Origin of the sequence: Reyranella sp. (assembly GCF_030651995.1) — a bacterium.
Taxonomy (GTDB): Bacteria; Pseudomonadota; Alphaproteobacteria; order Reyranellales; family Reyranellaceae; genus Reyranella.
The window spans coordinates 1-57,671 of record NZ_JAUSBN010000038.1 but is presented as its reverse complement, the minus strand read 5'-3'; the positions used below and the strand labels follow the sequence as shown (position 1 = coordinate 57,671).

The window sequence follows — 57,671 nt, the reverse complement described above, 5'->3', positions numbered from 1 at the left end:
GAATTGATCCAGCGAAAGCGACCGGCCGCACAACCGTTCGAGATGGAAGACCAGAAGGAGCAACCGAAGAGAATCGCCACCCGCCTCCTCGAAGCTGCGACTATCCTGAGGCGGCGGTCGAACGAGTGCGAGCCGCCAAGCCTTGCTTACCATATCGATCGATCGCTGCGTGGCCCTGGCAGCGGCCGGCAGTGAAGAAGGCGATAGCCTGGCAGCCGCGTGCTGGGCGGCATGTGCGAACAAAGCCTCCTCGTCGATCTTCCTGCCCGGCAGTAGCGGCAACTCTTCGAGCACGAAGAGTTGGGATGGCTGCATGTAGGCCGGAAGTCTTTCCTTCAGATGCTTTCGGACCGCGTCGGTGATGTGCGACGAGCCCCTCTCACGCGGGACGAAGAAGGCGAGCAATCTCGGCTCCCCCTCGCCCCGGCGGGCGACCACTGCCGCGTCTGCGACTTCGGGTACCTGTCGGAGGACGGTTTCGACTTCGGCGAGTTCGACCCGGTTACCCAGAATCTTGACCTGTCGATCCTTGCGACCCAGCGTCACGAAAAGCCCGTCGGGACGCTCGCGCGCGATGTCGCCCGTGCAATACACGGGCGCCGACAAGTCTCTCTGGTCCTGCTCGAACGGACCGGAGTGAACAGCGCCGTTTCGCCAGATCCCAAGCGACATCCAGCGACTCTTGACTACCAATTCGCCCGGCTCGCCCTCCTTCACGACGTTGCCGGCTTCATCGAGCAGGGCAAAAGCGAAACCGGGCAAAGGATAGCCGGTCGGCACACGCGGTCCATCGTCTGGCAATTTCGGCGACACGAACCACTGCAGCAGCGCCGGCGCCTCCGTGGCACCATAGACGGAAAGCACGTGGCACTCTGCGGGCAGCACTTGCCGAAGGCGCTCGAGGTCGATCGCCAGCAGCGCATCTCCGGAGGACTGGATGCATCGCAAGGTCGCCAGGGCAACGGCCGCATTGTCGATGCCTGCAACGCTGCGCCACACGGCCGGCGTGGAGAACATCATGGTGAGACGCCGCTCGCCTATTGCCTGCAGGATTGTGCCGAGGCCTGTCCGCTGGAGGTCCAGCTTGACCAGCGTCGCCCCCGTCAGCATCACCTCGAAAATCTGCTGCAGGCCGCCGATTGTGCTGGGTGATGCGAGCGACAGGACCTTGTCGTCGGGGCGGAGATGGACGGCGTTGACGAGCTGACATGCGCGGTGAAGCACTGCGCGCTGGCTGAGCACGATACCCTTCGGATACCCGGTGCTGCCTGATGTGTAGACGATGAAGGTCGCCGCCAGGGGAGGTACCGAAGAGGCGGGAGGCTCATCAGGGGCCGGCCCGTCCTGCAACGCCTCATCGATCACGATCGTACGAATTCCCGCAGGAAGGGGCAGACCGGCGCCGCTATCCGATTGTCTCAGAATGATCGACGCAAGGCCCGCGTCGCGAACGATAGCTGCAACCCGATCTTCGGGATGGTGCCGATCGATCATCACGCAAGGCCGGTTCGCCGCCAGGCAGGCCAGGACCGCGACAGGATAGGCGGCATCGTTCGGAAGCAGGATGCCAACCGGTTGTCCGGTAGGGACGGCGGCATCGATCGTATGACTGAGACGCCGGCATGCCGCCCAGACCTGTGCGTAGGTCAGGTGCCCGTCAAGATCTTCGCAGGCAACCCGATCTCCGAATTCCTCCGCGGCTGATCGGAACAGGTCGAGCGCCGGTCGATCGATCCATTCCTCACGAAACCGGCGGAAGGGAACCGTCGGGCCATTCAGGTCGAGTGGCGGACCGCTCGGACATGACCAGGAGACGTCTGATGCTCGAAAGGAGGTCATCACTATTCGGATGAATTCAATAACATTGGCGTGATTCTAATAGCAGTTCCAATGCAGGCTTATAGCAAAGATCCTCAATACCAATATACCGTTGCAACGTAGTCATACGAACGAAAGCTTCTGGAGTAGGCAATGTCTTCATCCTCGCGCCGCCGTCTTGTTGCTGGTGGCCTGTCAATCCTGCTGGCTCTGTCGACGGTCATGCCCGCCGCCGCGCAGGACATGATCCGCTTCGGCACGGCGCTGTCGCTCACCGGCAATCTGGCAACCGAGGGCAAGCTCGTTCGCGAAGGCTACGACTTTTTCGTCAAGACAGTGAACGAGCGCGGCGGGATCGACGTCGCCGGCAAGAAGTACAAGGTTGAGATCGTCTACTATGACGACGAAAGCAACGTGAACACTTCGGTCAAGCTCTACGAGAAGCTGATCTCCCAGGACAAAGTGAAGTTCTTGCTCGGCCCCTACGGCAGCGGCATAACCATCGCCGTGAGCAACCTCACGGAGCAGCACAAGCTGCCGCTCGTGATTGCACACGGTGCGGCCTCGACGATTTATAACCGTGGCTACAAGTACATATTTGGCGTGTTGAACTCGATCGATCATTACACCTACAACATGGTGAAGATGGCGTCGGAACAGAAGCTGACACGCCTGGCCTTGCTCAACGAGAATCAGCTGTTCGCCCAACTCGGCATCGACGGGGCCGCACGGCAGGCCAAGGAGCTCGGGGTCGAAGTCGTCTATAAGGAGAAGTATTCGTCCGGCACCAAGGACCTTTCGCCCGAGCTGGAGAAGATGAAGGCGGCCAAGCCGGACATGATCATCGCCGGCGGCTACACCAACGACATGATCCTGCTGGCCCGCCAGATCAGCCAGGTCGGCCTGAAACCCAAGCTGCTGGGCTATCTCCTCGGACCGACGCTGCCGGGATTCGTGAAATCGCTGGGCGCCGATGCCGAGCTCACGCTCGAGCCCGTGCAGTGGAGCATCAACGTGCCGTACAAGGACCAGTTCTTCGACTGGACGGCGCGCGGCTACGCCGATGCCTTCCAGAAAGTGTACGGACACGTCCCCGACTATCATCCGATCCAGTCCACGGCGGCGTTACAGGTCTACTACAACGCCTTCCAGAAGGTCGGCGGCTTCGACCCGCAGAAGGTGCGCGACGCCATCGCCGAGACCGACATCGTCACTGCCTACGGGCCCATTCGCTTCAACGAAAAGGGCCAGAATATCGCCAAGTCGATGTCGGTGGTGCAGATCCAGGATGGCAAGCCGGTGGTTGTCTATCCGGCCGACGTCGCGGAGACCAAGCTGAAGCTGAACCCATGATGACGGGTGGCGCCCGCTGATGCAGCTCGTAGCACAGATCGTCTTGAACGGCGTGCTGCTGGGCGGTTTCTACGCCTGCATGGCGCTCGGCTTCTCGATCGTCTGGGGCGTCATGAACGTGGTCAATCTGGCCTACGGCAGCATGATCATGATCGGTGCCTATGTCACCCAGATGGCCGTTCTTCAGCTCGGCCTGCCGTTCGCCGCCGCCCTGCCACTGGCCGCCCTCGCGACATTCACGATGGGCTATGTTTTGCAGCGCGCCCTGCTCAACCGGTTGGCAGAGCGTTCGGTGTTCATGACGCTCATCTTCACCTTCGGGCTGAACATGGCTCTGATCAACCTCAACCTGATTCTATTCTCGGCCGACGTGCGGTCGCTGCCCGACGTCTTCGGCCGCGCGTCCTTCACCATCGCCGGCCTCAGCGTGCCCTATGGCCGGGCAACGATCTTCGCCGTCGCGATGGCCATGACGCTCGGTCTTCACGCTCTCCTCAACTGGACGCCGCTTGGCAATGCCATCAAGGCCACCAGCTTCGATCCCGATGCCGCGCGGCTCTCCGGCATCGACGTGCCGCACGTCTATGCCCTGACATTCGCGATTGGCGGCGCGATTGCCGGCGTCACAGGCGCGCTGGTCGCCACCAGCTATTCCTTCTCTCCCGTTGCCGGCGAGAGCTACACCATGAAGGCTTTCGTCGTGGTGGTGCTGGGGGGCCTCGGCAGTATTCCAGGCGCCATCATCGGCGGCATGCTGCTGGGCATCGTCGAGAACCTGGCCTCGTTGTTTCTCGATTCGGGCTATCGTGACGCAGTCGGCTTCACCCTGCTGTTGCTTGTGCTGGTCCTGCGCCCGCGCGGCCTCATGGGAAGGCGCTTCTTCGCCGAAGTGAAGGGCTGATCCCGCACCATGGCAGCCTTGCTCGCTAGATGGCGTAGCAGTCCGTGGGCCGGCAGCCTACGCACCGCGGCACTCTCCTGCGCGCTGCTGGCGATCCTTGTCGTCCTGCCGCCGTTTCTGTCGCTTTACTGGCTGCGGCTGTTGACCAGCGTTCTCATGCTCGCTGTTATTGCCCAGGGCATGAATGCCATGGCGGGCTTCGTCGGCTACCCCGCCTTTGGCAACGTCGTGTTCTTCGGCATGGGTGCCTACGGCGCAGCACTGGCTATGACCGCCGGATTCGGCGTGGCGCCCGCCCTGCTCATCGGCGCGGTTCCGGCTGCGGTGCTGGCATTGGCGGTCGGGCCGCTGCTGCTACGCCTGCGTGGCCACTATTTCGCGATCGCAACGCTCGGACTGAACGAGGTCGTGTCAGCCCTGGCCGCCAACCTGTCGGGCTTCACGGGCGGCGCCGCAGGCCTGTCGCTGCCGCTCGGGGCAGGCACGGCGAGCGACGCCGCGTACCGCGCCTATTCCGGTTTCGTCGCGCTGTTCGCCGCCAGCCTTGCCCTTGGCATCTTCCTCCGCGACAGCCGCTTCGGCTACGGCTGCCGTGCCATCCGGGCCAACGAAGAGGCAGCAGAGGCGACAGGTGTAGCCACGCTGCGCGTGAAGTCGATCGCGTGGATGCTGAGCGCGCTTCTGACGGCGGCTGCCGGCGGGCTGTACGCGCGATGGGTCGGCTTCATCGAGCCGTCGCAGGTGTTCGACATGTCGATATCGGTCAAGGCGTTCGTCATGTTTCTGCTGGGGGGCGCTGGCACTGTATTCGGCCCTCTGATCGGCTCGCTGCTGATCGAGAGCGCGACAACACTGGCGTGGAGCCACCTCCTGAAATTCCACCTGTTGATACTCGGGGTGACGATCATGCTGGTCGTGCTGATGCTGCCGGACGGCGCACAGGGCTTCGTCGCGCGACACTGGCCCGCGGTTCGCGCCTGGCTGCGGCACAGGTCCTGATGCTCAGCGTGCGCGGGCTCTCCGCCGGCTACGGCGGCATGATGGCCATCCGCTCTCTCGACCTCGACGTGAAGGCGGGCGAATGGCTGGCGCTGCTCGGACCGGTCGGCGCCGGCAAGTCGACGTTGCTCGGCGTTCTGGCCGGTCTCGTGCCGGCCCGGCAGGGTGAAATCTGCCTCGATGGCGAAGACATTCGGTTTCTGCCGCCCCATCGTCGTCTGCGACTCGGCGTTGCCCTGGTGCCGGAGGGCCGTCGGCTCTTTTCCGGCATGACGGTGCGCGAAAACCTCATGGCCGGCACACACGCGCTGGCCGATCCGGCGATACGGCGGCGCAACCTCGACAGGGTCTGCGAGCTGTTTCCCGTGCTGGCCGAGCGGACCCGCCAGATCGCCGGCACGTTGAGCGGGGGTGAGCAGCAGATGTGCGCCATTGGCCGCGCACTAATGGCCTCACCCCGGCTTCTCATCATCGACGAAGTCACGCTCGGCCTGGCACCACTGGTCGTCAAGTCGCTGTTTACAGCCTTGGTAGGACTTCATGAGCAGGGCATAACGCTGCTTACCGCCGAGCAGAACGTGCCACTGGCGCTGGCGCATGCCGATCGCGGCTGCGTCCTGAGCGGCGGCGCCATCGTCATGGAGGGCCCCGCCAAGGTCCTGCGCGACGACCCGGATCTCCCTCGTCATTTCGTTGGATACTGAGCTGACACGCCATGCCCCCACTCGACCTCTCCCGCCTGTTCTCGCCGCGATCCATCGCCGTGCTCGGCGCATCGGCGAGCACCGACAAGCTGGGCGGACAGGTCTTTGCGCGCCTGGCTGAGTCCTTCCGCGGCGAACTTTTTGCCATCAATCCCGGTGAAACCGATATTGCCGGCCGGATGTCCGTTCCCTCGCTGGAGGCACTGCCGCAGCCGGTCGATCTGCTGATCGTCCTGGCGCCGGGCGAGCGCCTGGTCGAGGCGATCGAGCGCTCTCCCGAGGGCTGCGTCGGCTTCCTGCTCGCCATCCCGAGCGGCTTCGGCGAGGTGGCGCACGAGGGGCTCGAGCTGCAGCAGCGGCTGGGCGCAGCCGCACGCCGTGCCGGCATGCGCGTCGTCGGGCCCAATTGCGTCGGGCTACTCAACGGCTCGATCGGACTGAACGCCTCGATCATCCCGCTGATGCCCCCGGGCGGTGCGGCCGGCTTGGGTGTGGCGACACAGAGCGGCGGCTTCGGTATGGCGTTGGCCATGTACGCCGCCGACAGCGGCATGGCGGTCTCCTGCTTTTGCGACGTCGGCAACACGGTCGACGTCTCGCTGGCCGATTGCGTGGCGTATCTCGCCGGGGATCCGGCCACCGGCGTCATCGGCCTATACGTCGAGTCGGTGCGCGACCTGCCGTCATTCATGGAGACCTTGACGGAGGCCGCCAAGGCCAAGCCGGTCGTGGTGTGTCCGCTCGCCCGCACGCTGTCTGGTCAAGCAGCATCGCTCGCCCATGTCGGCATACCAGCCGACGGAGCGCGATTGGCGAGCAGCCTTCCCGACGATGCGATCGTCGTGCACTCCGGTCTGGATCTGCTCCATGTGTCGCGCGCCCTGCTCTGGCAGGGCCGACCGCTGGGCGGCAAGCGCCTCGCCATCGTAACCGGCACCGGCGGGATCGGGACCGAGATTGCCGACCTGGCAGGAGAGCATGGCCTGACCATTCCGCGCTTCTCCCCAAAGCTGACGTCAGCCATCGCACGGCACCTGCCGGTTTACGCTGCCAGCGCCAATCCCGTCGATCTCACGCCGGTTTGGCGTGACTATGCGCGACTCTATCCGATCGTGATGGCCGAGATCGCGGCATCCGGCGAAGCCGATCTGATCGCAGTTTCGATCACGGATGTCCCGACCACCTGGCCCGACCTCGCCCAGAGCCTGGCACGCTCGGTGCCGACGCTCGGCCTGCCGGTGGCAGTCTACTGGGCGTCGCGCGACGCCGATGTGGTCAACATGGCGGCCCTCAACGCTGCCCGCATTCCCACTTATCGAGCCACGCGCGAACTTGCCTTGGCGCTGGGGGCGCTCGCCCACCACGGTGCGGCGACGGGCGGCCATGCTGCTTGATGTCCAGGATGTTTCGGTCCAATTCGGCGGTCTTCGCGCGCTGAACGGAGTTTCTTTCGGGGTGCAGGAAGGCGAGATCGTCGGCCTCGTCGGCCCCAACGGCGCCGGTAAGTCGACGATGGTGAATGCCGTGTCGGGCGCGCTGGGCCGTCATCGGGGGAGGATCACCTTCGCCAGCCGTGACATTTCCGGTCTTACGCCGTCCCGCATCGCTGAGATGGGACTGGTGCGCACCTTCCAACTCGTGCAACCGTTCCGCGGGCTGACCGCCATCGAATGCGTCACGCTGGGTGCGCTTTACGGCAGTGGCACCGACCGGCCAAGCGGAGTTCCCGCCGCACGCCGCCTTGCCGAGCAAGTGCTCGCCTTCGCAGGCCTCTCGGCCGTGGCAGGCCTTGCCTGCGATACGCTGAATGCCAGTCAGCGTCGTCGCCTCGAAATCGCCCGCGCGCTGGCGGCGCGGCCGAAACTGATCCTCCTCGACGAGTGCCTGTCGGGCCTGAACAGCAGCGAAGTCGACCAGGGCATCACCCTGGTACGCGCCATCCGCGAGCGTGGCATCGCCATCCTGATCATCGAGCACATGGTGCGTGTCATGGCGACTCTCGCCGACCGCATCGTGGTTCTCGACCGCGGCGAAAAGATCGCCGATGGCCCGGCAGACGAGGTCCTTACCGACCGCCGGGCGCTCGGCATCTATTTCGGTACGACTGCGTGAGCCGGCGACTCAGTCGCGAAACAGCGGCTGGGTCATGCCGCGCCTGAGCAGGAACGGTGTCCGCACCGCGCCGCGAGGCAGGAAAAAGTAGACGCGTCCGCACTCCTGCCAACCCAGCGCACGCAGCCCCTTGTGCGCGTCGGGCCGGTCGAGCTGGCCCAGCGTATAGGCATGGCGGGCACCCTGCCGCCGCGCTTGGTCCAGCATTGTGCCCAGCACCAGTCCATGGACGCCCTTGCCGCGGAAGGCCGGCGGCGTAAAGGCATCGGTGGTGTAGACCTCGCCCGGACGCAATCTGATTGGATGTCCCGGCAGGGCGTCGCCCCAGGTGAAGCAGGTCCAGTTGGCGTGCGCCAACACGCCATCGACGAAGGCCAGGAAGCAGCGTTCGCCGCGGCGTAGCCGATCAAGGTAGAGCCCGCGAGCTGCCTGGTCGCGCGGTCCGTCACCGAGCCACAGCCAAGGGTCGTCCGCATAGAGTTGGCAGATCGTGTCTAGGTCGGACTCCTCCGCCAGTCGGATCGAGGCGCCGAGCGGGTTCAACGGTGGCCGCACCGGCTCGGCCAGCGAGCGCTCGTAGAAGAGCGCGCAAGTCAGTTCGCCGAATGATGCCGTCGCGCGTTTCGACCACTGCCACGCCCGTTTCCGCAGATCGCCCATGGCCGAGTGTAGGGCGCCACGCTTGCTGCCGTAAATTGCCCTGGGGTACTTGGTTCTGGCATGCCCTGGGTCGTGCCCTAGGCCGTGGTGTCGCAGATCGGAGCAAGTCCGCTGGCTCACGGTCGATCAAAGCACAGTGAGCATTGGTGTCCCGTCGTGGACCTGCGAGAGGGCCGCACGTAAACGTCGGTTCGTGACACCGTCTTTCTCTGGATTACCACCTGCCGCCCCATCGCGCCGTGCGCTGATCGCAGGCCTTGTGGCTTTTGCGGCGTACGGCAGCAGTCGCACCGTCTCGGCCCAGAGCGATCCCTGGGCGGTCCTGCGCCGCCCGGGGTCGTTCGCGCTGATTCGCCATGCCACGGCGCCCGGCACCAGCGACCCGGCGGGCTTCCGCCTCGAGGACTGCGCGACCCAGCGAAATCTCTCAGCGGAAGGTCGGGCGCAGTCCGTCCGGATCGGCGACCTGTTCCGGGCCAACGGCATCGCCGCCGCCGAGGTCTATTCCAGCCAGTGGTGCCGCTGCCTCGACACCGCGAGCCTGATGAAGCTGGGTGAGATCCGCCCGCAACCCCTGCTCAACTCCTTCTTTCAGGACCGGTCGCGCGAGACCGCCCAGATCGAGGCGCTGCGGCAGTGGATCGGACGACTCGACCTCGCGAGGCCGACCGTGTTCGTCACGCATCAGGTGGTGGTGACGGCCCTCAGCCAGATCTTTCCCGGCAGCGGCGAGATCGTGGCGATGCAACGCGGCGCCGATGGGCGCTTCACGGTTCAGGGACGGCTGCCAACCGCCTGATGGACGGCGGCACTGCCCGGCGCGGCCGAAGGCTGCTAAGAGCCGGCCATCCGCCTGTCGCGGACAGGTGAAATTGCCGCGCATGCGTACGACGAAACCGCCAATCTGGCTGCTGATGAGCGCCACTGTGTCCTCGCAGATGGCGTTGACCATCTTCCTGCCATCCCTGCCGACCATCGCGACTGACCTGAGCGTCTCCTACGGTACCGCCCAGTTGACGCTCTCGATCTACCTGTTTGCCTTCGCCTTCGCCCAGTTGGCCGTCGGCCCGCTCTCGGACGGTCTGGGCCGCCGGCCGTTGCTGCTGGGCAGCCTCGTCGTGTTCACGATCGGCAGCGTCTGCTGTGCGATCAGTCCGACGATCGAGACCCTCATCGCCTCGCGCCTCGTCCAGGCCTGCGGTGCCTGCGGCGGCGTGGTGCTGGGCCGCGCCATCGTGCGTGACAGCCGGACCGGCGCCGAGGCTCCCCGGGCGATGGGCTACATGGCCTCTTCCATGGCGCTGGCGCCGGCGCTGTCGCCGCTGCTGGGCGGGCAGCTGCTCGGCTTCTTCGGCTGGCGCAGCAATTTCTGGTTCACGGCCGCCTGCGGGCTCGCGGTGCTGATCCTCGTCTGGCGTATTCTCGGCGAGACCGCGCCGAAGGCCGCACCACGGACGACGGGCGTGGTGCGCGATTATCTCGATGGCTTCCGCGCGGTGCTCCGCGAGCGCCGCTTCATCGGTCTCATGATCGCGACCACCTGCGCCTCGGCCGGCTTCAATGTCTTCTTTTCGGGCGGCCCCATCCTGCTGATCCAGGTCATGGGCGTGGCCGTCGAGACCTTCGGCTGGTTCACCCTCGCCTGGGCCGGCAACTTCGTCCTGGGCAGCCTGGTCTCCAGCCGCCTGCAGGGCCGGGTGAAGAGCCTGCTCCTGATCCCGGTGGGCCAGGTCGTTCTCACGATCGGCGCCCTGGCGATGATGGCGACGGCGGCGCTGGGATACGTCACGCCGCTGGCCCTGATCGTGCCGCTGGTCCTGATGGGCTGGGGCAACGGCCTCAACATGCCCAATGCGATGGCGAACGCGCTGTCCGCCGTCCCCGCCAGCCGGGTCGGCGCGGCCTCCGCCCTGATGGGCTTCGTGCAGATGGTCACCGCCGCGGTGCTCACCCTGCTGATCGGCTACGTGCCGCACGACACCCAGATGAACATCGGCATCGGTGTCGCCGTCACCGGCATCGTCGGGCTGATCGGCTGGTGGACGCTGGTCCGCCGGCCTCCCGCCCCCGGGGACGGCGGCGCCTCTACTCGCAGCAACCGCACGACGTGAGAACCGCCATGCAATTCATAAACGGCACGGAGAGCCTCGTCGTCGACGCGATCGACGGACTGTTGCGCAGCAGCGGCGGCGCCAACCTGGCGCGTCTCGACGGCTATCCGGGCATCAAGGTCGTCCTGCGCACCGACCACAAGCCCGGTCGCGTGGCGATCGTCGCGGGCGGCGGATCCGGTCACGAACCGGCGCATGCCTCGTTTGTCGGCAAGGGCATGCTGACTGCCGCCGTCTACGGCGAGGTCTTTGCCTCGCCGTCGGTCGATGCGGTGTTCGCCGCGATCATGGCGGTGACGGGCAAGGGCGGCTGCCTCGTCATCTTCAAGAACTACACCGGCGACCGCCTGAACTTCGGCCTCGCCGTGGAACGCGCCCGCGCCCTCGGCAAGCAGGTCGAGGTCGTGATCGTGAAGGACGACATCGCGCTGCCGCACCTTCCCCAGCCCCGCGGCATCGCCGGCGTCATGTTCGTCGAGAAGGTCGCCGGCCACTATGCGGAGCAGGGGGCGAACCTGAAGACCGTCGCCGCCATGGCCCGGACGGCCGCCGACCAGGTGGTCTCGCTCGGAATTTCATTGTCCTCCTGCACGCTTCCCGGCGTCGGCCGCGAAGACCGTGTTCCGGACGGCAAGGCCGAACTCGGCCTCGGCCTTCATGGGGAACCGGGCGTCGACCTGGTGAATTTCGAGGGCGCGCGCCAGGCCGCACGCGTGCTCGTCGACCGCCTCTTCGCCGCGGCAAGGCCGGCGCGCTCCTATGCCCTTCTGGTCAACAATCTCGGGTCCACCACGGCGCTGGAGATGAACCTTCTCACCAACGAAGTGCTGGCGAGCCGCCGCGGCGCCAAGGTCAAACTGGTGCTGGGCCCGGCCACGCTGGTGTCCTCTCTCGACATGCATGGCTTCTCACTCAGCCTGCTGCCCCTGACGCCCGACTTCGAGAAGGCGCTGCTGTCGCCGGCCAGCCCGCTGGTCTGGCCGAAGATCCGCACCCACGTGAAGCCGACGCTCGTGAAGCTGCCACGGGAGCTGAAGAGAAAGCCCGTCAGGGCGAGCCGGAACCCGTCGCTGAGCGCCCTGGTGAGCCGGGCCTGCGACATCCTGATTGCCGCCGAGGGAAAGCTCAACGCGCTCGACGCCAAGGTGGGCGATGGAGATACCGGCTCGACCGTCGCCACCGCCGCCCGTCACCTGCAGGCGGCGCTGCCCCTGATGCCGCTCGCCAGGCTCGACCGTTTCTTCGCGGCCACGAGCGAGGCGCTGTCCCGCTCGATGGGCGGATCGTCGGGCGTTCTGCTGGCCATCTTCTTCTCGGCCGCCAGCCAGTCCGTGTCGGGTGGTGCGAGCTGGCGGAATTCATTGTCGGCCGGCCTCGCGAAGATGATGGCCTATGGCGGTGCCAAACCCGGCGACCGCACCATGATCGACGCCATCGCGCCGGCCCTCGCGGCGCTGTCGGGCGGCCTCGACGAAGCCGCGAAAGCCGCGCGCGCCGGTGCCGACGCCACCGCCCGGATGCCGTCGGCCCGCGCCGGCCGCTCGACCTATGTTTCGTCGTCGCACCTCGAGGGTATTCCCGATCCGGGAGCGGAGGCCGTCGCGATGTTGTTCGAAGGTCTGGCGAGGGGTTAAACCCCCTTCCCGTCGCGTTCCGTTATCCACAGACTGCGGCGACTTGCGACCCACCGGAACCGGGGCTTCCGGTATCCTGATCACCTTCTCTCAAAAGTCGGCTCGCACAGTCCCGACAGCTCCGGTAGCCCGCCGAACGAATGATGACGAACACGCTCTCCCTCCGGCCCGGTGACCGTATCCCCGACTTCGTGCTGCCGGGGCTCGACGGCAAGCTGCGAAAGTTCGTCTGGTCGTTCAACGGCGACCCTGTAGCGCTACTAGCGGTGGCGGATCTCTCCGCCCTGGATGCCGCGCAGTTCGCGACCCTCCGCGACGCCTGTACCGCCGCCTCGACCAAGCTCGTCGTGGTCGCCGGCAATCCGGTCGCGGCGGCCGGCCCGCTCTGGAAGAAGCTCGGCGCAGGGTCTGAAGAACCGTTGCTGCTCTGCGACGGCAAGGGCCAGTTCCTGCCGGCGTTTCTCTCCCAGGCCGGCGCGGTGTCCTTCGGCCAGGGCATCGGCATGCGCCAGCGCGTGATCGTGCTCGATCCCAACCAGCGGGTGGCCGGCACCTTCGACACGCGCGCGCTCCTGGCCGCTGCCGAGGCGATCGGCGACGTGGCCCGGTCGGTGCGCGCCGACGGCGGCGCCGACCTGTGCTTGAACACCGCGATGGCGCCGGTATTGGTCCTGCCCCGCGTCTTCGAGCCGGAGTTCTGCACCCAGCTCATCCGCCTGTGGGGCAAGGGCGACCACAAGGATTCGGGCGTCTCGAGCCGCTACGGCAACGTCGACATGGCCGCCCTGAAGCGCACCGAGGACTATACGATCGTCGAGCCGATGATGCTGAAGGCGGTGTCCGATCGCCTCGCCTATCGCATCGGTCCCGAGCTCACGAAGGTCTTCGCCTTCGATCGCGAATTCACCTTCGACTCCCATGTCGTGCTGTCCTATAGCGCCGAGGGCCGGCACTTCTTCGCCGCGCATCGCGACAACGGGGCGCCAACGACGGCCGATCGCGCCTTCGCCGTATCGCTGAACCTCAACGACGATTTCGAGGGTGGTGAGCTGGTCTTCCCGGAGTATGCCGCCGTGAGGGTCAGCCCGCCCGCGGGCGCAGCCGCCGTCTTCTCCTGCTCGCTGCTGCATGCGGTCGGCCCCGTGATCCGGGGCCGCCGCTACGCACTCACGACCTTCTTTCGCCAGAAGCGCTGAAGCCTCAGGCGGCGGGAATCCAGCTCTTCTTCTCGCCGGCATAGTAGGCCCCGGGATTGCCGTGCACCGTGGTGCGCCACATCAGCCGGCCCTCGCGATCGCCGTCGAACCAGGTGGCGGCATGGACGAGGCAGCGATTGTCCCAGATCAGGAGATCGCCCTCCGTCCATTCATGGGCGTAGCAGAAGCGGCGCTCCGTGTAGTGCGCCATGATCTCGTCGAGCAGGGCCGCGCCGGCGCCGTGCGGGCCCGGCTCCAGGCCGACGAACGGACCCTCGAACCAGTCCATCTGGCCCCATTCGCAGAGGAACAGAGACTTCTCCCCCGTCACCGGGTGGGTGCGCACGACCGGCTGCGGCTGCGAACGCTCGTGCGGTGCGAAGGCGCGCGGCGTGCGCCCGGCCAGGGCCGCCTCGCGCGACCGGCCGCTGCCCGGCTGGGCATGCAGGCCGACCAGGGTATCGACCTTCTCCTTCAGCGCCGGCGGCAGGGCCTGGTAGGCCAGGATGCCGTTGGCGAACAGGGTCTGGCCGGTGTCGCGCTCGGCCGGCGTCACCGCATAGAACAGCGAGATGTCGGGCGGCGGCCGGCGATAGCTCTGGTCGGTGTGCCAACCCATGCGGTGGGGATACTGGGTCGGGATCAGGCCGTCGGCCGCCAACGGCGGCTCGGGCCGCTTGGGTGGCGCCTTGGAGACCGGCGGCATGTTGGACACGAGCAGAATTTCCGGCACGGAGACATGCACTGAATTCAGGTTCGTGAGCGTGTGGCGATAATCCTCGACCTCCGGACCGAAGACACGGCTGAGGCGGATGAGCAGGTCAGGATCGTCCGAGATGCCGTTCATGCCCTGGATCAGCAGCAGCCCCTTGGCCTCGGCCAATGCCGCCGGGAGGGCCTTCGGATCGCTCTCGGCCGCCGCCACGATCGTTGCCGCATCGCCGTCGAGTCGCAGCGTTGCGCCAAAGGATGCGCCGGGAAAAGGCGCCTCGCCTGTGAAGTTCATGCCCATCCTCATGCCAGTGTCATGCCAACCTTCAGGCGCGTTGCCCCGCATAGGGGTCGTTGACGCCGTCGAGCGGCCAGATCGGCCGCCGCAGCTTGGTGAACTTCAGCCGCGAGATGTCGGGCGAGCAGATGCCGCCGGAATCCACGAGGACGATCTCGCGGGCGATCGGCGCATAGGCCGCCCGGAAGTGCTGCACGCTCTTCACCACGACGACACTCTTGGCGCGCGGATCGATCCCCTGGCTCAGGAAGACCTGCAAGTCGATAGTCTGGATGCGGTTGGAGATGGTCACCACGTCGATGCCCCCGATGCGCAGCACCGCGGTCGGTCCCATCGAGGTCTCGACGCCGGCATTCATCGGCCCGTCGTTCTTGAACGAACCGTCGGACAGCATCTTGACGATCGCCCTGGCTTTCACCGGCACGCCCATCGAGGCGTCGGTGTGGCCGCCCAGCTCGACGTCGATCTCTGCGCCGACACCGGCCTTGATGGCCTGCTGCACCGTGCCGGGATCGTAGATCGTGCCGAAGGCCACGTTCTCGACCTTGGCGTCGATCAGCGCCTGCAGCACCGGCGTCGTGTCGTTGTAGCCGCCGCCGCCCGGATTGTCGGTGCCGTCGGCCACGACCAGCGGTCCCTCCTTGCCGGTGCTCGCCTTGGCCGCGGCGATGGCCTCGGCCACGGGGCGGAAATTCGACGTGTTCTCGGTGCGGCGCTTCCAGATCTCGTCGAGCAGCGCGGCCGCCACCTCTTTCGCGCGGCCCTCGGCTGCGGGCTCGTGGCTCACCGCGATCGACGGACCGGTGTAGGGAATGTCGGCCCAGGTGAAGCCCGCCTGGATGCTGACGACGTTGATGCCCGGCTCCTTCTCGAAGGCATCCGCCCTGGCCAGCAGGTCGCGCATCAGGCCGGGCTGCGTGGTCTTGCCCGAATCGGCGCCCTGCAGCATCGCGGGCTGGACCAGCAGACACTTCGGCTTCTTCCGGCCCTCCAATGTCTCCTGGACGAGCGCCGCCGCCTGCACCGCGCGGTCGTAACCGTCGATATGCGGATAGGTGCGATAGCTCACCAGCGCATTGGCGTGCTTGGCCATCTTGACCGTGGCATTGGCGTGCAGGTCGAGCGTGGCGACGACCGGGATTTCCGGCCCGACGATGGCGCGCAACGCCTCGAGCAGCGCGCCCTCGGCATCGTCCTCGGTCTCCGTGACGGCCGCGCCATGCAGCGACAGGCAGATCGCGTCGAGCTTGCCGGCCTTCTTCGCCGCGTCGAGGATCAGGTCGCGGATATGCTCCCAGGTTTCCTTGGTGAGCTTGCCCGACGGAGTGGCATTGGCCGCCGCCGCCCAGACCGGCTCCCAGCCGTACTTCTTCACCGAGTCGATATAGCCGCCGACTTCGTTCCTGGTGCCGGTGAAGCGCGGCACCATCTCCTCGCCCTCGATCAGCCAGCGCTTGCGGTAGTCCTCCAGCGTCGTCTTGAGTTTGCTGAAGGTATTGGTCTCATGCATGAACTGCGCGATCAGAACGCGGTACGCCATCTCTCTGCTCCTCGTCTTCCATCCCTCCTCCCCATTCAAATGGGGAGGTGCCCCGTCATCGGGGCGGAGGGGTCATGCTCTTTTGTGCACTTCGTGACCCCTCCGTCGGCGTGGAACGCCGACACCTCCCCCGATGACGGGGGAGGAATTTCTTCGCTACAGCTTGGCCGTCTTGAGCCACTCGGCCTGCCCCTCTTCCCCGTCGACGCCCGTCGACTCGAGGAAGCGGCACACCATCATGTAGTAGCCGATGGTCAGCGTGAGCTCGACCAGCGCGCCCGACGTCAGGAAGGCCTGCACGGCTTTCAAGGTCTTGTCCGACGCCCGGACATTGCGCACCACGTCGTCGGTGTAGCGCAGCACGGCCTTTTCGTTGTCGGTGAAGGCCGGCGCCTCGATGGTGGCGTCGCGCAGGGCGGCGATCTTTTCCTCGCTCACGCCGACGTCCCGACCGATGCGCTCGTGCTGGAACACCTCATAGGCGGTGCGGCTCAGACGGCCGACGCGGATGATGGCGAGTTCACGCAGCACGGGGTCGAGTTCACATCGATAGAGCAGCCCGTTGCCCATGCGCAGGAAGCCCTTCGCGCCCTGCTCGGAGTTCGCCAGCATCCGGTAGATGTTGAGCATGGGGTTGAGCTTGCCGAGCAGCTCGGCATGCTTGCCCGTGGCGTTTTCGACTTCGTAGTACGGAATGCGCGGCATAGGGTCCCTCTCTTCAGGCCACAAACCTGAAGGGAACCCCTTGCGCGGTCAACGCTGCTTCAGATCAAGCCGCGACTGACCAGCGGATTGAGCCAGCGACCCCACGGCCCCGTCAGCACGATGGGATTCTCGACCACGATCAAGGCGATACAGGGATCGCCGGGATCAGCGATCGGCTCGTGCCGGTGGTCGCCCGGCCCGACCGCGAAATCGCCCACGCCGTAATTGCCGGTCTCGTCCGTATAGCCGCCCTGTAGGACGACCGTGTATTCGTAGCCGGCATGCTTGTGCTCGGGCAGGCCGCGCCCCGATTCCAGGCGCAGCAGCGAAACGCGATGGAAGTCGCCCGGCAGGTCGAGCCGGATCTCGTCGAATTTGCCCATTACCCGGCGCCAGTCCATGCCGGGCCGCAGGTGCGGCACGAGGGGCGCCGGCGCCCAGTCGAACGCTTGATGACGACGGCCGGGAGCGGCGGGTCGCGGCTCCACCGGTACCTCGTCGAGGCGCGCCAACGCCCGTTCGAGAACCGTATCCTCGATCGCGCAAACGTCAGGGACGGGTACACGCTCGATCAGGGCACCGCCCACGGCGTTCAGCCGGTCGACGGTCCGCTGCGACCGAGGGTCCAGGGCAACATGCAGGGCCACGGCGAGGGCCGGACCGTCCGGCAGCGCGCCCGCGGCATAGTCCAGCAGAAGTTCATCGGGCGCCGGATGGCGGCTCATGACTCGTCTTTCTCCAGTGCTTCCCGCAGGCGGGCCAACGCCAGGCGGATACGCGACTTCACCGTCCCGAGAGGCAGCTTCAGCTCCTCGGCGATGGCCGTGTGGGTCTTGTCCTCGAAGAACGCCTTCTCGATCACCAACATCTGATCGGCAGACAGCCCCCCGAGTAACTCCTTCAGACGCGTATACGTCTGCCCTGCGAGGACGGATTTGTCGGCATCGTCGTCTTCCGGTGCAAAAACCGTGAGCCAGTCGTCGGTATCGATGGCGGGCCGGTTGTTGCGCCGCAGGTGATCGATCCGCTTGTTGCGTGCGATGGTGTAGAGCCACGTGGACGCCGAGGCCTTCGTCCGGTCGAAGCTGGCGGCCTTGCGCCAGACCATGATCAGGGCTTCCTGCGCGACTTCCTGCGCCGCCTCCGGATCGGCACCGCTGCGCATGATGAACGCCTTCACGCGGGGTGCGAAATGTTGGAACAGGCGTGAAAAGGCCGCGCGATCCTGGCGGGTCGCGATGGCTTCGATCAGGTCTGCGGCCTCGTCGGCGGAAAGCATCTGGCGGGGACCTTACCCCGGCCGGCCCTGCGCACCCAAATCCCAGAACAGGCCGGTCATCAGCCTGAGTCCGTCGCGGGCCACCGGCGCCAGCAGGTGCTCGTCCGGCGCATGCTGCGAGCAGGCGGCGTAGGAATGCGGCACCCAGACGGTGGGAAGGCCAAGGATGTCGGTGAACACCTCGTTGGGCAGCGAACCACCCAGGTTGGGCAGCATGTTCGGCTTCCGGCCCGCCGTCTTCTCGATCGAGCCGGAGGCAAACCGCGCCCAGGGATTCTCGGGATCGAGACGCGTCGCGTTCATGATCACGTCGCGCGCCTGTTCGATCCCGATCATGCCGAACCCGTGGCTGTCGAGATGGCGGCGCAGCGCCGGGATGATGTCGTGCGGATCGGTGCCGACGACGAAGCGCAGCTGGCAGTAGGCGACGGCGCTGGGCGGGATCGCGTTGACCGGCCGGTCGGGGTTGCCGGTCTTGAAGGCCAGGACCTCGAAGCTGTTCCAGCCGAACACGCGTTCGACCGGGGTCAGCGACTTCTCGCCCCAGTCCTCGTTGATCTCCGGCGCGCCCTCGCCCGCATCGACATGGGCGTCGGCAAGTGCCGCCCGGATCGAATTGGTCAGCGTCTTGGGCCGCCACTCCGGCACCTTGATCTGCCCCCGCTCGTCAGTGATCGTGGCCAGGGCATGGGCCATGATGATGCCGGGATTGGCCAGCAGGCCGCCCCAGTTGCCCGAGTGGTGGCCGCCCTCGCGCAGGGTGAGCGAGAGGTTGAAATTCAGCGTGCCGCGCGTGCCGCCGAAGATGGTCGGCCGGCGATGATCGAGCCGCGGCCCGTCTGACGCGATCAGGGCGTCGGCCTTGAGGGCGTCCTTGTTGGCCTTGCAGAAGTCCGCCAGGCCGGGCGAGCCCGTCTCCTCGCCGGTTTCGATCAGGATCGTCGAATTGAAGCCCAGCGAGCCGCGCTCCTGCATGACGGAGGCCAGCGCCGCGATGTTGATCGTGTGCTGGCCCTTGTTGTCGGCCGTGCCGCGGCCATACATCCTGTCGCCCTCGATCACGATCTTCCAGGGCGACAGGCCGGAACGCCACTGCTCCTCCTGGCCGCGGATCACGTCGCCATGGCCGTAGGTCAGCACTGTCGGCTTGGCGGGATCCTCGACCCGGCGGGCGATCAGGAAGGGGCCGTACTCCGTGCGCGGGTTGGCCAGCACGGTGCACTCGTAGCCCAGCTTCTGCAGGGAGTCGGTCATCTCGCCGGAGACGTATTGCTGCAGGGCGGGCATCGAGCCCTCCTCCTGGCTGGTCGTCGGAATGGCCACCCGCCGCTGCAGCTCCTCGAGGAAGCCGCCCTCGTCGAAATATTTCTCTGCGCGGGCGATCGCGCCATCCCGTGTCCCGGTCATGCTTTCCCTTGCCTGTTTTCCTCGGCACGATAGCAAAATACAGGGAGATGAGCATGACCGCTTCGGGCCGCGTCGTTTTCAGCAAAATGGAAGAAGTGGTCTACGGGCGGCCGGCCGCCGAGGCGGTCGCCGAACTGGTCGAGCGCCAGGGCGCGAGCCGCGTCTTCCTGATGGTGAGCGGCACGCTGAACCGCGAGACCGACGAGATCGAGAAGCTGCGCCGGGCGCTGGGCAACAAGTGCGTCGGGACCTTCGACCGGATGCCGGCGCATTCACCCCGCAGTGCCGTGATCGCGGCCGCCGAACAGGCCCGCGCCGCTGGCGCCGACCTGATCGTCACCCTCGGCGGCGGCTCGATCACCGACGCCGCCAAGGCCGTCCAGCTCTGCCTGTCGAACGACGTTCGCACGCCCGAAGAAATGGACAGGATTCGCGGCCAGGCGGACGTGACGCCGCCGACCGTGCGCCAGATCTCGATCCCGACCACCCTCTCGGCCGGCGAGTTCTCCGCCATCGCCGGCGTCACCAACGAGGCCACCAAGGTGAAGGAGATGTTCCGCCATCCCCTCACCATCCCGCAGGCCGTCATCCTCGACCCCGAGGTCACGCGCCATACGCCGATGTGGCTGCTGCTCTCGACCGGCATCCGTGCCGTGGATCACTGCGTCGAAGGCGTCTGCTCCAGAGAATCGACGGAGTACAGCAACGCCTCCTCGCTGCACGGCCTGTCGCTGCTCGCCCGCGGGCTGCCCCGGGTGATGGCCGATCCTTCAGATATGGCCGCCCGCCTCGACTGCCAGACCGGCGCCTGGCTCTCCATGACCGGCATTGCCGCCGGCGTCCCGATGGGCGCCAGCCACGGAATCGGCTACGTGCTGGGCGCCGTGTTCGACGTCCCCCACGGCCACACGTCCTGCATCATGCTGCCGTGGGTGATGCGCTGGAACAAACCCGCCAATGCCGACCGCCAGGCCTTGATCGCCGCCGCGATGGGGCATCCCGGCGAGGATGCGGGCGACGTGCTCGACCGCTTCATCCGCGGCCTCGACATGCCGCGCACCCTGTCCGACGTGAAGATCGGCCGCGAGCATTTCGACCGCATCGCCCAGCAGGCGATGGGCACCCCCTGGGTGCCGCGCAACCCGCGCCCGATCCCGACGCCCGCCGAGGTCAAGGAGATCCTGGAGTTGGCCGCCTAGCGGACGATTGGAGCAGCTGGGCGATGGCGTCCAGGCTGCACGTTGCGGCTTGGCGCCCCCAAAACCCCGGGAATCGCTCCCCGGGGGTTTCCCGTTCATTTGTTTCGTCTATTTCGTTTGTTTCGGTTGCGCTCCCTGACAAAGTCGCGGGGCGCAGGGTCGGAACGAGCACACGACCGCGTGTCAAATCATGATGCTCGAGGTCAGTCCCATTTCCGGTCTAGGAAGCGCTTCACGTCGTCGGTGAACTGCTGCGGCGCCTGCAGCATCGAGAAGTGGCTGACTTCGGGCTGCAGCAGCAGCCCCGCCCTGGGGATCGCCCCCGCCATGAACTCGGTGTTCTCCCGCTTGATCGCCTCGTCGTGATCGGCGTCGACGATCCAAGTGTGGACCTTGATGCCGGCGAGATCGGCCGCCGTCCAGTTGGGCTGCGTCGCCCACATCCGGCTGATCTCCTCGACGAACGTCTTGTACTCGCGGGGCGTGGCCGAGAGCGCCTCGTACTCCTTCTCGCCGCGCGCGATGAACGCCATGAACACGGGGCTCTTGTCCACGTCCTTGACGCCGCTCGGGTCGGAATTGGCGGCGAAGGCGAAGAGCCGCGACACACGCTGCGGATGGGTCATGGCCATGCTGAGCCCGATGATGGCGCCATCGCTCCAGCCGACCACCGCCGCCTGCGGCACGCCGAGATAGTCCATCAGGCCGACCACGTCCGAGGCCATCAGCGCGTAGCCGTAGGGACGGGCGTCGCGCGTGCTACGCCCGTGGCCGCGGCTGTCGATGACGATCACCCGGTGGGTCTTCGCCAGTTCGGGAACCTGGTGGCCCCAGTAGTTCGAGTTGGCCAGGCCGCCATGCAGGAGGATCACCGGCGGCCCACTGCCGAAGGTGGCGTACCAGATCGAGATGCCGTTCACCGGCGCATGGCCGCTGCTGACGGCCGGCGGCAACGAGGGTGTGGGCGGCAAGGCCATCCAGCGGGGCACCGGCTGGGCCGAGACGGACGAGGCGACGAAGGCCAACAGGAGGCTCAGGATCAAGGCGCGCATACTCCGAGGATAGCGCCGTCACCCGGACGGACGCCATCCCCGCCCGGGCGCGGACCGTCAGATGCGCCCCTTCCGCTTCGCCACCGATTCGGAGAGCAGGCAGAGGATCTCCCACATCATCGTGACGCCCACGAGCGCGGTGTTGCCGCTCATGTCGAAGGGCGGCGACACTTCGACGACGTCGCCGCCGACCAGGTCGAGGCCACGCAGGCCGCGCAGCATGCGTTGCGCCTCGTGCGGGGTGTACCCGCCGATCTCGGGCGTGCCGGTGCCCGGCGCATAGGCGGGGTCGAGGCCGTCGACATCGAAGCTCACATAGGTCGGGCCGGTGCCGACGACGCGGCGCGCCTCCGCGATCACCTTCTCGACGCCGAGGTCGAAATACTCCTCGATGGTGATGACGCGCATGCCTTGATCGAGCGCCCACTGGTTGTCGTCGGCCTTGTAGAGCGAGCCGCGGATGCCGATCTGCACCACCCGCTTCGGGTCGAGCAGCCCCTCCTCCACGGCGCGGCGGAACGGCGTGCCGTGCGTGTACTTGAAGCCGCCGAAGTAGGTGTCCCAGGTGTCGCTGTGGGCGTCGAAATGGACCATGCCGAGTGGCGGCAGGCCTTTGCGGATGCCGCGCATGATCGGCAGCGTGATCAGGTGGTCGCCGCCGGCCGACAGCGGCACCACGCCGGCGGCATGCAGCCTGGCATAGTGCTTCTCGATGCGGTCGAGCGAATCGTCGAGGCTGGCGGGATTGACCGGCGCGTCACCCAGGTCGCCGCACCGGGCCAGTTCGTAGGGGGCAACGCCCGTCACGTGGTGGATGCGCCGCATCATCGTCGAGAGGTCGCGCATCTGGCGCGGCCCATGCCGCGCGCCGGGACGGTTGGTCGTGCCACCATCCCACGGCACGCCCACCATGCCGATCTCGACCTCCGCCGGGTCGCGGAACAGCGGCAGGCGCATGAAGGTGGCGACGTCGCCGAAGCGCGGCACCACGGTGCCGGCGACCGGCTGGGGGAAGTCCTGGCTTCTGGTCATCCCCCCCACTGTAAGCCGTTACGACGGCTGCAAAAGGGCCTTTCGCGCCGAAACGAATTCCTCGACGGCCGCCACGAAGCGGGCGCCCTCGGCCTCACCGATCATGATGTTCAGCGCCACGAAGCCGCGGCGGGCGATCCAGATGCCGGCGGCGCTCATGTCGAAGAAGAACAGTTCCTTCGCGTCCTGGTTCGACGAGGCGATGTCCGCCGCCATCTTGATCGGTCGCGCCGTGGCGTGGGCCGTCATCATCGAGCCGATGCCGGAGAACTGGAAAGCCACGCCCGCCTTCCGGCAGATTTCGTTCAAACGCTCGCGGATTTTGTCGCCGCGGTCGTTCAATTCCTTGGCGGCCTCCGCCGTGTAGACCTCGCCATAGCCCGCGACGCCCGCCGCCATGGTCAGCGCATTGTTGTTGAACGTGCCGGCATGCGGCAGCGAGTCCGGCTTGGTCGGGTCGAACAGCTCCATGATCTCGCGCTTGCCGCCGAAGGCACCGAACGACATGCCGCCGCCGATATACTTGCCGAGCGTCGTCATGTCGGGGATCACGCCGTGCTTGGCCTGCAGGCCGCCCGGCGAGAGGCGCGAGGTCATGACCTCGTCGAAGATCATGGTGATGCCGCGCGCCTTGGTCTCCTCGCGCACCGCCTTCAGGAACTCGACGTCGCCCGGCAGGCAGCCATGGCTGCCCTGCATCGGCTCCAGCAGGACGGCAAACAGCTCCTCGCCGTGCTTGGCCAGCAGCGTCCGGGTGCCCTCGATGTCGTTGTAGGGCGCCACGACATACTCGTAGGGCATGTTCACGGGGCTGCCGCCGCTTACGAAGTAGAGCACGCCGCCGTGATAGCCGCCATGGAAGACCATGACCTTGGTGGCCTTGGTCCGGCCCTTGCGCTGGGCGAAGACGCGGGCGCCGGCCAGCGCCATCACGTTGCCCTCGGTGCCGGAGTTGGTGAAGCGCACCAGGTCGATCGACGGCATGCGGTCGGCGATCAGCTGGGCGAGCTTGCTCTCGTTCTCGTTGCGGCCGCCATAGTTCCAGCCGTGGTTCAGCGCGCGGTCGATGGCGGCGCGGATCACCGGATGGGAGTGGCCGTAGATGCCGGCGGTATATTCGCCCAGCACGTCGATATATTCGTGGCCGTCAGCGTCCCACAGCCGGCAGCCCTCGCCGCGGACGACGGTCAGCGGAAACGGCGAATTGTGCAAGGTGGTGCGGGTGTTGCCGCCGGGCATGGCAACGCAGGCATCCTGATGGCGGGCAAAGCTCTTGGGATTGCGGTCGACATAGGCCTGCCTGGCCTCCGTCAGGGCCGATTGCAGATCCGAATTCACCAGCGCTTGATCGGGCACGTCACTCTCCTCGCGTGAGGCCCCGAGTATCACACGACGTTGAGTTCCCGGATAGGCCGGCCGGCGGAGAGGCGGTCATAACCAAAAGGACTGAGGTCGAGGGTGCGATAGCTCCCATGCACGATCAGCTCGGCGACGGCGCGGCCCACGGCCGGCGACTGCTGGATGCCGTGGCCGGAGAAGCCCGTGGCGAAGATCAGATTCTCGATTTCCGGATGCCGGCCCACGATGCCGTTCTGGTCGAACGTGTTGTACTCGTAGTAGCCCGCCCAGGAGTTCACGACCTTGGCCGCCTCGAAGGCCGGCACGCGGGCGGCCAGGGTCGGCCAGACGATCTCGTCCCATTCGGAGTGCTGCACCTCGAGCGGCGCGCCGGGCAGATCATTGCCCTCGGCCGGCGTGGTGCCGGCGATGTAGAAGCGACCCTCCGGCCGGAACCAGGTGCCCGACGGGTCGATGGTGAGCGGCGTCAGGCCCGGCGCCTCGCGGACGTCGAAGACGAAGACCGAACGCCGGCGTGGCTCGACCGGTAGTGCGATACAAGATCGTGCCGCCACCTCGCCGGACCACGGTCCCGCCGCCAACACGACGGTACGCGCTTCCAGCCGCCCGCCCTCCTTCAGATCGACGCCGCCGGCATCGAACGACACGACCTCGTCGGCAACGTAGATCGCGCCGAGGGCGCGCGCCGTCTGCCGGAAGCCCTGCATAAGGGACGGCCCGTCGAACCAGCCCTCATTGGCCGTGCCGTGAGAGCCGAGCGCCAGCCCCTCCTCCGAGATCCAGGGAAAGCGGGTCTTCAACGCCGCCAGATCGAGGAGTTCGACCGAGCATCCCTCGCCCTTCTGCACATGATGGTTCGCGCGCAACACGGCCTCCCCGGCCGGGCTCGCGAGGAAGAGATAACCGGGCTCCCGGAGACCGAGATCGACGCCCAGCAACTCGCGGGATCGCCGCAGGAAGCCGATCCCGAAGCGCGACAGATGGATGTTGAGCGGCGTCGAGAACTGCTGACGAATCGAACTGGCCGACAGGGCAGACGAGGCCCGCGTATAGGCCGGATCGCGCTCGACCACGGTCACCGTTCCCGCAAAGGAAGGATCGGATTTCAGATGGTAAGCGACGGACGATCCCATCGCCCCGCCCCCGATCACCACGACATCTGACTTCATCGCCGTCGCCAGACCTGCAGGCGGGCGAACAGGAAGCGGTCGGCGATCAGGTGGGCGGCCTTGACCGCGGCGGAAGTGAGCACGATCACGACGCAGAGCGCCGCCGCGGCAGCGGTCGTCCCCGCCTCCTCGATGTTCACCGCCGCCACCGAGGCGAGCTTGGTGTCGGGGGCGTAGAGGAAGATCACCGACGACACGGTCGTCATGGCGTTCACGAACAGGTAGATCGCGATGTCGAGGATGGCCGGCAGGCAGATCGGCGCCGTCACGCGCGTGAAGGTCCGCCAGACCGGCACCTTGAGCGACGCCGATACAGCCTCGAACTCCGGGTCGATCTGCTTCAGCGCCGTCGTCGCCGTGAGATGGCCCACCGTGTAGAAATGCGCCACCGTGTTCACCACCAGAATGCCCATGGTGGCATAGAGGAAGTTGAGCGGATTGTTGGGCGCGTTGAAGAAGAAAATGTAGCCCAGGCCCAGCACGAGGCCCGGTACCGCCATCGGCAGGAAGGCGAGGAACTGCACGACCCCGCGCATCATGCCGAAGCCGCGCGTCTTTTCGTTCAGCCAGGCCCCGGTGAACATCAGCACCGTGCCGAAGACCGCCGCCCCCAGCGCCATGCGCACCGAGTTCCAGTAGGAATCCCAGCCGTTGGAATCGAACTTGGCGAAGTCGTAGTTGTCGAGGGTGAGGCTGAGATTGTACGGCCAGTACTTGATCAGCGAGCCCCAGATCGCCATGCCGAGGATGGCGAGGATGGCGGCCGAGACCAACAGACAGAACAGCGTGAAGAAGAGATCGCGCGCGAACTTGGGCCGCGGCACCAGCGGCACGGCGCGCGCGGTCAGCAGCGCCACCTGCTTGCGCTGCACCAGCCGGTCGACCAGGAAGGCCAGTGCGGCCGGCGCCAGCAGCACCATGCCGACGACGGCGCCCATGGAGAAATCCTGCTGGCCGATCACCTTCTTGTAGACGTCGGTGGCAAGGACATTGAAGTTGCCGCCGATCACCTTGGCGATGCCGAAGTCGGTCATCACCAGCGTGAACACGACCAGCGCAGCGCTGATCAGCCCGTACTTGGCACCCGGCAAAGTGACCGTGAAGAACACGCGGCGCTTGGAGGCGCCCAGCACGTCGGCGGCCTCGTAGAGGCGGGCGTCGGCGGTGGCGAGCGCGGTCGTCAGGATCAGCGTGGCATGCGGGAAGCAGTAGAAGACCTGCGCGATCACGATGCCGTCGATGCCGTAGATCGAGCCATCGCCCAGCAGCGCCTTGAAGAAGCCCTGCGTCCCGAACAGGTAGATCAGCGCAATGCCCGGCAGCAGCGAGGGCGCGAAGATCGGAATCAGCGAGATGCCCTGGAACAGCCAGCGCATCGGCAGCACCGTGCGCGTGAGCGCATAGGCGTAGAGGAAGGCCAGCGGCACGACGATCGCGGTTGTGATCGACGCGACCTGAAGGCTGTTCAGGGCCGACTGGAACAGCGCCGGCGTGGAGAAGTACGAAATGTAATTGGCCAGCCCGACGAACTTGCCGTCGCGGTCCTCGAAGCCCTTGGCGAGCAGCGCCCACAACGGCAGGCCAAGCATGACCAGCAACAGGCCCGCCAGCAGCACCACACCGGCACGCATCATGAGGTCGTCGCGCGACAGGCCGATCCTCAACCCCGGCACGGCGAGGCTCAACGCCCGGTCCTCATCAGGCGAAGACCCTGAGCCGATCGGGCGGCAGGGCGATGTCGAGCTTCGTGCCGATGTCGACACCGAGATCGCGAATCAGGTTGCTGGAGAAGTCGGCGGTCAATGCGACGTCCGCGGCGGCTTGCGCACGCAGGGTGGCGCGGCAGAACGCGCCGACGAAATCCAGCTCCGCCACCTCGACCGGCACGCGGTTGACGATGTCGGCCGGCAGGTCGCGCACCCGCACATCCTCGGGCCGGATGCAGAGGCTCACCTTCTGGCCGGGCGCCAGCCCGGCCTGGACCGGGCAGTCGAAATCGACACCGGCCACCCGCACCTTGTCGGGCGCCATCAAGGTTCCGGCGAGGAAGTTCATGGAGCCCACGAAGTCGGCCACGAAGGCGGTCGCCGGCCGGCGGTAGATCTCCTGCGGCGTGCCGACCTGCTCGATGGCGCCGTGGTTCATGACCACGATGCGGTCGGCCATGGTCAGAGCCTCCTCCTGGTCGTGCGTCACCATGATGGTGGTGACGCCCAGCGTGCGCTGCAGCGCCTTGATCTCGTGACGCAGCCTGAGACGTACGCGGGCATCCAGTGCCGACAACGGCTCGTCGAGCAGCAGCAGGCCCGGCGAGGTCGCGAGCGCGCGCGCCAGCGCCACACGCTGCTGCTGGCCGCCGGAGAGCTGGGCGGGATATTTCGGGCCGGCATCGGGCAGGCCGACCAGCGCCAGCAGTTCGGTGACTCGCTTCAGGATCGCAGCCCTGTTCTGGCGGCGGCTCACCAGCCCGTAGCCGACATTGTCGGTGACGCTCAGGTTGGGGAACAGCGCGTAGGACTGGAACACGATGCCGAAGTCACGCTGCGCGGGCGGCAGGGCCGAGACGTCCCGCCCCTTCTGGCGGATCGTGCCGGAGGTCTGTGGATCGAGGCCGGCAATGGCCCTCAGCAGCGTCGTCTTCCCGCAGCCCGAGGGGCCGAGGAAGCAGACGAACTCGCCCTCGACGACGTCGAGCGAGACGTCGCCGAGGGCCGAGAAATCGCCGAACCGCTTGGAGAGGTTGCGGACCTCTAGATAGTTCGTCATGGCAGCTACTGTCATCCTGAGCGAAGCGAAGGATCCTTGCGACTCACGAAAGATCCCTCGCGACGCTCGGGATGACGCGCCCTGAACGGAACTGGTCCCGTCACTTGGCCTTGGGCGCGGACTTGCCGTCGTAGCGCTTCGTCCACTCCGCCAGGATTCGGTCTCGGTTCTTGGCCATCCACTCGACGTCGTTCTTCACCATCACCTTTTCGAGGTTCGGCGGATAGTTCGGCGGCGTGTTGGCGACGCCCGGATAGGCGACGATGGGATACGTCTTGGCGTAGAGCTCGTTGGCCTTCTTGGAAGCCGCCCAGTCAGCGAGCTTCTTGGCGGCGTCGAGATTCTTCGTGCCCTTGACGATCGCGGTGACTTCCAGCTCCCAGCCCAGGCCTTCCTTGGGGACCACCAGCTCGAGCGGCGCGCCCTTGGTCTTCTCGGAGGCGCCACGGGTGTCGAGGCCGATGCCGATCAGGCGCTCGCCCTTGGCCGCCTGGACGCAGGGCGCCGAGCCCGAGTGGATGTATTGCGCGATGTTCTGGTGGAGCGCGTCCATGTACTTCCAGCCCGCTTCCTCACCCATGATCTGCAGCCATGCCGCAATGGTGAGGTAGCCGGTGCCCGACGAAGCCGGGTTCGGCATCACGATCGAGCCCTTGTATTCCGGCTTGATCAGGTCGGCCCAGCTCGTCGGGACCGGCTTGTTGCCCTTCTTGCCTTCCGCCGTGTTGAAGCAGACCAGCGAGAGATAGGCGTCCATGCCGACCCAGGTCTGGGGCGACTTGCCGCTCAGGAACATCGGATTGAGCGCGGAGGCCCCGGCCGGCGTGTACGGCTCGAGCATGCCCATCGAGGCCATCAGGCCGACGTTGGAGGCGGCGAGGCCCCAGATGATGTCGGCGCGCGGATTGTCCTTCTCGGCCATCAGCTTGGCAGCGACGACGCCGGTCGAATCGCGCACCCAGGCGATCTCGATCGTTGGATTGTCGGCCTCGAAGGCCTTCTTGAACGGATCGAGCTGGTCGTTCTCCAGCGCGGTGTAGACGGTGAGCCTGGTCTTCTGCGCGAAGGCCGGCGATGCCAGGCCGAACATGGCGAGTGCGGCGGCGCCCGCCAATGTGGCGCGCCTCAAGATGGTGCGATCGATCATTTTCCTTAGCCCCCTGGTCTTCAACCCCTGTCGAACGTCTGCTGCTACAGGCCATTCATGACCTTTATGTTACACTTCCCGCCACCGCGTGCACGCGGCCTTCTCAACCGTCCCCAGACAATTTAATGTCGACGGCAACCAGCCCTCGTCGGACGACCTGTTCCTCGACCCGCACCGCTTCAGGAGAGTCACGCCTGGTCCGTCGCAGGAGCCACAGGATGCCACCTTGCGCGGCGTCGGCAGACTTGCCCACCAGTGCCGCCCTGACCAGGGTGTTCACGATCACGTTGATCGTCTGTGGTCTCAGGGCCGTCAGCCTAGCAAGCTCCGCGCCAGAGCGGGGCCAGTCTTCGCCTTGCGCTTCATTTCAGTGAGAACACCTTCTTCAGCTCACTGGTCGGCATCGTCTCGCGCATCCACCGGAAGCTGCCGGCCTTCATGTCCTTCGCCCCCTTCATGAAGGCCGCCAGGGCAAGACGGGAGAGCGCACCGCCGACGCTGATCCGCTTCACGCCGGTCGCCGCGATCTGCTCCGCCGTCAGGTCCGGATCGCCGGCGCTCATCACGACGTTCAGCGGCTTGGTTACCTCCGACGCCACGGTGCGCATCGTCGAAAGGTCATGGAGGCCCGGCGCATAAAGAACATCGGCGCCGGCCTTCTCGAAGGCCTGCAGGCGCCGGATCGTGTCGTCGAGGTCCTTCACGCCACGGATCAGGTTCTCGGCCCGGGCGGTGAAGGTGAAGGGCACGTCCAGCGACCGCGCCATCTCGGCGCCGGCCGCCACACGCTCCACGGCGTGGTTGAAATCGTAAATATTCTCGCCGCTCCAATCCTCGATCGAGCCGCCGACGATTCCGGCCGCCGCCGCGTCGCGCAGGATGGTGGCGGCCTCCTTGGGATCGTCGGCATAGCCGTTCTCGAGATCGGCATTCACCGGCAGGTCGGTGGCGCCCGCGATCACGCGGCAGTTCTCCAGGAGCTCGGCGCGGCTCACCGCATTGTCGCCGTCGACGCGGCCCAACGCGTTCGACATGCCGAGGCTGGTCGTGGCCAGCGCCTCGAAGCCGAGCGACTCCAGCAGCCTGGCCGTCCCCGCATCCCATGGATTGGGGAGAAGCAGCAGGCCGGGCCGCTCATGCAATTGGCGAAACACCCGTCCCTTTTCAGCCTGGCTGCGCATCCCGCTTCCTCCGCTTTCTGCTAAGGAACACCGATGGACACGACCGCGCAACGGGAACTCGCCCGCCTCCTCGCCTCCCTGCGCCGCGAGCAGCGCAGCCAGAGCGGCCTCGCCCCGCATCTCGTGCCGGCGGACAAGGCGACGGCATACAAGATCGCGGGCATGGTTGCCGAGGAGTTGGGCTGGCCGGTGCTGGGCTGGAAGATCGCGGCGATGAAGGAGGAGATGCAGCAGGCGCTGCGGACCGACTCGCCGATCTACGGCCGCGTCCATTTCGTGACGGAGACGCCGTACACCGCCGTGCACGCGAGGCTCGCGAGCCCGATCCCCGAGGTCGAGTACCAGGCGAAGCTCGGCCGGGACCTGCCGCCGCGAGAGAGGCCGTACTCGGAGGAGGAGGTGACCGACGCGGTCGCCTCGCTTCATCCCGGGCTGGAGTTGGCCGAGTGCCGCTTCGTCCACGACGCGTCGTTTCCGCCGCTGCCCGCCATCCTGGCCGACGGTGCCGGCTCCGGCACGATCATCCATGGCCCCGCCATCGAGGACTGGCGGAACCGCGACATCGCGGGTCAGGAAGCCACCCTCTCCTCCGATGGCCGCGTGCGCCGCAGGGGGACCGCGGCGGCAGCGCTCGACCATCCCATCGTGCCCCTCACCTGGCTCGCCAACGAACTGTCGCGCACCGGCGTCGGGATGAAGGAAGGCCAGATGGTGAGTACCGGCACCCTCACCGGCATGCTGGCGCCCCGAGCGGGCGAGACCTACGTGGCAGAGTTCGGCCCGTTCGGATCGGTCACCGTCTCCCTCACCTGAAGCTGCGACGCGGCTTGCCCCAAGCCTTTCAGGCTAGGCAGGCATCATTCTAGCTTCATCAGACGACCTCACCCTGAGGAGCGCTTCGCAGAAGCGCATCTCGAAGGGTGGGCACGAGCACCACGTCCGTTGCCCATCCTTCGAGACGACGTGCTTCGCACGTCTCCTCAGGATGAGGGCGAATGGGTCTTGAGCGAAAGGTCTACTTCGAAAACACCATCGCCTTGTCTCGCAGCGAGCCGTGCCGCAGGGTGAGCAGGTCGAGCACGTAGTTCTGGTAGAGCTTCCATGGCCGCTTGCTGCCCTGCTTGGGCTGGTGCGGCAGCGCGCGCTGGATATAGCCGGACGAGAAATTGACCCACGGTTCCTCGGTGAGGGTCGGGTCGCTGTTGTGCGGGACCGCTTTCGTGAAGCCCTTGCGGTCCATGTAGTTCAGGAGCCGGCAGACATACTCGCACACCAGGTCGGCCTTGAGCGTCCACGAAGCGTTGGTGTAGCCGAAGATCGAGGCGAGGTTCGGCACGTCGGAATACATCATGCCCTTGTAGATCATCGTATCCGACGGCTTCACCGGTTTGCCGTCGACCACCAGCTTCGCGCCGCCCAGCGGCTGCACGACCAGGCCGGTCGCGGTCACCACCACATCGGCTTCGAGTTCGGCACCCGACTTCAGTTTGATGCCCTTCTCCGTGAACGTCTCGATCTGGTCGGTGACCACCGATGCCTTGTTCTTGCGGATGGCGCGGAACAGGTCGGCGTCGGGCACCAGGCAGAGCCGCTGGTCCCACGGATTGTATTTCGGCGTGAAGTGGGTGGCGACGTCGTAGTCAGGCCCCAGCATCTGGCGCACGCCACCCAGGATCAGGCTCTTCACCTTCTCCGGCTTGCGCTTGCACATCTGGTAGAAATACATGCCCATCAGCACGTTCTTCCAGCGCGTCAGCATGTAGGCGAGCTTGAGCGGCAGGCGTCGCCTCAGCTTGTTGGCGACCGGGTCTTCGGCCGGGCGTGCCACGACGTAAGTCGGCGAGCGCTGCAGCATGGTGACGTGGCTGGCGGTCTCGGCCATTGACGGTACCACCGTCACCGCGGTGGCACCGCTGCCGATCACCACGACCTTCTTGCCGGCATAGTCGAGATCCTGCGGCCAGTGCTGCGGATGCACCACCCTGCCCTTGAAGCCGTCGATGCCGGGAAACTCCGGCAGATAGCCCGCCTCGTAGCGATAGTAGCCGCTGCACATCCACAGGAAGCCGCAGGAAATGAACACGCGCTCCCCGCCGCGCTCGATCTCGACCGTCCACCTGGCGTCCGGCGTCGACCACGAAGCGCCGACGACGCGATGATCGTAGCGGATGTGGCGGTCGATGCCGTGATCGCTCGCGACCTCGCGGATGTAACTCAGGATCGAGGGGCCGTCGGCGATCGCCTTGGCGTCCTTCCACGGCCGGAACCGGTAGCCCAGCGTGTACATGTCCGAATCCGATCGCACGCCGGGATAACGGAACAGGTCCCAGGTGCCGCCGCTCGCGGCACGCCCTTCGAGGATCGCATAGCGCTTGCCCGGACAGTTCTTCTGCAGATGCCAGGCGGCGCCGATGCCCGAAAGTCCGGCCCCGACGATCAGCACGTCGAGATGTTCAGTTGCCGTTCCGTGCGCTGTTACCGGGGAGATGATGGTGTCCATGCCAACTTCATTGCGGAAAGCGTTCCGACTGGCAACTCGCCTTTCCGCCCCCTCCGGCGGCCGCTACAGCGCCGCCGTGACGATGATCTCGATCAGGTCCCCCTCGGGCATGACGGATTGGACGAAGGAGCGGACCGGACCGTGGTTGGCGGGCATCCAGGTGGCCCACGCCTCGTCGAAGGCGGGCTTGTTGTCGTGGTCGGTGACGACGATCTCGGCCTTCACGATGCGCGTCCGGTCGAGGCCCGCGTCCTTCAGGTAGCCGTCGATGACGCCCAGCGCGCCCAGTGTCTGGACCCGGATGTCCTGCGTCCGGTCCGGCGAGGTCGCCACGCCCCACAGGAAGCCACCGCCGCCCGGCAGCCGACAGACGGCGACCGAGGATTTGGCCGGCACCCTCGGATTGGGAACGCGCGTGATGTCGCTGGCACTCATGTTTTACCCCCCTGACCCATCGGGCGGCACTATGCGCCCACCGCGGCCGCCAATGAACAGGGATGCGCAGCCGACGAGCGTCACGATGGCGGCGATGATGAAGCCCGGCCCGTAGCCGCCGAACCCGTCGCGCAGGAAGCCGAAGAGCGCGGGCCCGAACGCCGAGGTGAGCTGGATCACGGTGGCGGCCGCGCCGTAGGTCGTGCCGAAAGCCGCCGCACCGAACTCGCGCCGGACCACGATCGGACCGAGCGTCGTCACGTGGCCGATGCCGTAGCCATAGACGAGGCTCGCCGCGACGAGGACCGGCACGGTCGGCCAGAAGGCGATGGCGAGCAGCGATAGCGCCTGCGCGATCATCACGAAGCAGCCCAGCCTCCGCGCATCCACGTGGTCGACGATGCGCGCCAGGATGAGGCGGCCGATGAAGGCCGTGACGCCCGCGGCACTGACCAGCAGCCCGGCCCCGGCCCGCCCCATCAACGGTTCTGCCAGGGCGACGTGGTGGGTGATGAAGCCGATCTGGATGGTGAGGCCGAGGGCAAAGGCGATGGTTGCGCTCCACAGGAGCAGGCGGCGATTGGCCGGCGTGGCGATCGGGGCGAGATGGACCTTGGGCGGGGCATCGGCCTGCAGCACCTCGCCATCGCGCAGCAGGCCGAGATCGGCGGGACCGCGATAGCGCAACACGACCGCGATCAGGGGGCCCAGAAGCAGTACGGCCGTGATGCCGGCCGCGATCAGACCGCGCCCGAGGCCCAGTTCACCGATCGACAGCAGCAGCAACGGCACGCCCGCAATGGCACCGATGCTCGCGCCCATGATGGCCAGGGTCATCGAGCGGCCCTGGTGACGTTCGAACCATGGCGCCACCGTGGTGGTGATGCCCGTCATCGACAGTGTGGACCAGCCGAAGCCCAGCAGTGCGAAGCAGGGATAGAGTTGCCACGGCGCCGACACCTGGCCGATCAGCGACACGCCCGCCGCCATGCTGGCGAGACCCAGCAGCAGCACGGGCCGCGGTCCGCGGCGGTCGATGCTGCGGCCGACAAAGCGCTGGAGGCTCGCGCTCACGAGGAAGAACAGCGTGATGGCCGATGCCACCTCGGCAATCGGCCAGCCATGCGTGGAGGTCACCGCCTGCAGGTAGACGCTCGATCCGAAGAGGCCCAGCGACCAGGCGACGGCCGCAATGAGGAAGCAGGCCGCGACGACCCGCCAGCCGTAGAACAGGCCGGCCAATTCAGCCCGGCTCGTTGGGACGGGGCAAAGACGACATGACCGTTTCCTCGCATCTTTCTGGTTTGCGATACCTTATAGGAAGGGCCAGAATCCTCACTGGGATTCCCAATCGCGCACGCCCGACACCGCAAGGAGGAATAGATGCCCACGAACGTCAAGCAGATGATGGAAGCGGCGAATGCCGCCGTGCCCAGGGTCACGCCGGACCAGGCCAGGGAGATGATCGCCAAGGGCAACACGCTGGTCGTAGACGTGCGCGACGCGGCCGAGGTCGCGAACAGCGGCAAGGTCGCGGGCGCGGTCCACGTCTCGCGCGGCATGCTGGAATTCCGCGCCGACCCCGAATCGCCCGCGCACGACAAGGCTTTCGACAAGGCCAAGACCGTGATCGTCTACTGCGCCTCCGGCGGCCGCTCGGCCCTGAGCGGCAAGGTGCTGAAGGATTTCGGCTACGCCAACGTCTTCAACCTCGGCGCCTTCAAGGACTGGGTCGACAGCGGCGGCGCGGTCGACAAGGTCTGACGCCGGGAAGTGTCGGCGGCCAGGACACGGGCCTTGCCGCCTATTCCTTCATGAACGCATTGAGCTCGCCCGTCGGGATCGCACGGTCGAGATAGCTGAAGGTGCCCTGCTCCTTCACCTCGGTGGCCGCATCGATCAGGCCTGTCATTGCGGCGCGATAGAGCGAGGTGGCGAGGCTGATCCGCTTCACGCCGGCCGCCTCGAGCTCGGCCTTGCTGAACGACTTCCCCTTGATGCCGACCATGAAATTGAAGGGCTTGCGGAGCGCGCCGCAGACTTTCTTGACCGACGCCAGATCGGGCAGGCCCGGCGCGAACAGGACATCGGCGCCCGCCGCCTCATAGGCCTGCAGGCGCTTGATCACGTCGCCCAGGTCCGGCTTGCCGCGCAGGAAGCCCTCGGCGCGCGCCGAGAGGATGAAGGGTACCGGCAGCGAACGCGCCGCATCGACCGCCGCCTTGATGCGAGCCGTCGCCGTTTCGATGTCGAACAACGGCTGGTCTGGGTTGCCGGTCGCGTCCTCAATCGAACCGCCGACCAGCCCGACGCCCACCGCCTGACGGATCGTCTCGGCTGCATCGTCAGGCGAATCGCCGAAGCCTTTCTCGAGGTCGGCGGCCACCGGCAGGTCAGTCGCGTTCACGATCAGCCGCGCATTCGCCAGCGCCTCGTCGCGCGATACCCTTCCATCACGCTTGCCCAGCACGCCTGCCTTGGCGCCGCTCGAACTCGCCAGCGCCTCGAAGCCCAGCCCCGCCAGGATGCGTGCCGAACCCGCATCCCACGGATTGGCGATGACGAAAGCGCCTGGCCTCTCATGGAGCACGCGGAACTTGCGGGCCTTCTCGGCCTGGCTGACACTCATGAAACACTTCCCCTCATTCGAATGACCCGGCGAGTTTGTCTCGTCCGCCCTCTGCCGGACAATCGAGATTATCTCAACGTCGCCGCATGTCTGGCCGCGACGACCCGGCGCCACCGCGTATAGGGCAGCGTGATTGCCACCGAGACGGCGATGTAGATCGAGATCACGACGGCCGTACGTCCCCCGGGCAGCGACGTCGCGACCGCCACCGCGACACCGATGTGGCGGGTCGCGCAGGCGACGGCGAGCGCCGAACGGTTTTCCTCCTGCGGGCCGCCGACCAGGTGGCCGATGACCAGGGCCATCAGGATCAGGAGCGCGAGCGCCGCGATACCCTGCCATCTGACCTCGAGAACCACATGCCAGTTCACGGCCAACAGCACGACCGCCGCCAGCGTCATGGCCAATCCCGCCAGGCCGACCACCCGTCCGCCGGTCCAGGCTGCAAACTTCGGAAAGAATCGGCGAACCGCCATGCCCGCCAGCAGCGGCAGGAAAAACGACTCGCCCAGGATCAGCGCCGTCCTCTCCGGCGCGAGGCGCGGCAGTCGAGGGAACAGCGGGCCGAGCATCTCCAGCCAAAACGGCACGAGGATCACGGCCAGTACCGACGAGACTGTAACCAGGCTGAAGGTGTACGCACCGTCACCGATGCCCAGGAGCTTGCGCGGCAGCAGCGGCGCCCCGGCGGAGACCGCGAGCACCAGCAGACCGGCTTCTGCCCCCGGCGGTAGCGGCAGCAGAATGACCAGCCCGACGGCCGCCAGCGGTACCAGCACGTACATGGCCAGCAGGGAGCGCAACAGCAGCGCGGGATGCCTGAACAGGCGGACCGCGTCGTGCAGCGTCGAATCGAGGCCGATGCCGAAGATGATGATCGTGACGGTGATCTTGAGGAGAACGAGAAGTGCGACGGTCATGACGGAGGCTATCGCATGGTCAGCGAATCATCAGCCCATGAATGCTCCACAGGCCCTTCCCCGGCGCTCGATGTAACCCCGGACCGGTCAGCGACCTGGCTTCCGAGCGGGCTGGCCGCACAGAAAGCGCCAATTTCTGTTGCAGCGGCACGGCGGAAGCGCACAAATAGATCGTGATCGCGCCGCGTTTGCCATGAGAGCAGACTGGATCGTCGACGGACCGCGGTCGGGGGAGACAATTTCATGCAGCGTCGTAGCCTGATGACCGCCCTTGCCGCCATGCTCGCGGCCGGCGTTTCGCGAGCCGCGCTGGCACAGGACACAGCCAAGAAGCCGTTCACGCCCGAGCAGCTCGACCAGATTCTGGCGCCGATCGCGCTCTATCCCGACGCCCTGCTCGCGCAGTCCCTGATGGCGGCGAGCTATCCGCTGGAGGTCGTCGAGGCGGCCCGCTGGTCCAAGGCCAATCCGGCCCTGAAGGGCGATGCCGCCGTGGCCGCGGTCAAGGACAAGAGCTGGGACGTCAGCGTGAAATCGCTGGTCGCCTTCCCGCAGGTCCTCAGCCAGCTCAGCGACAATCTCGACTGGATGCAGAAGGTTGGCGACGCGATGATCGCCCAGCAGCAGGACGTCGCCGATTCGATCCAGCGCCTGCGCGCCAAGGCGGCCGACGCCGGAAACCTGAAGAGCGGCAAGGAGCAGACGGTCACCTCGCAGGGATCGGGTGCCGACCGGACCATTGTCATCGCCCCGACGAATCCGGAAGTGATCTACGTACCCGCCTACAATCCCAACACGGTTTATGGGACGTGGCCCTACCCGGCCTACCCGCCGACCTACTATCCGCCACCGCCAGGATACGGTTACGGTTCTGCGCTGCTTACCGGCCTGCTGTTCGGCGTCGGGATCGCGGCCGCCGGCGCCATCTTCGGCGGCTGGAACTGGGGACGCGGCAACAGTTACGTCAACGTGAACGTCAATCGCGCGGTCAACATCGACCGCAACTTCAACGTCAACAACATCCATAACGGCCGCTGGCAGCACGAGCCGATCCATCGCAAGGGCGTGGCCTATCGCGATCCCGCGACCCGTGAGCGCTTCAACCAGGTGCGCCCGGGCGCCGACCAGCGCCAGGAATTCCGCGGCCGCCTCGAGAACCGCCCCGCCGGCGGACAGGCCAATGCCCGCCCCAACCTTCCCAATCGCCCGGGCGGCGCCGCAGCGCAGCATCCCAACATCACGAACCGCGCCGCCAGCGGGCAACATCCCAATTTCCAGAACCATGCCGGCGCGTCGCGTGGTGGCGGGGCCATCCGCGGCACCAACAACGGGCAGCAGGTCAATCGCGAGGCCGCCCGCGGCCGGGCGCAGCAATCGCGGGCGACGTCCCATCCTTCCGGCGGTGGTGGCGCGCGTGCTGGCGGAGGCGCTGCGCGCAGCGGAGGTGGCCACGCCGGCGGCGGTGCCCACGGAGGAGGACGGCGATGAACGCTTCAATGTTCACGAAGGTGTTTCTGGCCCTCGTCCTGGCTGTCGGCTTTGCAACAGGTGTTTCCGCGCAGCCGGCGAAGCCGCAAGGCTTCCCGACGCCCGAAGCTGCCGCCAATGCGCTGACCGATGCGATCCGGCGCGACGACGACAAGGCGGTCAGCACCGCGCTGGGCGCAGGCTGGCGCGACTTCGTCCTCGGCCGGCCCCAGGACGAGGAGCGCACGCGCGAGAAGTTTCTCCAGGCATGGGATGCCGGCCACAAGGTCGTGGTCGACGGCAACAAGGCGACGATCGAGGTCGGTACGACGGGCTGGACCAGTCCCATCCCGCTCGTAAAGGATGGCGACCAGTGGCGCTTCGACGTCGAAGCGGGCCGCCAGGAGATCACCGCCCGGCAGATCGGCCGCAACGAGTTGTCGGTTATCCAGAGCCTTCTGGCGCTGGTCGATGCCGAGCATGAATATGCCGCGCTCGACCCGATGAAGGTGGGCTCGCCGGTCTATGCCCGGCGACTGCTCAGCTCGCCGGGCAAGAAGGACGGTCTTTACTGGGATGCCGCACCCGGAGAGCCGGAGAGCCCGATCGGCCCGGCGCTCGCGACGGCGCAGGCCCAGGGCCAGGGCGGCACCGAAGACGGCTATTACGGCTACCGCTTCCGCCTGCTCTATGCTCAGGGCCCCGATGCGCCGGGCGGCGCGTACGATTATCTCGTGAAAGGCCGGATGATCGGCGGCTTCGCGATCCTCGCCTGGCCGATCCGCTACGACGACACCGGCGTCATGACCTTCATGGTCAACCAGGACGGCGTGGTCTACGAGCAGGACCTCGGCCCGGATACCTCGACCAAGGCCGCAGCCATCAACGTCTACAATCCCGACAAGAACTGGGAGAAGGCCGACACGACTCCACCGTGACGGCGGGCGCTACCGGCTGCGGGCCTCACTTGCCCGTCGTCCCGACCGGAGCGAAGCGGAGTGGAGGGACCTTTTTCCGCGATTTGACGGTTCCAAGTGGAAAAAAGGTCTCTCCACTCCGCGCTGCGCGCTCCGGTCGAGACGACGGAAACTTTTTTTGCGATAGGCCTCGGAATGCTGGCCGGTGTCAGCCCGGCCAGGGCAGCGACCAGGTCTTCACGTTGGTGAAGCTCTTCATCGCCTCGAGCACGCCTTCCTTGTAGCCGAGGCCCGAATCCTTGATGCCGCCGAAGGGCGACATCTCGATGCGATAGCCCGGCACTTCCCAGACGTTCACCGTGCCGACCTGCAGTTCGTCGACGAACTTCGTGATGTAGTCGAGTCGGTCGGTGCAGACACCCGACGACAGGCCATAGGCGGTGCCGTTGGAGACCTGGATGGCGTGCGCGATGTCCCTCACGCGGATGATCGGGATCGCCGGGCCGAAGGTCTCCTCGCGCACCAGTTCGGCCTGAGGGTCGACATGATCGACGACGGTCGGCGGGAAGAGCGCACCCTGGCGGTCGTTGCCGTGCAGCAACTTCGCGCCGTGCTTCGCCACCGCTTCGCTCACCCGGTTCTGGAACAGCGTCGCCGCGCGTTCGTGGATCACGGTGCCGACATCGGTCTCTGGATCGAGCGGATCGCCGGCCTTCAGCTTCTTCGCCTTGGCCAGCACCCTCTCGACGAAGGCATCGGCCACCTTGTCGACCACCAGGATGCGCTTCACGGCAGTGCAGCGCTGGCCGGAATTCTTGGTGGCGCCGGCGACGGCCAGCTCGGCCGCCTTGTCGAGGTCGGCATCCTCCATGACGATCAGCGGGTCGTTGCCGCCCAACTCAAGCACGATGCGCTTGTAGCCGGCCTTCTCGGCGATGTACTTGCCGACCCGCACTGAGCCTGTGAAGGTCACGAGGTCGGCGCGCGGATCGACGATCATTGCGTCGCCGATGTCGGACGGATTGCCGGTGATGACCGACAGCATTTCCGGCGGCAGACCGGCCTCGTAAAGCGTGTCCGCAAGAAACAGCGCGGTGAGCGGTGTCAGCTCGGTGGGCTTAAGCACGACGCAGTTGTTGGTCGCGAAAGCCGGCGCCAGCTTGTGCGCCACCATGTTCAGCGGATGGTTGAACGGGGTGATCGCGGAAATCGCGTTCAACGGCTGGCGCAGGGTGAAGATCTTGCGCGACTTGCCGTGCGGGGTGAGATCGCAGGAGAAGGTCTGCCCGTCATCCAGCATGCAGAGCTGACCTGCGAAGGTGAAGACGTCGTAGGCGCGGCCGACCTCGTAGAGGGAGTCCTTCAGGCAGAGGCCCGACTCCAGGGTGATCAGGCGCGACAGCTCTTCCTTGCGCGAAACGAGCAGGTCCGCCGTCTTGAGCAGGATCTGCTGGCGCTGATAGCGCGTGAGCTTCGGCTTGTAGTCGTGGGCGATCTGGAAGGCCTCGGCGACCAACTCGGGCGTGGCGCACGGCACGGTGCCGACCAGGCGGTTGTCCCAGGGGAAGCGCACTTCCAGGCGCGCCTGCGTCTCGACCTTCCTGCCGGCGATGCGGAGATACTCGTGCCGGACGTCGGAGCCCGTGCGGGTGATGGTGTCCATGGAACTCTCTCAGGCGACGAGGTTGAGGGCGAGATCGAAGGCGTCGAAGTTGCGCCAGCGATGCGCCCCCGTATCGCCGTTCGCGAGCTTGCGGTTGCACAGCAGCGGGACGCGCTGCTCGGAGATGCCACCGTGGCTGCGCAGCGGCTCGGTGAGGCCCGAGAGGTCATGCCGCGAGGCCGAGGTGCCCAGCACCTTGTGCTGGGTCGAGACGACGATGAGGTCACCCAGGCGATCGGCCGGCAGTTCGAACCGGGCCGCCGCCTCTTCCTTGGTGAGCGCCGCTTCGATGCCCGGCATCGCCTTCAGCTTGGCGGCCCACTCCTTGGGATTATCGCAATAGACGACGGCGAAGGAGCCCAGCGCGCCGTGATGCACGACATAGGGATCGGTGATCGGCAGGATGACGCGGGCCTTGTCCTTGCCCACCCAGCCGTCGAACACGTCCTGCAGGTAGATGACGTCCAGCTGGCCGTCGCTGCCGAACTTGGCGTTCATGCCGTGGTCGGCGGTGACGACGATGGTGCAGCCAAGGGCGTCGAGCTTCGCCAGGTAGCCGTCCATCATGGCGTAGAAGTCATTGGCGACCGGGGTGCCCGGCGCGTGCTTGTGCTGGATATAGTCGGTGGTCGAGAGATACATGATCTCCGGCCGGTCGCGCTCCATCAGCTTGACGCCGGCGGCGAACACGAACTCCGAGAGGCCGGCGCTGTAGACGTCGGGCACGCCCATGCCGACCAGCTCGTTCACCTGGTCGATGCCGTTATCGGCCAGGGTCGCCATGTCCGACTTCTCCGACGAGAAGGAGCAGGCCTTGCCGGCGCCCAGTTCGAGCCCCTTGCCCAGCAGGCCGCGCAGCTTGTCCTTGGCGGTGATGACGGCGATGCGGCAGCCGGCGCGCTGGAAGACCGGGAACAGCGTCTCGACCCGCAGGAACTTCGGGTCGTTCATCATCACTTCCTTGCCCGTGTCGGGATCGAGGAAGTAATTGCCGCAGATGCCATGGACGGCCGGAGGACGGCCGGTGACGATCGAGAGGTTGTTCGGGTTGGTGAAGCTCGGCACCACGCAGTCGCCGACGAGGTTGGTGCCTTCCTTCAGGACCTTCGCAAACCACGGCGCCCGGCCCGCCTCGACGGCGCGCTCGATGTAGCCCGGCTCCGAACCGTCGACGCAGACCACGACGACGGGCTGGCGCGGCAGGCGATAGGTGCGGCCGTTGACGGCGATGTCGCCGCCGCTGACGTTGATGCTGTCGGGTGCCATGTGTCGTTCCCCTATTCTGCCGCCAGAGCCGGGCCGCCGTTGGTGACCCGCATCTCGTCCAGCACCTCGCGGACCGCCGCCAGGGCGCCGCGCATGTGGTCGGCATTGAGTCGGCCGATACAGCCCATGCGGAACGAATCCGCCACGGTGAGCTTGCCCGGATAGATCACGTAGCCGCGGTCCTTGAGTCCGTCATAGAAGTTCTGGAAGACGAACTTCGGATCGGTCGGCATGTGGAAGGTGACGATGATCGGCGCCTGCAGGTCGTTCGGCAGCAGCGTCCGGAAGCCCATGGCGCGCATGCCGTCGATCAGCACCTTGGCATTCTCGCGATAGCGCCTGCCGCGGCCCGCCACGCCGCCCTCTTCCGCGTGCTCCTCGATCGCCTTGCCCAGCGCCACGATGACGTGGATCGGCGGCGTGAAACGGTACTGGCCGGTCTTGGCGAAGCCCTCCGCCTGGTCGAACAGGTCGAGTACCAGCGTGGTCGCGTTGCCTTTGCATTCGGCCAGTGCCGAGTGGCGGCAGACCACGAAGCCGAGGCCCGGCACGCCTTCGAGGCACTTGTTCGAGGAGGCCGCCAGTGCGTCGTAATGGATATTGCGCGCATCGATCTCGATCGCGCCGAAGGCCGACATCGAATCGACCAGCAGGCGGCGGCCCTGCTTCTTCACCAGGGCAGCGATCGCCGCGATCGGGTTGAGGATACCTGACGTCGTCTCGCAATGGACCGCGAAGACGTGAGTAATGGCAGGATCGGCTACCAGCATCGCTTCCAGTTTGGCGAGATCGGGGGGCGTATCCTCCGGCGTCTCGTAGGTCGCCACCGCCCGGCCGGCGATTTCGGCGATCTTTTTCGCGCGCTGGCCATAGGCACCGTTGATGACGACCAGCAGCTTGCCGGACTTCGGCACGAAGCTGGTGATCATCGCTTCCACGGCGAAGGTCCCGGAGCCCTGCACCGGCACGGTGACGTGCGTCCCCTGCGCGCCGGCCAGCTCGACGATCTTCTCCAGCACCATCTTGTTGATGGCGATGAAGCCCTGATCGCGCGAGCCCCAGTCGTGGACCATGGCCTGCTTCACGCTGGCCGAGGTGGTGAGCGGGCCGGGCGTCAGCAGGAGCGGATCGCCGGTTTCGGAGGCAGCTGGCTTGGTGGTCATGGGGCGGATGATCGTCTGGTCGTTTCTATCCGTCCAGTATATATTTCATATGTTAACTATCGGTTTATTATATATGACGCCCACCCAGCTCCGCGCCTTTCATCTCGTGGCCGAGGCCGGCTCCTTCTCGGCCGCCGCCCGCGCCTCCGGTCTCAGCCAGCCCAACCTGTCGGGCCAGGTCACGGCCCTGGAGAAAGCCTATGGCGTCCACCTGTTCGACCGCCGTGGGCGCACCGTCACGCCCACCGAAACGGGTCGACAGCTCCACGGCGTGACGACGCGTCTGTTCGCGCTCCAGGACGAGGCACAAGCCCTGCTGTTGGGCGAGCAGGCCCTGACCCGCGGCCATCTGCGCATTGCCGCCGACTCCGCGCACCATGTGGTGCCGATCATGGCCGCGCTGCGCAAACGGGCCGGCGGCCTCACCTTTGCCCTGTCGATCGACAATTCCGCAGTCGTGCTGGAGCGCCTGCTACGGCACGAGGCCGACGTCGCCGTGATGGCCAAGAGCCTGTCCGATCCACGGCTGCACGCCGTGCGGTTGCGGACCGATCGGCTGGTCCTGTTCGCACCCGCCGGCCATGCGCTCGCCAGACGTGGCCGTACGCCCCTTTCGGCCTTGGGCGGTCAGGAACTGGTTCTGCGCGAACGCGGCTCGATCACCCGCGAAGTGCTTGAACAGGCGATGGCGGCGGCCGATATCAGGCCGGCGTCGATCGTCGAGGTGCAGACCCGAGAAGGCGTGCGCGAGGCGGTTGCGGCCGGATTCGGCATCGGCGCCGTGTTCGCAAGCGAACTCGGCGAAGACCGGCGTTTCCGCCGCATCACCATCACCGACCAGGATCTGGCGGTCGCGGAATATGCCGTGTGCCTGCAGGAGCGCCGGCGCGTGGCGCTCGTTCGAGCCTTCATGGACGAAGCGACGCGGCTGGCTTCCTGAAGCACACGTCGTAACAAAACTGTCAAAAAACTTTCATCCTCAAACGGCGAGGCGTAGGATTCCACGATCATGCAAGGCATCGACACCATCCTGAACGTTCTCGGCAGCGTCTGCCTGCTGCTGTGGGGCGTCCGCATGGTGCGTACCGGCCTGACCCGTGCCTTCGGCGCCACCTTGCGCCGCGCCATCGGCGCCTGCTCGCGCAACCGGTTCTCGGCCTTCACGGGCGGCGTCGTGCTGACGGGGGTGCTTCAGTCCAGCACCGCGACCGCCCTGCTGCTTGCCTCCTTCGCCGGCCGCGGGCTGATCTCGCTGTCGATCGGCCTCGCCGTGATGCTGGGCGCCAATGTCGGCACGACGCTGACGGCGCAGATCCTCTCCTTCCCGCTCGGCTGGGTCTCGCCGTTGATGATCGCCGGCGGCGTCATCGCCTTCCTGTCGAACAGCTCCGACAGGGCGCGCCATCTCGGCCGCGTCGCCATCGGCCTCGGCCTGATGCTGCTGTCGCTCCACCTGCTCGAAGCCGCCGCCCTGCCGTTGCGCTCCGCCCCGGCCTTCGTCGCCGTGCTGGAAGGCCTGCAGAACGAATACGTGATGGGTGTCCTCGTGGCGGCCGCCGCCACCTGGTTCATCCATTCCAGCCTCTCGACCGTGCTGCTGGTCATGTCGTTCGCCTCGACCGGCATCATCGATCCCAAGCTCGGCATGGCGATGGTGATCGGTGCCAATATCGGCGGCGCGATCGCCCCCTATTTTGACCAGGCCGCCACCGACACCGAGGCGCGGCGCCTGCCGCTGGGCAACCTCATCACGCGCGTTGCGGTCGGCATCGCGCTGCTGCCGTTCCTGGGACAGTTTCATCAATGGCTGATGATGGTCGACCCGGCGCCCGGGCGCCTGCTCGTCAACTTCCACACCGCCTTCAGCGTGGTGGCCGCCATCGTCTTCCTGCCGCTGATCGATCCGGTGGCCGCCCTCTGTCGCCGCCTGGTGCCCGACCGTCCGCAGACCGACGACCCCGGCAAGCCGCGCAATCTCGACCCCAATGTGCTCGACACGCCGGCCGAGGCGCTGGGCTGCGCCCTGCGCGAGACGCTCAATCTGGGAGACAGGGTCGCCGACATGCTGCGCCAGACGATGGACGTGTTCGAGAAGAACGACGCGCGCGCCATGAAGGCGATCGAGGCGGCGGACGATGCGGTCGACAGCCTCTACGAGGCGATCAAGCTCTACCTGATCCAGACGTCACGCACGGAGCTGGGCGAAGACGACGGCAGGCGTTACGTCGAGATCCTGACCTTCGTCACCAACCTCGAACATGCCGGCGACATCATCGACAAGAACCTGATGGAACTGGCGGCCAAGAAGATCAAGAACCGCTACGCCTTCTCGGCCGAGGGCACGGCGGAGCTGCGCGCCTTCCACGCCCGCGTGCTGGACAATCTGCGGCTGGCGCTGAACGTCTTCACGACGCGCGACATCACCCTGGCCCGCCGCCTGGTCGCGGAGAAGACCGCCATGCGCGAGGCCGAGGCCCGCGCCGCCGACAGCCACTATGCGCGCCTGCGCGAGGGACGCCCCGAGTCGATCGAGACCAGCTCGATCCACATGGACGTGATCCGCGACCTGAAGCGCATCAACGGCCACCTGACGACGGTGGCCTATCCGATCCTCGAAGCCGCCGGCGAGCTTGCCGAGACGCGCCTCAGGACGACGACGGATCAGCCCTTGATCCGCAGCCCGCTGGGATCGTAAGGCGCGCGCAGCGAGACCTTCGCGGCGAACCGCGTGCCGGCAAGGTCGACCTCGAAGCGACCGCCTTCCAGCCACGCCGCGTCGATCGCCTGGCCGTCGCCGCGTTTCACGTAGCCCAGCCCGACCGACGCGCCGAGCGTATGGCCGTAGCCTGCCGAGGTGAGATCGCCGACCGGGTGGCCATCGCGCAGCAGCGCCTCGCCGCCCCACAGCAGCGGTTCGCCATCCTCCAGGACGACCGACACCAGTCGCCGGGCCAACGGCTTGCCCTTGGCCTCGACCAGCGCCTTCTGGCCGATGAAACCGCCCGGCTTGTCGAGCTTCACCGCCCAGGCGAGGCCGGCCTGGAACGGCGTGTCGTCGGGCGTCAGCTCGCGGCCCCAGGCGCGGTAGCCCTTCTCGAGCCGCAGCGTCTCGATGGCGTAGTAGCCGGCATCGCGCAGGCCGAATTCGGCGCCCGCCTCGTGCAGCGTCTCGAACACGGTGACGTCGAACTCGACCGGGACGTAGAGCTCCCATCCCAACTCGCCCATGTAGGTGCGGCGCGAGGCCAGCACGGTGGCGTAGCCGACGCCGATCTCGCGGATCGTGGCGAAGGGAAAGCCCTCGTTCGAGAGATCCGCCTTGCTCACCTTCTGGAGCAGCTCGCGGCTCTTCGGGCCCATGACCGACAGCACCGTCCAGCCCGACGTCACGTCGGTCAGGACGGCGTGGGCATCGGCCGGCATGTGCCGGCCCAGCCAGTCCATGTCGCGGATGGGTTGGGCCGAGCCGGTGATGACCATGAACTTGTCGCGTGCCAGCCGCGCGATGGTGAGGTCGCTCTCGAAGGTGCCGCGCTCGTTCAGCACGCCGGTATAGACGGTGCGGCCGGCCGGCACGGCGACGTCGTTGGCGCAAAGACGCTGCAGCACCGCCTCGGCATCGCGACCCTGCACCAGCAGCTTGCCGAACGATGTCTCGTCGGCGATCGTCACGCCTTCGCGGGTCGCACGGTGCTCGGCGGCGACGGCATCGAACCAACCGCCGGGGGCACCGCGGCCCCAGCCATACTGCATCTCGGGCACTTTGCCGGCACCCGCGAACCAGTTGGGCCGTTCCCAACCCATCTTGTTGCCGAACCAGGCGCCGCGCGCCTTCAGCCGGTCGTAGAGCGGCGAGCGGCGGAACGGCCGGCCGCTCTCCTGCTCGCGCTGCGGCCACGGCATCTTGTAGTGCAGGCCCAGCGTCTCGGCGACGCGGCTGCGCAGCCAGGCATCGTTGCCGTGAAAGCCCGCGAAGCGCCGGATATCGACCGGCCAGAGATCCATCGTCGGCTCGCCCGAGACGATCCATTCGGCCAGCGCCATGCCGGCGCCACCCGAACTCGCAATGCCCATCGAGTTGAACCCGGCGCCAACATAGAAGCCACGGACCTGCGGCGCCTCGCCCAGGATATAGTTCATGTCGGGCGTGAAGCTTTCCGGGCCGTTCATGAAGGTCTTGATGCCGGTCTTCTCCAGCGACGGCACGCGGATCAGCGCGTTATCCATCAGGATCTGGAACTGGTCCCAGTCGTCCGGCAGCATGCCGAACTCGAAATCGTCGGGGATGACGTCCTTGTTCCAGGGCTTGGCTTCGGGTTCGAAGCCGCCCATCAGCAGGCCGCCGACCTCCTCCTTGAAATAGATGTAGCCATCGGGATCGCGCATCACCGGCAGGTCGCGCGGCACGTTCTCCATCTTCTCGGTGACGATGTACATGTGCTCGCAGGAATAGAGCGGCACCGTGACGCCGACCATGCGGCCGAGCTGGCGCGCCCACTGGCCCGCGCAGTTGACGACGATCTCCGCCTTGATCGGCCCAGCGGTCGTCTGCACACCGGTAACCCGCGGGCCGCCCGGCCCCTCCTCGGTGTCGATCGCCGTGACCCGTACCTTCTCGAAGATGCGGACGCCGCCGTTCCGGGCGCCCTTGGCCAGCGACTGGGTGATGTCGGCCGGGTTGGCCTTGCCGTCACCCGGCAGCCACACGGCGCCGACGAGATCGTCGGTGCGCATGATCGGATACTTGTCGCCGGCCTGTTGCGGCGTCAGCGGCTCGCACACCACGCCCTGGCCGTTGGCCATCGCGGCCGAGCGGCGCAGCAGGGTCATGCGCTCCTCGGTGCGCGCCACGATGAGCGAGCCGGATTGCTTCCAGCCGGTGGCGAGACCGGTCTCGGCCTCTAGCTTCGAATAGAGCTCGGTGCTGTAGCGGATCAGCCGCGTCAGGTTCTGGACGCTGCGCAACTGGCCCACGAGTCCGGCCGCATGCCAGGTCGTGCCGCCGCTCAACCGCCCCTGCTCCAGCAGCACGATGTCCTTCCAGCCGAGCTTGGCGAGATGATAGGCGGTCGAGCAGCCCATGATGCCGCCGCCGATGATGACGACGCGGGCGTGGGACGGGAAAGAACTCATTTTTCTCTCCATTCAATTGGGGAGGTGGCGCGGTCATACCGCGACGGAGGGGTCAGAAGCCCCGGTCCACGGTTCTTGACCCCTCCGTAGGCGTGACACGCCGACACCTTCCCATTTGAATGGAGAGGCAAGGCAGAGCGGGACATCGTTTTCCTCCCAACGCGGCTTCGTACATCTTGCGCCCGGGCGTTGCGCAGGAGTGACACGCTAACACGGCAGTCGGGATAACGAAGCGATGCTTCAGTATCTTGATCCCCGCCACTTGACGACCGGCGCGAACAAAGAGAAAACGCAGGTCCTGCCCATCAAACGCTGGAGTGGGCCCGGTGAGAGTTGCGAGCCACGCCGCCGATTTGTTCCGGCATGTCAGTGCCGACAAGGCAGGCTTTTATCGCTGCATCATGGACGTCTTCGCTGCCGCGAAGCGGCAGTACCGCTTGCAACTTCGGCCCGATGAGGTCTTCGGCGAGGCCGATTGGCCAGGCGCTCCTCCTTCGATCGAAGAGGTGAATGCGGCCCTCGCCCAACTGGCGGCATGGGGCAACCTCGAATCGCATCCCGACATGGCTCGGGTCTCCAGCCTGGACGACTACTATCGTGCGCGTTTCCTCTACAGGCTGTCCCAGGGCGGTGAGGCCGTCGAAGCGGCGCTGGTCACGTTCATGCGGACCCTGCTGCGCCGGGCCGAGCTGCAGACCGTAGCCCTCGAGGACATTGCCAGCCGGCTTCAGGCGCTCAATGCGCTGGCCCGCGAAACTTCGCAGTCCGATGCCGCGAAGATCCACGAGACGCTGCGCGATCTCATACGGGTCTTCGAAGGCCTTGCCGAAAATGCGCAGGCATTCATGGCGGGCGTCGCCCGCAGCATCGAGCTCCAGCAGGCCGACGCCACCGCAGTGGCGAGCTACAAACGGCGGCTGATCGACTACCTTGAGCGCTTCATCGGCGATCTCGTGCGACGCTCCGACATCATCGCCCGACACATCGTCGCGCTGGAGCCGGCGATCGACGCCATGCTGGCGCTGGTCGCCGAGCGCGAAGCACGCGACGCGGCCCCCGGAGACGCGCAGGGCGAGGCCGATGCCCGACAGCGACACCTGCAGGGCTGGCAGGAACGCTGGAGAGGCCTGCGGAGCTGGTTTCTCAGCATCGGGCACGAGCCGCCCCAAGCGGAGTTGCTACGGGCTCGGGCGCGATCTGCCATACCCCAGCTTCTTTCCGCGATCGCTGCCCTCAACGAGCGACGCAGCGGACGCAGCGATCGGTCGTCGGATTTCCGAATGCTGGCCCAGTGGTTCGCCGCCTGCGAGAGCGACGGTGACGCCCACCGGCTCGCGCGCGCCGCCTTCGCCCTCCATCCGGCGCGGCATTTTTCACTCGATGCCGAGGCCGACACCGACCTGCCGGCGACCATGTCGTGGGCCGACGCTCCGCCGCTGAAAATCCATCCTCGTCTGCGCGAGTACGGCGAGGCAGCGCCGCGAGGACCGCTCCCGCGCGTCAGGGACCGAAGCCGCGAGCGCGCCGAGCTCGAGCAACAGCTCGCCGAACAGGCGCACTATATCGAGGCGGCGCGGCAACGCCTCGCCACTGGCAAGCCGATGCGGCTGTCAGAGCTGCGTGAACTCGATGTGCATGCCTTCGAAGTTCTGCTGGGGCTGCTGGGCGAGACACTGGGCGAGCAGCGCAACCCGGACGATACCGTCGCACGGCAGACAGGCGACGGGTTGCTTCATGTGAGACTCGAACCGCTGGGCGCGGAGAGCCATGCCGAAATCGCCACACCGCACGGCGTCTTCAGCGGCCGGGATCATCTGATTACCGTCACGCCCGTGCGGGACGGTCGGTGAGCATGGATCGTGACGAAGACCTGGGCGAGCGCCAGCAGCGCTTCCAACGTGAGGAGATGCGTACCGCCTTGCGCGCCCTGCTGATGACGCCGCTGATGGATGCGGCGCATGAAGACTTTGCCGCCGTGCGCCGCCATGCCGATGGGCTGCGCGAGTGGTTTGCACGAGAGACCGGTTGGGTGCTCCATGTCGAGCGCGACGGCGCCCGCCTGTACAAGAGACCTGCCGACCTCACCGACGCCACGCGAGGTATGCCCGGCTATGATCGCCGCCGCTACGCGCTGCTGTGCTTGGCCTGTGCCGTTCTGGAACGCGCCGATCCGCAAATTACGCTGCGTCTGCTCGGAGAGCGATTGCTCGATCTCGCCGCCGATCCGGCACTTGCCGCCTTGGGTTTCACCTTCACACTGGGCGCCCGCCAGGAGCGACGTGAGCTGGTGGTGGTATGCCGCACGCTGTTGGCGCTCGGCGTGCTGCAGCATGTCGCCGGCGACGAAGAAGCCTTCGTGCTGGCCGCCGGCACGGAAGGACATGCCGACGCACTGTACGACGTGCATCGTCGGACTCTCGCGGGGATGCTGGCCGCAGTGCGCGGTCCTTCGAGCTGGAGCAAGGCCGAAGCGCCAACGTCGATCATGGAACGGCTCCGCGCGCTGGCCGACGAGCCTGCGGCCGACAGCGACGAAGGCCGGCGCGTGACGATGCGCCACCATGTCGCCCGTCGCCTGCTCGACGATCCGGTGGTCTATTCCGAACGGCTGGCCACGGAGGTCCGCGCCTATTTCCTCAACCAGCGCGGTGCCATGGCCAGCCGCCTGTCCGAGGCTTCGGGCCTGGTCGCGGAACAGAGGGCTGAAGGTTTGGCGCTGGTCGACGAAAGCGGCCTGCTGACCGACCTTGCCATGCCGGCCGAAGGCACCGATGCCCATGTCACCCTGCTCACCGCGGACTATCTGGCGACGCGCCAGCGACAGGCTCGCGCGGCGGGCGGCGATGCCGCGCCGTCCGCCGCGGTACGCGAGCAGGACATCGCCGAGTTCCTGCGCGACGTGCGGGAGCGTTACGGGCGCTACTGGCGCAAATCGGCGCGCACCCCGGGCGCCGAGCGCGAGCTGGCGGCCATTGCCGTCGAACGCTTGGAAAAGCTGCAGCTCGTCGAGCGCCTGGCCGATTTCGTTCATCCTCTGCCGGCGCTTGCACGGTTCGCGCTGGGAGATGTCGACGTGCAGGCGATGCCACGATGAATGACAGCTTTTTCGGGATCGAACAGCGGGCCGACAGGCCGACGCTGCCCGTCCCGACGCAACTGCGGTGGCAGCCGCTCAGGCTGGGTGTGGTGGAGCTCTTCCACTACGACAGCGAGGAGTTCTGGTTTCGTGATGGCCATCTGCTGCTGCGCGGCAACAACGGCACCGGAAAGTCCAAGGTCCTGTCGCTCACGCTCCCATTCCTGCTGGATGCGCAACTCAAGCCGTCGCGTGTGGAGCCCGATGGTGACGGCGCGAAGAAGATGGCCTGGAATCTTCTGATGAACGGCTACTCCCGGCGCATGGGCTATGCCTGGATAGAGTTCGGTCGCCGGACCGAAGATGGTACCCCGCGTTATCTGACGCTCGGCGCCGGGCTGTCGGCGAAGGAAGGCCGGCCACAAGTGGAGAGCTGGTACTTCGTCCTGGACGACGCAGCCGGCGTGCGGCTCAACCACGATCTTTGGCTGACCAGCCCGCAACGGATCGTGCTCACGCGAGAGCGCCTGCGCGAAGCGCTCGAGGGCCGCGGCCAGGTGTTCGACAACGCGGGACAATATCGCCGGGCCGTGGACGAGCGGCTCTTTCGCCTCGGCGCCAAGCGTTACGACGCCTTGATGGACACGTTGATCCAGCTACGCCAGCCGCAGCTTTCGAAAAAGCCCGACGAAAACGGCCTGTCGAATGCGCTGACCGAGGCCCTGCCGCCGATGCCATCGGAGCTGCTGGGCGACGTCGCCGACGCGCTCAACCAGCTCGAGGAGGATCGCCGCCAACTCGAGGAATACCAGCACCTCGCACGCGCCATTGGCCAATTCGAACAGCGCTACCGGGCTTATTCCGGCACCCAGAGCCGGCGACAGGCGCGGTCCGTCCGTCAGGCCCAAACCGAGTTCGACAATGCCAGCCGGGCTCGCGGCGAAGCGCAGGGCCGGCTTCAGGTTGCTCAGAGCGAGGAAGCGCAAGCGCAGGCACGGCACGCCGATGCCGATACAGGTCTGAAGGGGGCGCGCGAGCGGCGAGACACGCTGCTTGCCGATCCGGCGATGCAGGATGCCAATCGGCTGGAAACAGCCCTCCGGGACTCCACCGATCGCAAGAATGCGCTCGATGATGCTTCGCAAGGTGTCGAGCAAGCGAACCGGCGACTGCAGCACAGGATCGACGAGACGGCACGCAGCGAACGACTCGCCCGAGAGGCCGAAGAGCGGCTGGCAACAGCGCGCCGGGAAATTGGAGTCCATGCCGATTCCGCCGGCATCTCGGCCGCGTATGCGGAGAACGGTCTCTCCTATGTCGAGGCCGCCGTGCTCGTCGCGCTGGCGCCGACGGACTTCGAGAAGGCGCGGGCCGCGCTCTCGGTGCTCGTTCGCGGCCGGAGCGAGCAGGTAGCGTTGCTGCGTGGGCGTCATGCCGAGGTCGAACGTGCCGAACTCCGTCATGCGCATCGCCGACAGCTTCAGGACGAGCAGCATGACGAGGCTGACGCCGCGGCCCAACGGCGCGAGCAGGCGGATACCGATGTCGAGCATCAGGGCAGCACCCTCGTCACCGACTGGGAACGCTATCTCGCGACGTTCGATCAACTGGCCGTCGAGCCCGACGAGATTGGCGCCACGCTGGCCGCCCTGGCTGAATGGGTCATTGCACTGCAGGGTGAGAGTCCGGCGCGCCTCCTGCTGCAGGCCGCGCAACAAGGCGCCAGCAAACGATTTGCAGAACGCACCACCGCGCTGGAGGCACAGCGCCAGACGCTGCTGGGGGAGCATCGTGATCTTCTGGACGAGCAGGACCGACTGGAGGCGGGCATCTCCCCAGCCCCGCCTGCACCCCATACTCGGGGCGCCGATGTCCGGCTCGACCGGCTCGGAGCGCCGTTGTGGCAGCTCGTCGACTTTCACGACACGGTGTCTCCGGAGCAGCGTGCCTCGATCGAAGCGGGACTCGAGGCGGCAGGCCTGTTGGATGCCTGGGTCTCGCCCGACGGCCGCCTTCAGATCGGCGTCGACGGCAGGCTGTCTCACGACATGCAACTCCTGGAGCGTCCCGCTCTGGCAGCTTCGCTGGCCGCTTGGCTGCGGCCGGCGACGCCCGAGGGCAGCCCCGTCTCCGTCGAGACGATCGAGCGGATCCTGGCGGCGATTGCCTGCACCGGGCAGGACACCGGCGAACATGAAGCCTGGGTCTCGCCTGAGGGGCGCTTTCGCCTTGGCGGCCTGGCTGGCGCCTGGGCAAAACCGGCAGCGGTTTACGTGGGCCATGCCGCTCGCGAATTTGCCCGGCGACAGCGACTGGCGGAGATTGCCGAGCGGCTCCGGCAATTGTCGGACCAGATGGACGGGCTGCAGGCTGCCGCCGAAAGGCTTGCCGCCGACCGCCGATCCGCCGACGAAGAGTGGCGCCGGGCTCCTGCAGACGACACGTTGCGGGGGGCTCATGCAACGGCAGCTGCCTGCGCTCGCGAGGTGCAGCGCACCCGGGAGAAACTGGCCGAAGCAGATCGCCGCTGCATCGAGGCCATCGCGGCTCTGAAGGCGGCGCGTGACCGCCTTGCTGCGGATGCAGCAGACCTTCGATTGCCCGTCTCGTCCGAGGCGCTCGTCGCGATAGAGGCCGCGCTCGATCGGTATCGCGACATTCTCCCTTCACTTTTGCACGCGGCCCACGAGTTGCGCTTGGCAGTTCCCGATCTGAACCGTCAGCGTCAGCGCGAACTGGAAGCGCTCACCGACAAGACGCAGAGCGAGGAGCGGCTCACGAAGGCACGGAACGAGGCCGTGCAGGCTGCCACTCGCTTCGAGGTCCTGCGCGACACCGTCGGGGCCAGGGTCGAGGAACTTCAGCGAAAGCTGGGCGATGCGCGTCTCGCTGTCGACGCAGGGGAAGTCGCGGTCAAGCAGGCCCACGAAGCTCTGCGCCTGTCCGGTGAGGCGCGGGCGATTGCCGCCGAAAAGTTCGCCACGGCGGAAGCTACACTTCAGGAACGCACGACCAACCGCTCCGAAACGGTCGCGCGCCTGCAATCCTTCGCGAGAACCGGGCTCCTGTCGTCGGCATTGCCCGAGATCGAACTGCCCGACATGTCGATGGCCTGGACGATCGATCCGGCCCTCACGTTGGCGCGCCGCATCGAGCAAGCGCTCTCAGGACTCCGGGATGACGACGAGGCGTGGAACCGCGTCCAGCGACAGATCAACGAGGAGCTGACGGAGCTGCAGCGCGCGCTGAGCGCACTTGGGCATCGGGCGTCGGGCGATACCAGCGATTGGGGTCTCGTCGTCTCCATAGTCTACCAGAACCAGGCCGAACGTCCGGATCGCCTTGCCCTCCGGCTCGGCGAGGAGATCGCCCAGCGCTCGGAGCTGCTGACGGCCAAGGAACGGGCCGTGCTGGAGAACCATCTGCAGGCCGAGATCGCGGCCGAGATCCAGCGCCTTCTGACAAACGCCGAGAAGCAGCGCGACGCGATCAACAGGGAGCTGCATAAGCGCCCGACGTCCACCGGCGTCCGCTATCGGCTGCTCTGGCAGCCGCTAGCGGAGGAGGAAGGCGCTCCCCTCGGTCTCGAGGCTGCGCGCAAGCGGCTGCTCAATACCAGCGCCGATCTCTGGTCGGCTGAAGATCGCAACGTCGTGGGCACCATGCTGCAGCGCCGTATCGCCACCGAACGCGAGCGCGCCGACGCAGGCGCCGGCCGCGACGGCAGCCTGGTCGATCAACTGGCTCGCGCGCTCGATTATCGCCGCTGGCACCGCTTCCGCGTCGAGCGGTGGCAGGATGGGCAGTGGCGCAAGCTGTCGGGCCCGGCTTCGAGCGGCGAGCGCGCGCTCGGCCTCACGGTGCCATTGTTCGCTGCCGTCGCGAGCTTTTACAGCCAGGGCGCCTATCCCCTGGCCCCGCGGCTGATTCTGCTCGACGAAGCCTTCGCCGGCATCGACGACGCGGCCCGCGCCCATTGTATGGGGCTGATCCGCGAGTTCGATCTCGACTTCGTAATCACCAGCGAACGGGAATGGGCCTGCTACGCCGAGCTGCCCGGCGTTGCGATCTGCCAGCTTCAACGACGCGAAGGGGTGGACGCGGTATTCGTTTCACGCTGGACCTGGGACGGCAGGGCACGGTTGCGGCAAGCCGATCCAGACCGGCGATTCTCGCCGGCATGAGTGCGCCACCGGACGAACGCCTGCAGCGCCTGCTCGGCGGCGAACACCTCGCACCGTTGCGCCGGCGCTTGCGGCGACGCTTCGAGCATGCGCCGGTCGACGGCTCTTTTCCTCAGCTCCGGATGGACAACCTCAGCGAAGAGGAGCGCGCGGCACTGGCGAGGTTGGTGGGACGCCCACCAGGCTTCACTCGCTCGATACAGTTCGACCTCGCGATCGCCGACGACAACTTGCGGCGTTCCGGTGTCGCTTCCTCGCTTCGCGACGCACTCGAGCGGCTCGACGGGCCAATGACGCATCTCGCGACGGCGCGTCTTCAACGCGAGGCATTATGGTCGTCCGTCGTCGATGGCTGCTCACATCCTGACCTGGTCACCCTGCTGGCCTTGCCTGAAGCCATCGGCCTCCTCAAGCGTCTGGCGCGACGGGATGCCGCCGTGGCCAGTGGACTATGCCGATCCGCCGAGGCGGTCTTGCGCCGCCTTCCCGCAGGCGCGATCGCGCGGTCGCAACTCGCGGCCGACGTCCTGGGCGACGCCCATGCTCTCGACAATGGGCAGCCCGTGGCGACGCTGGTGCTGGCGGCGTGGCGTCGGCATGACTTACTTGCGCGAAGAAGTGAAGACGAGCCGTTGGTTGGCAATGCCGACCGCGCCCGCGACACGTGGGCTGCGGCCGGCGTCCTCGTCAACCAACTGGCGCGGCCGGCCTTGTTCCTGAACCTGCCGGTCAAGTCGGCCGGCGAGTGTGGGCGAACGGGAGAGCCAACGTATCTGTCGCTGCGATCGTTGCTCCGCTCACCGCCCGCCTGGGACGTGGCGGGAAAGCGGATTTTCGTATGCGAGAATCCCAATCTGGTCGCCATCGCCGCGGACCGCTGGGGGCGCGACTGCGCTTCTTTGGTCTGCACGGACGGAATGCCAGCCGCTGCCCAGCGGACCCTGCTCTCCCAACTCACACTGGCCCGAGCGCGGCTTTGCTACCATGGCGACTACGATTGGCCGGGCTTGCGTATCGCCAATCACGTAATGCGCGAGCACGGTGCGGGTCCATGGCGCTTCGCTGCTGTGGACTACGTGGCTGCAGTCCGCACTGCCTCCGTCTTCACGCAGCGCCTGCAAGGAACATCAGTCGTGGCGTCCTGGGACGACGAGCTGGCGGACGCTATGGGCGAGCATGGCGTCGCCATCGCAGAAGAGGCAGTAGCAGCACAACTGCTGGCGGATCTGGTCGATCACTAAAGCATCATCTGTAGAGACCTCTTGTCAGATAATTTCCATATACCGGTCGAGTTCCCAGTCCGTGATGGCCTTGCGGAACTCCCGCTCTTCCCATTCACGTGTTGCAGAATAGTGATCGACGAAGGCGTCGCCGAACAGATTGCGCGCCGGCTTCGAACCCTTCAGCCGTCCGGCCGCCTCCATCAGCGTCCGCGGCAGCTGCGATTTCACCGGATGCTTTAGGGCATAGGAGTTGCCCTTGATCGGCTCGCCCGGTTCGATCTTGTTCTCGATCCCCCACAGGCCCGCGCCGACCGCGGCGGCCAGCGCCAGGTAGGGGTTGGCATCGGCGGCGGCGACCCGGTACTCGACCCGGGTCGACTTGGCCGAACCCGGAATGACCCGCAAGGCTGTGGTGCGGTTCTCGACGCCCCAGGTCGCATCCGTCGGCGCCCAGAAGCCCGGAATGAGCCTACGGTACGAATTCACCGTCGAGGCGACCATCGCCAGCGTCTCCGGCATCAATGCCCGCTGGCCACCGACGAAGTGGCGCATCGTCGTGCTCATGCGATGCGGTGCCTTCTCGTCATAGAAGGCCGACTTGCCGCCCTTCCACAGCGACATATGCATGTGGCCGCCGCAGCCCGGCCAATCCTTCGACCACTTGGCCATGAAGGTGGCGAGCCAGTCGCGCTTCTGCGCAAGCACCTTGGTGAAGAGCCTGAACAGCGCCGCGCGGTCGGCCGACGGCAGTGCGTCGCCTAC

General features: G+C 66.6%; 47 protein-coding genes (1 of these 47 running past the window's edge). 21 read left to right on the top strand and 26 right to left on the bottom strand.

All coding sequences use genetic code 11. The features are described 5' to 3' along the window. Positions 1-1,839, bottom strand: partial view of an AMP-binding protein gene (locus Q7V45_RS11130; RefSeq protein ID WP_304851621.1) — the 5' portion only. It extends 876 nt beyond the left edge of the window; 1,839 of the gene's 2,715 nt are visible here — the first part of the coding sequence; it begins with the start codon at positions 1,837-1,839; its stop codon lies off the left edge, out of view. Positions 1,840-1,971: 132 nt separating this feature from the next. Between Q7V45_RS11130 and Q7V45_RS11125 the strand changes: the two genes are divergently transcribed. The 6 genes from Q7V45_RS11125 to Q7V45_RS11100 are packed head-to-tail and all read left to right on the top strand — an operon-like array spanning position 1,972 to position 7,887. Next, positions 1,972-3,171: an amino acid ABC transporter substrate-binding protein gene (locus Q7V45_RS11125; RefSeq protein ID WP_304851618.1), complete on the top strand. Its 1,200-nt coding sequence runs from the start codon at positions 1,972-1,974 to the stop codon at positions 3,169-3,171. 19 nt (positions 3,172-3,190) lie between these two features. Next, positions 3,191-4,072 (top strand): branched-chain amino acid ABC transporter permease, encoded by an 882-nt coding sequence (locus tag Q7V45_RS11120; RefSeq protein ID WP_304851615.1) that lies wholly within the window; start codon positions 3,191-3,193, stop codon positions 4,070-4,072. Positions 4,073-4,081: 9 nt separating this feature from the next. Further along, positions 4,082-5,071, top strand: coding sequence for a branched-chain amino acid ABC transporter permease (locus tag Q7V45_RS11115; RefSeq protein WP_304851612.1), 990 nt, complete (start codon positions 4,082-4,084; stop codon positions 5,069-5,071). Further along, positions 5,071-5,775, top strand: a complete 705-nt coding sequence (locus Q7V45_RS11110) for an ABC transporter ATP-binding protein (RefSeq protein WP_304851608.1) — start codon at positions 5,071-5,073, stop codon at positions 5,773-5,775. The genes Q7V45_RS11115 and Q7V45_RS11110 overlap by 1 nt, the downstream gene beginning before the upstream one ends. A gap of 11 nt (positions 5,776-5,786) precedes the next feature. Continuing rightward, the gene (locus Q7V45_RS11105) at positions 5,787-7,169 is read left to right on the top strand and encodes a CoA-binding protein (RefSeq protein ID WP_304851605.1); all 1,383 of its coding nucleotides are present in this window, start codon (positions 5,787-5,789) and stop codon (positions 7,167-7,169) included. Beyond that, on the top strand, positions 7,159-7,887 hold the full coding sequence (locus tag Q7V45_RS11100) for an ABC transporter ATP-binding protein (RefSeq protein WP_304851602.1): 729 nt from the start codon (positions 7,159-7,161) through the stop codon (positions 7,885-7,887). The genes Q7V45_RS11105 and Q7V45_RS11100 overlap by 11 nt, the downstream gene beginning before the upstream one ends. Positions 7,888-7,896: 9 nt before the next feature. On the opposite strand, the gene Q7V45_RS11095 is transcribed toward Q7V45_RS11100, so the two are convergent. Continuing rightward, positions 7,897-8,547 (bottom strand): GNAT family N-acetyltransferase, encoded by a 651-nt coding sequence (locus Q7V45_RS11095; protein WP_304851599.1) that lies wholly within the window; start codon positions 8,545-8,547, stop codon positions 7,897-7,899. A gap of 259 nt (positions 8,548-8,806) precedes the next feature. Between Q7V45_RS11095 and Q7V45_RS11090 the strand changes: the two genes are divergently transcribed. The 4 genes from Q7V45_RS11090 to Q7V45_RS11075 all read left to right on the top strand — a co-directional run bounded on the left by Q7V45_RS11090 (position 8,807) and on the right by Q7V45_RS11075 (position 13,488). Next, positions 8,807-9,346, top strand: coding sequence for a histidine phosphatase family protein (locus Q7V45_RS11090; protein ID WP_304851596.1), 540 nt, complete (start codon positions 8,807-8,809; stop codon positions 9,344-9,346). A gap of 82 nt (positions 9,347-9,428) precedes the next feature. Next, positions 9,429-10,658 carry a multidrug effflux MFS transporter gene (locus Q7V45_RS11085; protein WP_304851593.1) on the top strand — a complete coding sequence of 410 codons (1,230 nt, stop codon included), beginning with the start codon at positions 9,429-9,431 and terminating at the stop codon, positions 10,656-10,658. Positions 10,659-10,666: 8 nt separating this feature from the next. After that, entirely contained in the window at positions 10,667-12,292 is a 1,626-nt protein-coding gene (locus tag Q7V45_RS11080) for a dihydroxyacetone kinase subunit DhaK (RefSeq protein ID WP_304851589.1), read from the top strand. Positions 12,293-12,435: 143 nt separating this feature from the next. Further along, positions 12,436-13,488 (top strand): 2OG-Fe(II) oxygenase, encoded by a 1,053-nt coding sequence (locus Q7V45_RS11075; protein WP_304851586.1) that lies wholly within the window; start codon positions 12,436-12,438, stop codon positions 13,486-13,488. Positions 13,489-13,492: 4 nt separating this feature from the next. On the opposite strand, the gene Q7V45_RS11070 is transcribed toward Q7V45_RS11075, so the two are convergent. From Q7V45_RS11070 to Q7V45_RS11045, 6 genes are all read right to left on the bottom strand, one after another. Further along, on the bottom strand, positions 13,493-14,494 hold the full coding sequence (locus tag Q7V45_RS11070) for a TauD/TfdA family dioxygenase (RefSeq protein WP_304851583.1): 1,002 nt from the start codon (positions 14,492-14,494) through the stop codon (positions 13,493-13,495). A 31-nt stretch (positions 14,495-14,525) separates the two neighbouring features. Then, the gene (locus Q7V45_RS11065) at positions 14,526-16,037 is read right to left on the bottom strand and encodes a M81 family metallopeptidase (protein WP_304851581.1); all 1,512 of its coding nucleotides are present in this window, start codon (positions 16,035-16,037) and stop codon (positions 14,526-14,528) included. 156 nt (positions 16,038-16,193) lie between these two features. Continuing rightward, on the bottom strand, positions 16,194-16,742 hold the full coding sequence (locus Q7V45_RS11060) for a carboxymuconolactone decarboxylase family protein (RefSeq protein WP_304851578.1): 549 nt from the start codon (positions 16,740-16,742) through the stop codon (positions 16,194-16,196). A 59-nt stretch (positions 16,743-16,801) separates the two neighbouring features. Next, positions 16,802-17,467, bottom strand: coding sequence for a ChrR family anti-sigma-E factor (locus Q7V45_RS11055; protein ID WP_304851575.1), 666 nt, complete (start codon positions 17,465-17,467; stop codon positions 16,802-16,804). Next, positions 17,464-18,021 carry a sigma-70 family RNA polymerase sigma factor gene (locus tag Q7V45_RS11050; RefSeq protein ID WP_304851572.1) on the bottom strand — a complete coding sequence of 186 codons (558 nt, stop codon included), beginning with the start codon at positions 18,019-18,021 and terminating at the stop codon, positions 17,464-17,466. The genes Q7V45_RS11055 and Q7V45_RS11050 overlap by 4 nt, the downstream gene beginning before the upstream one ends. A 12-nt stretch (positions 18,022-18,033) precedes the next feature. Further along, the gene (locus tag Q7V45_RS11045) at positions 18,034-19,428 is read right to left on the bottom strand and encodes a M20 family metallopeptidase (RefSeq protein ID WP_304851569.1); all 1,395 of its coding nucleotides are present in this window, start codon (positions 19,426-19,428) and stop codon (positions 18,034-18,036) included. A 53-nt stretch (positions 19,429-19,481) separates the two neighbouring features. On the opposite strand from Q7V45_RS11045, the gene Q7V45_RS11040 reads away from it, so the two are divergent. Continuing rightward, complete coding sequence (locus Q7V45_RS11040; RefSeq protein ID WP_304851566.1) at positions 19,482-20,627, top strand: iron-containing alcohol dehydrogenase; 1,146 nt, start codon at positions 19,482-19,484, stop codon at positions 20,625-20,627. Between the two features lie 203 nt (positions 20,628-20,830). Here the strand turns inward: Q7V45_RS11040 and Q7V45_RS11035 are convergent, their stop codons facing one another. From Q7V45_RS11035 to Q7V45_RS11000, 8 genes are all read right to left on the bottom strand, one after another. Beyond that, positions 20,831-21,679, bottom strand: a complete 849-nt coding sequence (locus tag Q7V45_RS11035; RefSeq protein ID WP_304851563.1) for an alpha/beta fold hydrolase — start codon at positions 21,677-21,679, stop codon at positions 20,831-20,833. 57 nt (positions 21,680-21,736) lie between these two features. Beyond that, the gene (speB, locus tag Q7V45_RS11030; protein WP_304851560.1) at positions 21,737-22,711 is read right to left on the bottom strand and encodes an agmatinase; all 975 of its coding nucleotides are present in this window, start codon (positions 22,709-22,711) and stop codon (positions 21,737-21,739) included. An 18-nt stretch (positions 22,712-22,729) separates the two neighbouring features. Continuing rightward, positions 22,730-24,067 carry an aspartate aminotransferase family protein gene (locus Q7V45_RS11025; protein WP_304851557.1) on the bottom strand — a complete coding sequence of 446 codons (1,338 nt, stop codon included), beginning with the start codon at positions 24,065-24,067 and terminating at the stop codon, positions 22,730-22,732. 29 nt (positions 24,068-24,096) lie between these two features. Next, positions 24,097-25,239, bottom strand: a complete 1,143-nt coding sequence (locus Q7V45_RS11020) for an FAD-binding oxidoreductase (RefSeq protein ID WP_304851551.1) — start codon at positions 25,237-25,239, stop codon at positions 24,097-24,099. Then, complete coding sequence (locus tag Q7V45_RS11015; RefSeq protein ID WP_304851548.1) at positions 25,236-26,924, bottom strand: putative 2-aminoethylphosphonate ABC transporter permease subunit; 1,689 nt, start codon at positions 26,922-26,924, stop codon at positions 25,236-25,238. Before Q7V45_RS11015 ends, Q7V45_RS11020 begins: the two co-directional genes overlap by 4 nt. 13 nt (positions 26,925-26,937) lie before the next feature. After that, entirely contained in the window at positions 26,938-28,005 is a 1,068-nt protein-coding gene (locus tag Q7V45_RS11010) for a putative 2-aminoethylphosphonate ABC transporter ATP-binding protein (RefSeq protein ID WP_304851544.1), read from the bottom strand. A gap of 100 nt (positions 28,006-28,105) precedes the next feature. Continuing rightward, positions 28,106-29,152 (bottom strand): putative 2-aminoethylphosphonate ABC transporter substrate-binding protein, encoded by a 1,047-nt coding sequence (locus Q7V45_RS11005; protein WP_304851541.1) that lies wholly within the window; start codon positions 29,150-29,152, stop codon positions 28,106-28,108. A gap of 362 nt (positions 29,153-29,514) precedes the next feature. Then, entirely contained in the window at positions 29,515-30,333 is an 819-nt protein-coding gene (locus tag Q7V45_RS11000; RefSeq protein WP_304851538.1) for an oxaloacetate decarboxylase, read from the bottom strand. Between the two features lie 33 nt (positions 30,334-30,366). On the opposite strand from Q7V45_RS11000, the gene Q7V45_RS10995 reads away from it, so the two are divergent. After that, positions 30,367-31,146: a 2-keto-4-pentenoate hydratase gene (locus Q7V45_RS10995; protein WP_304851535.1), complete on the top strand. Its 780-nt coding sequence runs from the start codon at positions 30,367-30,369 to the stop codon at positions 31,144-31,146. 202 nt (positions 31,147-31,348) lie between these two features. On the opposite strand, the gene Q7V45_RS10990 is transcribed toward Q7V45_RS10995, so the two are convergent. From Q7V45_RS10990 to Q7V45_RS10980, 3 genes are all read right to left on the bottom strand, one after another. Beyond that, positions 31,349-32,833: an NAD(P)/FAD-dependent oxidoreductase gene (locus Q7V45_RS10990; protein ID WP_304851532.1), complete on the bottom strand. Its 1,485-nt coding sequence runs from the start codon at positions 32,831-32,833 to the stop codon at positions 31,349-31,351. Between the two features lie 63 nt (positions 32,834-32,896). Next, a complete protein-coding gene (locus Q7V45_RS10985; RefSeq protein ID WP_304851530.1) occupies positions 32,897-33,268 on the bottom strand; it encodes a RidA family protein in 372 nt (123 codons plus the stop codon). A gap of 3 nt (positions 33,269-33,271) precedes the next feature. Next, complete coding sequence (locus Q7V45_RS10980) at positions 33,272-34,510, bottom strand: MFS transporter (RefSeq protein ID WP_304851528.1); 1,239 nt, start codon at positions 34,508-34,510, stop codon at positions 33,272-33,274. A gap of 141 nt (positions 34,511-34,651) precedes the next feature. On the opposite strand from Q7V45_RS10980, the gene Q7V45_RS10975 reads away from it, so the two are divergent. Beyond that, a complete protein-coding gene (locus Q7V45_RS10975; protein WP_304851526.1) occupies positions 34,652-35,032 on the top strand; it encodes a rhodanese-like domain-containing protein in 381 nt (126 codons plus the stop codon). 40 nt (positions 35,033-35,072) lie between these two features. Here Q7V45_RS10975 and Q7V45_RS10970 read toward each other — a convergent pair whose 3' ends face one another. Together Q7V45_RS10970 and Q7V45_RS10965 are read right to left on the bottom strand one after the other, a co-directional pair. Continuing rightward, a complete protein-coding gene (locus Q7V45_RS10970) occupies positions 35,073-35,897 on the bottom strand; it encodes an oxaloacetate decarboxylase (RefSeq protein WP_304851524.1) in 825 nt (274 codons plus the stop codon). A 68-nt stretch (positions 35,898-35,965) separates the two neighbouring features. After that, positions 35,966-36,817, bottom strand: a complete 852-nt coding sequence (locus tag Q7V45_RS10965) for a bile acid:sodium symporter family protein (RefSeq protein WP_304851521.1) — start codon at positions 36,815-36,817, stop codon at positions 35,966-35,968. A gap of 243 nt (positions 36,818-37,060) precedes the next feature. On the opposite strand from Q7V45_RS10965, the gene Q7V45_RS10960 reads away from it, so the two are divergent. Both Q7V45_RS10960 and Q7V45_RS10955 read left to right on the top strand, forming a co-directional pair. After that, positions 37,061-38,305, top strand: a complete 1,245-nt coding sequence (locus tag Q7V45_RS10960) for a DUF3300 domain-containing protein (protein ID WP_304851519.1) — start codon at positions 37,061-37,063, stop codon at positions 38,303-38,305. Next, positions 38,302-39,222, top strand: a complete 921-nt coding sequence (locus tag Q7V45_RS10955) for a DUF2950 domain-containing protein (RefSeq protein WP_304851516.1) — start codon at positions 38,302-38,304, stop codon at positions 39,220-39,222. The genes Q7V45_RS10960 and Q7V45_RS10955 overlap by 4 nt, the downstream gene beginning before the upstream one ends. Before the next feature lie 187 nt (positions 39,223-39,409). On the opposite strand, the gene phnY is transcribed toward Q7V45_RS10955, so the two are convergent. From phnY to Q7V45_RS10940, 3 genes are read right to left on the bottom strand one after another with little or no spacing between them, the layout of a single operon-like run. Next, complete coding sequence (phnY, locus tag Q7V45_RS10950; protein WP_304851511.1) at positions 39,410-40,864, bottom strand: phosphonoacetaldehyde dehydrogenase; 1,455 nt, start codon at positions 40,862-40,864, stop codon at positions 39,410-39,412. Between the two features lie 9 nt (positions 40,865-40,873). Beyond that, the gene (gene phnA / locus Q7V45_RS10945) at positions 40,874-42,130 is read right to left on the bottom strand and encodes a phosphonoacetate hydrolase (RefSeq protein ID WP_304851508.1); all 1,257 of its coding nucleotides are present in this window, start codon (positions 42,128-42,130) and stop codon (positions 40,874-40,876) included. An 11-nt stretch (positions 42,131-42,141) separates the two neighbouring features. Beyond that, positions 42,142-43,293 (bottom strand): 2-aminoethylphosphonate--pyruvate transaminase, encoded by a 1,152-nt coding sequence (locus Q7V45_RS10940; protein WP_304851504.1) that lies wholly within the window; start codon positions 43,291-43,293, stop codon positions 42,142-42,144. On the opposite strand from Q7V45_RS10940, the gene Q7V45_RS10935 reads away from it, so the two are divergent. Both Q7V45_RS10935 and Q7V45_RS10930 read left to right on the top strand, forming a co-directional pair. After that, positions 43,292-44,233, top strand: a complete 942-nt coding sequence (locus Q7V45_RS10935; RefSeq protein ID WP_304851860.1) for a LysR substrate-binding domain-containing protein — start codon at positions 43,292-43,294, stop codon at positions 44,231-44,233. The two genes, Q7V45_RS10940 and Q7V45_RS10935, sit on opposite strands and share 2 nt — an antisense overlap. A gap of 69 nt (positions 44,234-44,302) precedes the next feature. Further along, positions 44,303-45,988 (top strand): Na/Pi cotransporter family protein, encoded by a 1,686-nt coding sequence (locus Q7V45_RS10930; protein ID WP_304851501.1) that lies wholly within the window; start codon positions 44,303-44,305, stop codon positions 45,986-45,988. Here the strand turns inward: Q7V45_RS10930 and Q7V45_RS10925 are convergent. After that, on the bottom strand, positions 45,955-48,426 hold the full coding sequence (locus Q7V45_RS10925; protein WP_304851498.1) for an FAD-dependent oxidoreductase: 2,472 nt from the start codon (positions 48,424-48,426) through the stop codon (positions 45,955-45,957). The genes Q7V45_RS10930 and Q7V45_RS10925 overlap by 34 nt on opposite strands. Before the next feature lie 326 nt (positions 48,427-48,752). On the opposite strand from Q7V45_RS10925, the gene Q7V45_RS10920 reads away from it, so the two are divergent. The 4 genes from Q7V45_RS10920 to Q7V45_RS10905 all read left to right on the top strand — a co-directional run bounded on the left by Q7V45_RS10920 (position 48,753) and on the right by Q7V45_RS10905 (position 56,927). Continuing rightward, complete coding sequence (locus tag Q7V45_RS10920) at positions 48,753-50,276, top strand: TIGR02677 family protein (RefSeq protein WP_304851495.1); 1,524 nt, start codon at positions 48,753-48,755, stop codon at positions 50,274-50,276. A gap of 68 nt (positions 50,277-50,344) precedes the next feature. Further along, complete coding sequence (locus Q7V45_RS10915; protein WP_304851492.1) at positions 50,345-51,520, top strand: TIGR02678 family protein; 1,176 nt, start codon at positions 50,345-50,347, stop codon at positions 51,518-51,520. Beyond that, positions 51,517-55,686, top strand: a complete 4,170-nt coding sequence (locus Q7V45_RS10910; protein ID WP_304851489.1) for a TIGR02680 family protein — start codon at positions 51,517-51,519, stop codon at positions 55,684-55,686. Before Q7V45_RS10915 ends, Q7V45_RS10910 begins: the two co-directional genes overlap by 4 nt. Further along, complete coding sequence (locus Q7V45_RS10905; RefSeq protein ID WP_304851486.1) at positions 55,683-56,927, top strand: TIGR02679 family protein; 1,245 nt, start codon at positions 55,683-55,685, stop codon at positions 56,925-56,927. Before Q7V45_RS10910 ends, Q7V45_RS10905 begins: the two co-directional genes overlap by 4 nt. 24 nt (positions 56,928-56,951) lie before the next feature. On the opposite strand, the gene Q7V45_RS10900 is transcribed toward Q7V45_RS10905, so the two are convergent. Beyond that, on the bottom strand, positions 56,952-57,671 hold a 720-nt coding region (locus Q7V45_RS10900), incomplete at its 5' end, for a glutamine synthetase family protein (RefSeq protein WP_370692590.1).

Bases quoted from the DNA above. Each gene is read 5' to 3' on its own strand.
- phnY (WP_304851511.1), bottom strand. From the start codon at position 40,864: ATGGACACCATCACCCGCACGGGCTCCGACGTCCGGCACGAGTATCTC.
- Q7V45_RS11105 (WP_304851605.1), top strand. From the start codon at position 5,787: ATGCCCCCACTCGACCTCTCCCGCCTGTTCTCGCCGCGATCCATCGCC.
- speB (WP_304851560.1), bottom strand. From the start codon at position 22,711: ATGACCAGAAGCCAGGACTTCCCCCAGCCGGTCGCCGGCACCGTGGTG.
- Q7V45_RS11000 (WP_304851538.1), bottom strand. From the start codon at position 30,333: ATGCGCAGCCAGGCTGAAAAGGGACGGGTGTTTCGCCAATTGCATGAG.
- Q7V45_RS11065 (WP_304851581.1), bottom strand. From the start codon at position 16,037: ATGGCGTACCGCGTTCTGATCGCGCAGTTCATGCATGAGACCAATACC.
- Q7V45_RS10930 (WP_304851501.1), top strand. From the start codon at position 44,303: ATGCAAGGCATCGACACCATCCTGAACGTTCTCGGCAGCGTCTGCCTG.
- Q7V45_RS10925 (WP_304851498.1), bottom strand. From the start codon at position 48,426: ATGAGTTCTTTCCCGTCCCACGCCCGCGTCGTCATCATCGGCGGCGGC.
- Q7V45_RS11110 (WP_304851608.1), top strand. From the start codon at position 5,071: ATGCTCAGCGTGCGCGGGCTCTCCGCCGGCTACGGCGGCATGATGGCC.
- Q7V45_RS10960 (WP_304851519.1), top strand. From the start codon at position 37,061: ATGCAGCGTCGTAGCCTGATGACCGCCCTTGCCGCCATGCTCGCGGCC.
- Q7V45_RS11085 (WP_304851593.1), top strand. From the start codon at position 9,429: ATGCGTACGACGAAACCGCCAATCTGGCTGCTGATGAGCGCCACTGTG.
- Q7V45_RS11100 (WP_304851602.1), top strand. From the start codon at position 7,159: ATGCTGCTTGATGTCCAGGATGTTTCGGTCCAATTCGGCGGTCTTCGC.
- Q7V45_RS11005 (WP_304851541.1), bottom strand. From the start codon at position 29,152: ATGATCGATCGCACCATCTTGAGGCGCGCCACATTGGCGGGCGCCGCC.
- Q7V45_RS10985 (WP_304851530.1), bottom strand. From the start codon at position 33,268: ATGAGTGCCAGCGACATCACGCGCGTTCCCAATCCGAGGGTGCCGGCC.
- Q7V45_RS10970 (WP_304851524.1), bottom strand. From the start codon at position 35,897: ATGAGTGTCAGCCAGGCCGAGAAGGCCCGCAAGTTCCGCGTGCTCCAT.
- Q7V45_RS11010 (WP_304851544.1), bottom strand. From the start codon at position 28,005: ATGACGAACTATCTAGAGGTCCGCAACCTCTCCAAGCGGTTCGGCGAT.
- Q7V45_RS10975 (WP_304851526.1), top strand. From the start codon at position 34,652: ATGCCCACGAACGTCAAGCAGATGATGGAAGCGGCGAATGCCGCCGTG.
- Q7V45_RS10955 (WP_304851516.1), top strand. From the start codon at position 38,302: ATGAACGCTTCAATGTTCACGAAGGTGTTTCTGGCCCTCGTCCTGGCT.
- Q7V45_RS11125 (WP_304851618.1), top strand. From the start codon at position 1,972: ATGTCTTCATCCTCGCGCCGCCGTCTTGTTGCTGGTGGCCTGTCAATC.
- Q7V45_RS10905 (WP_304851486.1), top strand. From the start codon at position 55,683: ATGAGTGCGCCACCGGACGAACGCCTGCAGCGCCTGCTCGGCGGCGAA.
- Q7V45_RS10935 (WP_304851860.1), top strand. From the start codon at position 43,292: ATGGGGCGGATGATCGTCTGGTCGTTTCTATCCGTCCAGTATATATTT.
- Q7V45_RS10910 (WP_304851489.1), top strand. From the start codon at position 51,517: ATGAATGACAGCTTTTTCGGGATCGAACAGCGGGCCGACAGGCCGACG.
- Q7V45_RS11045 (WP_304851569.1), bottom strand. From the start codon at position 19,428: ATGACCGGGACACGGGATGGCGCGATCGCCCGCGCAGAGAAATATTTC.
- Q7V45_RS11115 (WP_304851612.1), top strand. From the start codon at position 4,082: ATGGCAGCCTTGCTCGCTAGATGGCGTAGCAGTCCGTGGGCCGGCAGC.
- Q7V45_RS11095 (WP_304851599.1), bottom strand. From the start codon at position 8,547: ATGGGCGATCTGCGGAAACGGGCGTGGCAGTGGTCGAAACGCGCGACG.
- Q7V45_RS11020 (WP_304851551.1), bottom strand. From the start codon at position 25,239: ATGAAGTCAGATGTCGTGGTGATCGGGGGCGGGGCGATGGGATCGTCC.
- Q7V45_RS11040 (WP_304851566.1), top strand. From the start codon at position 19,482: ATGACCGCTTCGGGCCGCGTCGTTTTCAGCAAAATGGAAGAAGTGGTC.
- Q7V45_RS10940 (WP_304851504.1), bottom strand. From the start codon at position 43,293: ATGACCACCAAGCCAGCTGCCTCCGAAACCGGCGATCCGCTCCTGCTG.
- Q7V45_RS11035 (WP_304851563.1), bottom strand. From the start codon at position 21,679: ATGCGCGCCTTGATCCTGAGCCTCCTGTTGGCCTTCGTCGCCTCGTCC.
- Q7V45_RS10995 (WP_304851535.1), top strand. From the start codon at position 30,367: ATGGACACGACCGCGCAACGGGAACTCGCCCGCCTCCTCGCCTCCCTG.
- Q7V45_RS11120 (WP_304851615.1), top strand. From the start codon at position 3,191: ATGCAGCTCGTAGCACAGATCGTCTTGAACGGCGTGCTGCTGGGCGGT.
- Q7V45_RS10965 (WP_304851521.1), bottom strand. From the start codon at position 36,817: ATGACCGTCGCACTTCTCGTTCTCCTCAAGATCACCGTCACGATCATC.
- Q7V45_RS11050 (WP_304851572.1), bottom strand. From the start codon at position 18,021: ATGCTTTCCGCCGACGAGGCCGCAGACCTGATCGAAGCCATCGCGACC.
- Q7V45_RS11080 (WP_304851589.1), top strand. From the start codon at position 10,667: ATGCAATTCATAAACGGCACGGAGAGCCTCGTCGTCGACGCGATCGAC.
- Q7V45_RS11055 (WP_304851575.1), bottom strand. From the start codon at position 17,467: ATGAGCCGCCATCCGGCGCCCGATGAACTTCTGCTGGACTATGCCGCG.
- phnA (WP_304851508.1), bottom strand. From the start codon at position 42,130: ATGGCACCCGACAGCATCAACGTCAGCGGCGGCGACATCGCCGTCAAC.
- Q7V45_RS10990 (WP_304851532.1), bottom strand. From the start codon at position 32,833: ATGGACACCATCATCTCCCCGGTAACAGCGCACGGAACGGCAACTGAA.
- Q7V45_RS11060 (WP_304851578.1), bottom strand. From the start codon at position 16,742: ATGCCGCGCATTCCGTACTACGAAGTCGAAAACGCCACGGGCAAGCAT.
- Q7V45_RS11075 (WP_304851586.1), top strand. From the start codon at position 12,436: ATGACGAACACGCTCTCCCTCCGGCCCGGTGACCGTATCCCCGACTTC.
- Q7V45_RS11070 (WP_304851583.1), bottom strand. From the start codon at position 14,494: ATGAACTTCACAGGCGAGGCGCCTTTTCCCGGCGCATCCTTTGGCGCA.